The organism is Methylomonas sp., from assembly GCF_023228165.1.
Lineage (GTDB): Bacteria > Pseudomonadota > Gammaproteobacteria > Methylococcales > Methylomonadaceae > Methylomonas.
This window is the reverse complement of the sequence record NZ_JALOBS010000003.1, coordinates 1-57418: the sequence shown is the minus strand read 5'-3', so window position 1 is coordinate 57418 and position 57418 is coordinate 1. Positions and strand designations below refer to the sequence as shown.

At 50.8% G+C, this 57418-nt stretch carries 57 protein-coding genes and 1 pseudogene (1 of these 58 cut by a window edge); 33 read left to right on the top strand and 25 right to left on the bottom strand.

The genetic code is table 11. The features are described from left to right. Window positions 1-400, bottom strand: partial view of a LysR family transcriptional regulator gene (locus M0R33_RS02970; RefSeq protein ID WP_292564825.1) — the beginning only. It extends 506 nt beyond the left edge of the window; 400 of the gene's 906 nt are visible here — the first part of the coding sequence; the start codon lies at window positions 398-400; its stop codon lies beyond the left edge, outside the window. Between the two features lie 193 nt (window positions 401-593). On the opposite strand from M0R33_RS02970, the gene M0R33_RS02965 reads away from it, so the two are divergent. From M0R33_RS02965 to M0R33_RS02930, 8 genes are all read left to right on the top strand, one after another. Further along, window positions 594-746 carry a hypothetical protein gene (locus tag M0R33_RS02965; protein ID WP_292564822.1) on the top strand — a complete coding sequence of 51 codons (153 nt, stop codon included), beginning with the start codon at window positions 594-596 and terminating at the stop codon, window positions 744-746. Window positions 747-928: 182 nt separating this feature from the next. After that, a complete protein-coding gene (locus tag M0R33_RS02960; protein WP_292564819.1) occupies window positions 929-1249 on the top strand; it encodes a phosphoribosyl-ATP diphosphatase in 321 nt (106 codons plus the stop codon). Window positions 1250-1282: 33 nt separating this feature from the next. Further along, window positions 1283-1507, top strand: coding sequence for a twin-arginine translocase TatA/TatE family subunit (tatA, locus tag M0R33_RS02955; RefSeq protein ID WP_292564816.1), 225 nt, complete (start codon window positions 1283-1285; stop codon window positions 1505-1507). 6 nt (window positions 1508-1513) lie between these two features. After that, complete coding sequence (gene tatB / locus M0R33_RS02950; protein ID WP_292564814.1) at window positions 1514-1828, top strand: Sec-independent protein translocase protein TatB; 315 nt, start codon at window positions 1514-1516, stop codon at window positions 1826-1828. Further along, window positions 1812-2555 carry a twin-arginine translocase subunit TatC gene (gene tatC, locus M0R33_RS02945; protein WP_292564811.1) on the top strand — a complete coding sequence of 248 codons (744 nt, stop codon included), beginning with the start codon at window positions 1812-1814 and terminating at the stop codon, window positions 2553-2555. Before tatB ends, tatC begins: the two co-directional genes overlap by 17 nt. A 3-nt stretch (window positions 2556-2558) precedes the next feature. Continuing rightward, window positions 2559-3236, top strand: a complete 678-nt coding sequence (locus M0R33_RS02940; RefSeq protein WP_292564808.1) for a YggS family pyridoxal phosphate-dependent enzyme — start codon at window positions 2559-2561, stop codon at window positions 3234-3236. 98 nt (window positions 3237-3334) lie between these two features. Then, window positions 3335-5095, top strand: a complete 1761-nt coding sequence (gene argS, locus M0R33_RS02935; RefSeq protein ID WP_292564805.1) for an arginine--tRNA ligase — start codon at window positions 3335-3337, stop codon at window positions 5093-5095. Beyond that, on the top strand, window positions 5095-5736 hold the full coding sequence (locus tag M0R33_RS02930) for an SPOR domain-containing protein (RefSeq protein WP_292564803.1): 642 nt from the start codon (window positions 5095-5097) through the stop codon (window positions 5734-5736). The genes argS and M0R33_RS02930 overlap by 1 nt, the downstream gene beginning before the upstream one ends. Window positions 5737-5761: 25 nt before the next feature. Here M0R33_RS02930 and M0R33_RS02925 read toward each other — a convergent pair whose 3' ends face one another. The 7 genes from M0R33_RS02925 to trpE form a co-directional block, all read right to left on the bottom strand. Further along, window positions 5762-7660, bottom strand: a complete 1899-nt coding sequence (locus M0R33_RS02925) for an ATP-binding protein (RefSeq protein WP_292564800.1) — start codon at window positions 7658-7660, stop codon at window positions 5762-5764. Continuing rightward, window positions 7657-8175 (bottom strand): YfiR family protein, encoded by a 519-nt coding sequence (locus M0R33_RS02920; protein WP_292564798.1) that lies wholly within the window; start codon window positions 8173-8175, stop codon window positions 7657-7659. Before M0R33_RS02920 ends, M0R33_RS02925 begins: the two co-directional genes overlap by 4 nt. A 9-nt stretch (window positions 8176-8184) precedes the next feature. After that, the gene (locus tag M0R33_RS02915; RefSeq protein ID WP_292564796.1) at window positions 8185-10179 is read right to left on the bottom strand and encodes a TonB-dependent receptor; all 1995 of its coding nucleotides are present in this window, start codon (window positions 10177-10179) and stop codon (window positions 8185-8187) included. A gap of 162 nt (window positions 10180-10341) precedes the next feature. Then, entirely contained in the window at window positions 10342-11577 is a 1236-nt protein-coding gene (locus tag M0R33_RS02910) for a TIGR03862 family flavoprotein (RefSeq protein WP_292564793.1), read from the bottom strand. An 89-nt stretch (window positions 11578-11666) separates the two neighbouring features. Continuing rightward, window positions 11667-12116, bottom strand: a complete 450-nt coding sequence (locus tag M0R33_RS02905) for a nucleoside deaminase (RefSeq protein WP_292564790.1) — start codon at window positions 12114-12116, stop codon at window positions 11667-11669. Between the two features lie 103 nt (window positions 12117-12219). Next, window positions 12220-12810, bottom strand: coding sequence for an aminodeoxychorismate/anthranilate synthase component II (locus tag M0R33_RS02900; RefSeq protein ID WP_292564787.1), 591 nt, complete (start codon window positions 12808-12810; stop codon window positions 12220-12222). Beyond that, window positions 12807-14291 (bottom strand): anthranilate synthase component I, encoded by a 1485-nt coding sequence (gene trpE, locus M0R33_RS02895; protein ID WP_292564784.1) that lies wholly within the window; start codon window positions 14289-14291, stop codon window positions 12807-12809. Before trpE ends, M0R33_RS02900 begins: the two co-directional genes overlap by 4 nt. 151 nt (window positions 14292-14442) lie before the next feature. On the opposite strand from trpE, the gene M0R33_RS02890 reads away from it, so the two are divergent. Then, on the top strand, window positions 14443-15324 hold the full coding sequence (locus tag M0R33_RS02890) for a fumarylacetoacetate hydrolase family protein (RefSeq protein WP_292564781.1): 882 nt from the start codon (window positions 14443-14445) through the stop codon (window positions 15322-15324). A 74-nt stretch (window positions 15325-15398) separates the two neighbouring features. Then, window positions 15399-15908 carry a hypothetical protein gene (locus M0R33_RS02885; protein ID WP_292564778.1) on the top strand — a complete coding sequence of 170 codons (510 nt, stop codon included), beginning with the start codon at window positions 15399-15401 and terminating at the stop codon, window positions 15906-15908. Window positions 15909-15973: 65 nt separating this feature from the next. On the opposite strand, the gene M0R33_RS02880 is transcribed toward M0R33_RS02885, so the two are convergent. Next, window positions 15974-17860, bottom strand: coding sequence for a potassium transporter Kup (locus tag M0R33_RS02880; protein WP_292564776.1), 1887 nt, complete (start codon window positions 17858-17860; stop codon window positions 15974-15976). A gap of 246 nt (window positions 17861-18106) precedes the next feature. On the opposite strand from M0R33_RS02880, the gene M0R33_RS02875 reads away from it, so the two are divergent. From M0R33_RS02875 to M0R33_RS02865, 3 genes are read left to right on the top strand one after another with little or no spacing between them, the layout of a single operon-like run. Next, window positions 18107-18868: an energy transducer TonB gene (locus M0R33_RS02875; RefSeq protein ID WP_292564774.1), complete on the top strand. Its 762-nt coding sequence runs from the start codon at window positions 18107-18109 to the stop codon at window positions 18866-18868. A 23-nt stretch (window positions 18869-18891) separates the two neighbouring features. After that, the gene (locus tag M0R33_RS02870) at window positions 18892-19557 is read left to right on the top strand and encodes a MotA/TolQ/ExbB proton channel family protein (protein WP_292564771.1); all 666 of its coding nucleotides are present in this window, start codon (window positions 18892-18894) and stop codon (window positions 19555-19557) included. An 11-nt stretch (window positions 19558-19568) separates the two neighbouring features. Next, window positions 19569-19979, top strand: a complete 411-nt coding sequence (locus tag M0R33_RS02865) for a biopolymer transporter ExbD (protein ID WP_292564770.1) — start codon at window positions 19569-19571, stop codon at window positions 19977-19979. A gap of 54 nt (window positions 19980-20033) precedes the next feature. Here the strand turns inward: M0R33_RS02865 and M0R33_RS02860 are convergent. Further along, window positions 20034-20144: pseudogene (locus M0R33_RS02860) on the bottom strand (30S ribosomal protein S6--L-glutamate ligase); the annotation flags it as partial. Between the two features lie 404 nt (window positions 20145-20548). On the opposite strand from M0R33_RS02860, the gene M0R33_RS02855 reads away from it, so the two are divergent. The 9 genes from M0R33_RS02855 (at window position 20549) to M0R33_RS02815 (ending at window position 31171) form a co-directional block, all read left to right on the top strand. Then, the gene (locus tag M0R33_RS02855; protein ID WP_292564767.1) at window positions 20549-20911 is read left to right on the top strand and encodes an STAS/SEC14 domain-containing protein; all 363 of its coding nucleotides are present in this window, start codon (window positions 20549-20551) and stop codon (window positions 20909-20911) included. Between the two features lie 524 nt (window positions 20912-21435). Further along, window positions 21436-24048: a chemotaxis protein CheB gene (locus M0R33_RS02850; RefSeq protein ID WP_292564764.1), complete on the top strand. Its 2613-nt coding sequence runs from the start codon at window positions 21436-21438 to the stop codon at window positions 24046-24048. After that, entirely contained in the window at window positions 24032-26230 is a 2199-nt protein-coding gene (locus tag M0R33_RS02845) for an EAL domain-containing protein (RefSeq protein ID WP_292564761.1), read from the top strand. The genes M0R33_RS02850 and M0R33_RS02845 overlap by 17 nt, the downstream gene beginning before the upstream one ends. 297 nt (window positions 26231-26527) lie before the next feature. Further along, window positions 26528-27148, top strand: a complete 621-nt coding sequence (locus M0R33_RS02840; protein WP_292564758.1) for a BON domain-containing protein — start codon at window positions 26528-26530, stop codon at window positions 27146-27148. After that, window positions 27145-28272 (top strand): DUF1207 domain-containing protein, encoded by a 1128-nt coding sequence (locus tag M0R33_RS02835; RefSeq protein WP_292564755.1) that lies wholly within the window; start codon window positions 27145-27147, stop codon window positions 28270-28272. Before M0R33_RS02840 ends, M0R33_RS02835 begins: the two co-directional genes overlap by 4 nt. Before the next feature lie 398 nt (window positions 28273-28670). Continuing rightward, the gene (locus M0R33_RS02830) at window positions 28671-28844 is read left to right on the top strand and encodes a CsbD family protein (RefSeq protein ID WP_292564752.1); all 174 of its coding nucleotides are present in this window, start codon (window positions 28671-28673) and stop codon (window positions 28842-28844) included. Between the two features lie 189 nt (window positions 28845-29033). Beyond that, window positions 29034-29183, top strand: coding sequence for a lmo0937 family membrane protein (locus tag M0R33_RS02825; RefSeq protein ID WP_292564749.1), 150 nt, complete (start codon window positions 29034-29036; stop codon window positions 29181-29183). Window positions 29184-29259: 76 nt separating this feature from the next. Continuing rightward, on the top strand, window positions 29260-29481 hold the full coding sequence (locus tag M0R33_RS02820; protein ID WP_292564746.1) for a hypothetical protein: 222 nt from the start codon (window positions 29260-29262) through the stop codon (window positions 29479-29481). 58 nt (window positions 29482-29539) lie between these two features. Then, window positions 29540-31171 (top strand): oleate hydratase, encoded by a 1632-nt coding sequence (locus M0R33_RS02815; RefSeq protein WP_292564743.1) that lies wholly within the window; start codon window positions 29540-29542, stop codon window positions 31169-31171. A 155-nt stretch (window positions 31172-31326) separates the two neighbouring features. Here M0R33_RS02815 and M0R33_RS02810 read toward each other — a convergent pair whose 3' ends face one another. Then, complete coding sequence (locus M0R33_RS02810) at window positions 31327-31500, bottom strand: BON domain-containing protein (RefSeq protein WP_292564740.1); 174 nt, start codon at window positions 31498-31500, stop codon at window positions 31327-31329. A gap of 537 nt (window positions 31501-32037) precedes the next feature. Here M0R33_RS02810 and M0R33_RS02805 point away from each other — a divergent pair. Next, window positions 32038-33081 carry an OmpA family protein gene (locus M0R33_RS02805; protein ID WP_292564737.1) on the top strand — a complete coding sequence of 348 codons (1044 nt, stop codon included), beginning with the start codon at window positions 32038-32040 and terminating at the stop codon, window positions 33079-33081. Between the two features lie 361 nt (window positions 33082-33442). On the opposite strand, the gene M0R33_RS02800 is transcribed toward M0R33_RS02805, so the two are convergent. The 4 genes from M0R33_RS02800 to M0R33_RS02785 form a co-directional block, all read right to left on the bottom strand. Next, window positions 33443-34747 (bottom strand): DUF3422 domain-containing protein, encoded by a 1305-nt coding sequence (locus M0R33_RS02800; protein ID WP_292564734.1) that lies wholly within the window; start codon window positions 34745-34747, stop codon window positions 33443-33445. Between the two features lie 312 nt (window positions 34748-35059). Next, window positions 35060-36403 carry an exodeoxyribonuclease VII large subunit gene (gene xseA, locus M0R33_RS02795; RefSeq protein ID WP_292564731.1) on the bottom strand — a complete coding sequence of 448 codons (1344 nt, stop codon included), beginning with the start codon at window positions 36401-36403 and terminating at the stop codon, window positions 35060-35062. A 3-nt stretch (window positions 36404-36406) separates the two neighbouring features. Then, a complete protein-coding gene (locus M0R33_RS02790; RefSeq protein ID WP_292564728.1) occupies window positions 36407-36823 on the bottom strand; it encodes a DUF6691 family protein in 417 nt (138 codons plus the stop codon). Next, entirely contained in the window at window positions 36820-37251 is a 432-nt protein-coding gene (locus tag M0R33_RS02785; RefSeq protein WP_292564725.1) for a YeeE/YedE family protein, read from the bottom strand. The genes M0R33_RS02790 and M0R33_RS02785 overlap by 4 nt, the downstream gene beginning before the upstream one ends. A gap of 151 nt (window positions 37252-37402) precedes the next feature. On the opposite strand from M0R33_RS02785, the gene dmeF reads away from it, so the two are divergent. Continuing rightward, on the top strand, window positions 37403-38362 hold the full coding sequence (dmeF, locus tag M0R33_RS02780) for a CDF family Co(II)/Ni(II) efflux transporter DmeF (protein ID WP_292564723.1): 960 nt from the start codon (window positions 37403-37405) through the stop codon (window positions 38360-38362). A 391-nt stretch (window positions 38363-38753) separates the two neighbouring features. After that, entirely contained in the window at window positions 38754-40058 is a 1305-nt protein-coding gene (locus M0R33_RS02775; protein ID WP_292564722.1) for a hypothetical protein, read from the top strand. 112 nt (window positions 40059-40170) lie between these two features. On the opposite strand, the gene M0R33_RS02770 is transcribed toward M0R33_RS02775, so the two are convergent. From M0R33_RS02770 to M0R33_RS02750, 5 genes are read right to left on the bottom strand one after another with little or no spacing between them, the layout of a single operon-like run. Next, the gene (locus tag M0R33_RS02770; RefSeq protein ID WP_292564719.1) at window positions 40171-40377 is read right to left on the bottom strand and encodes a formate dehydrogenase subunit delta; all 207 of its coding nucleotides are present in this window, start codon (window positions 40375-40377) and stop codon (window positions 40171-40173) included. Window position 40378: 1 nt separating this feature from the next. Further along, window positions 40379-41215 (bottom strand): formate dehydrogenase accessory sulfurtransferase FdhD, encoded by an 837-nt coding sequence (gene fdhD / locus M0R33_RS02765; RefSeq protein WP_292564716.1) that lies wholly within the window; start codon window positions 41213-41215, stop codon window positions 40379-40381. A 16-nt stretch (window positions 41216-41231) separates the two neighbouring features. Then, a complete protein-coding gene (gene fdhF / locus M0R33_RS02760; protein ID WP_292564713.1) occupies window positions 41232-44084 on the bottom strand; it encodes a formate dehydrogenase subunit alpha in 2853 nt (950 codons plus the stop codon). A 21-nt stretch (window positions 44085-44105) separates the two neighbouring features. Further along, complete coding sequence (locus M0R33_RS02755) at window positions 44106-45647, bottom strand: NADH-quinone oxidoreductase subunit NuoF (RefSeq protein ID WP_292564710.1); 1542 nt, start codon at window positions 45645-45647, stop codon at window positions 44106-44108. Beyond that, the gene (locus M0R33_RS02750) at window positions 45647-46123 is read right to left on the bottom strand and encodes a formate dehydrogenase subunit gamma (RefSeq protein ID WP_292564707.1); all 477 of its coding nucleotides are present in this window, start codon (window positions 46121-46123) and stop codon (window positions 45647-45649) included. The genes M0R33_RS02755 and M0R33_RS02750 overlap by 1 nt, the downstream gene beginning before the upstream one ends. Window positions 46124-46355: 232 nt before the next feature. Between M0R33_RS02750 and M0R33_RS02745 the strand changes: the two genes are divergently transcribed. Next, complete coding sequence (locus tag M0R33_RS02745) at window positions 46356-46544, top strand: (2Fe-2S)-binding protein (protein WP_292564704.1); 189 nt, start codon at window positions 46356-46358, stop codon at window positions 46542-46544. 83 nt (window positions 46545-46627) lie between these two features. Here the strand turns inward: M0R33_RS02745 and M0R33_RS02740 are convergent, their stop codons facing one another. Genes M0R33_RS02740 through M0R33_RS02720 form a run of 5 tightly spaced genes read right to left on the bottom strand, consistent with a single transcriptional unit; the run spans window position 46628 to window position 49127 of the window. Further along, on the bottom strand, window positions 46628-47647 hold the full coding sequence (locus M0R33_RS02740) for a peptidylprolyl isomerase (protein WP_292564702.1): 1020 nt from the start codon (window positions 47645-47647) through the stop codon (window positions 46628-46630). 3 nt (window positions 47648-47650) lie between these two features. Beyond that, window positions 47651-47923 carry a BolA family protein gene (locus M0R33_RS02735; RefSeq protein WP_292564700.1) on the bottom strand — a complete coding sequence of 91 codons (273 nt, stop codon included), beginning with the start codon at window positions 47921-47923 and terminating at the stop codon, window positions 47651-47653. Continuing rightward, on the bottom strand, window positions 47920-48225 hold the full coding sequence (locus M0R33_RS02730) for a YciI family protein (RefSeq protein ID WP_292564698.1): 306 nt from the start codon (window positions 48223-48225) through the stop codon (window positions 47920-47922). Before M0R33_RS02730 ends, M0R33_RS02735 begins: the two co-directional genes overlap by 4 nt. Then, window positions 48225-48767: a septation protein A gene (locus M0R33_RS02725; protein ID WP_292564696.1), complete on the bottom strand. Its 543-nt coding sequence runs from the start codon at window positions 48765-48767 to the stop codon at window positions 48225-48227. The genes M0R33_RS02730 and M0R33_RS02725 overlap by 1 nt, the downstream gene beginning before the upstream one ends. A 33-nt stretch (window positions 48768-48800) precedes the next feature. Beyond that, window positions 48801-49127: a hypothetical protein gene (locus M0R33_RS02720; RefSeq protein WP_292564693.1), complete on the bottom strand. Its 327-nt coding sequence runs from the start codon at window positions 49125-49127 to the stop codon at window positions 48801-48803. 111 nt (window positions 49128-49238) lie between these two features. On the opposite strand from M0R33_RS02720, the gene M0R33_RS02715 reads away from it, so the two are divergent. The 7 genes from M0R33_RS02715 (at window position 49239) to M0R33_RS02685 (ending at window position 57071) form a co-directional block, all read left to right on the top strand. Beyond that, window positions 49239-49541 (top strand): DUF1244 domain-containing protein, encoded by a 303-nt coding sequence (locus M0R33_RS02715; protein ID WP_292564691.1) that lies wholly within the window; start codon window positions 49239-49241, stop codon window positions 49539-49541. Continuing rightward, window positions 49538-50269: a class I SAM-dependent methyltransferase gene (locus M0R33_RS02710; protein WP_292564689.1), complete on the top strand. Its 732-nt coding sequence runs from the start codon at window positions 49538-49540 to the stop codon at window positions 50267-50269. The genes M0R33_RS02715 and M0R33_RS02710 overlap by 4 nt, the downstream gene beginning before the upstream one ends. A 55-nt stretch (window positions 50270-50324) precedes the next feature. Continuing rightward, the gene (locus M0R33_RS02705; RefSeq protein ID WP_292564686.1) at window positions 50325-52037 is read left to right on the top strand and encodes an SPOR domain-containing protein; all 1713 of its coding nucleotides are present in this window, start codon (window positions 50325-50327) and stop codon (window positions 52035-52037) included. Between the two features lie 196 nt (window positions 52038-52233). Then, window positions 52234-52440: a hypothetical protein gene (locus M0R33_RS02700; protein WP_292564683.1), complete on the top strand. Its 207-nt coding sequence runs from the start codon at window positions 52234-52236 to the stop codon at window positions 52438-52440. A 137-nt stretch (window positions 52441-52577) separates the two neighbouring features. Next, window positions 52578-53234, top strand: coding sequence for a thiopurine S-methyltransferase (locus M0R33_RS02695; RefSeq protein WP_292564682.1), 657 nt, complete (start codon window positions 52578-52580; stop codon window positions 53232-53234). Window positions 53235-53335: 101 nt separating this feature from the next. Continuing rightward, window positions 53336-56677, top strand: a complete 3342-nt coding sequence (locus M0R33_RS02690) for an RHS repeat-associated core domain-containing protein (RefSeq protein WP_292564680.1) — start codon at window positions 53336-53338, stop codon at window positions 56675-56677. Window positions 56678-56681: 4 nt separating this feature from the next. Then, window positions 56682-57071: a hypothetical protein gene (locus tag M0R33_RS02685; protein WP_292564678.1), complete on the top strand. Its 390-nt coding sequence runs from the start codon at window positions 56682-56684 to the stop codon at window positions 57069-57071. The last annotated feature ends 347 nt before the right edge of the window (window positions 57072-57418 follow it).

The window sequence follows — 57418 nt, the reverse complement described above, 5'->3', positions numbered from 1 at the left end:
AATCCACTTGGCCGCCCTTCAAAACCATTTCCACCGATAAATCAGGGTAGCTTTTCAAATATTCGGTGAGTCCGGGAGCAATATGCGTGGCGCCAATTACCGGAGGGGCGCAAATTTTCAATACCCCGCGCGGTTCGGTTTGCAGTTTGGTAACTGCGGATTCCATTTCCTGCACGTCCAGTAGTACCTGCTGACAACGTTCCAGATATTCCTCCCCCGCTTCAGTCAAGCTTAAGCTGCGGGTCGTACGATTAAATAAGCGTGTGTTGAGCTCGCTTTCAAGCTGCATGATGTGTTTTGTGGCCATGGCCCTGGAAATGTCCAGATCCTTGGCGGCGCCAGCAAAACTACCTGCTTTGGCGACTCGAACGAACACGTTCATACTTGTTAATTTATCCATAAGCGGCTCAGTAATTGGGTGGAATTAGCAAAAAATATTTGACATTTTTATTGTTTCTTAGATGTATACAATTTATTTTATAAACGCCTAATTGTAAACATTTTTTTATACTGTATAGTACGCAGCAACTGATGAGCAAAGCAAAACGGCTTTGTCAAGACACACTTTAATTTTTAAGAGGAACTAAAACTAAATGAACAACTTAAGCAAAGATATCCTGATTGGTTCTCTGTTTATTTCAGGTCTTTTGAGCTTTTTCTCCGGTTTATTTGTTATATCAACCGTATTTTTTGCAACTAGCGCCATTTTTAGCAATATGGTCAATAAGGCACATATCAACGGTTAATCTCTACAGAATTTGTAACTACCTCCTGGTGTTGTAATTCAAGCGGAACCTCCTCATAGCACTCTGCTTGGTTTTTTACCTCTCTTTGCGCAAGCATTGAGAGGTTTTTTTTTGCCTGTCATTTAGGCGTTGCTACGCAACGTGCTATGATTTTTGAGCTATAGATTCAAGAGTATCAATTTATGAATGATGTTTTACAACAGTTGGCCGAAGTTTTGGAACAACGTAAACAACAGTCCGCGGATCAATCCTATGTGGCCAGTTTGTACGCCAAGGGTTTGGATCATATCCTAAAAAAAATCGGCGAAGAAGCCACGGAGACTGTGATTGCGGCAAAAGACGGTGATAAAGAGAAAATAATTTATGAAACAGCCGATTTGTGGTTTCACTGTATGGTGATGCTGGCGGATCAAGGTTTGGGACCCGAACTGGTCATCAACGAATTGCAACGGCGTTTTGGTTTATCCGGTTTAGAGGAAAAGGCGCAACGCCGTTCTTCATAATTTAACAATATATACAAAAGCAAGGGGTAGGATATGGGTATTAGCATGACTCAATTGTTAATCATACTGGTTATCGTCATCTTAGTATTTGGTACCAAACGCCTGAAAAACGTTGGTGGCGATTTGGGGGATGCCATTAAAGGATTTCGTAGTGCCATGAAAGAGGGTGGCGAAGATAAGAAGACATTGGCGGAAACAGACGAAGAAGCCCTGGAAGGGGAAATAACCGAAAAACAAACTGAAAAAGATCAGGCATAAGCCGCCATGTTTGATGTCGGTTTTTCGGAAATAGTCATGGTCGGCTTGATCGCCCTGTTGGTGATAGGCCCGGAACGCTTGCCAAAAGCGGCGCGCATAGCGGGGTATTGGCTGGGCAAGACTCGCAGCACTATCGCCAACGTCAAGGCGGAAATTAAACAGGAACTGCATGCCGAGGAAATGCGGCAACTTCTGAATCAGCAGGAGTCCATTGCTGATGAGTTACAGCAAATCGCCAGCGAAACTGAAACAGCAGTGGACGATATCAACAATATAAAAATCGGCGACGAAACCAGTCCAAACCATGACCAATCAGCCTGAGCAAATGGGCGAGCAGCCTTTTATCAGCCATTTGATCGAATTACGCGACCGGTTGTTGCGGGTGGTGTTATGCGTATTATTGGTATTTATCGGCACTGCATTGTATGCCAATGAGATCTATCAATATGTGGCGGAGCCCTTGCTGAAACATATGCCGAAAAACAGCACCATGATCGCCATCGATGTAGCCTCGCCGTTTTTCACGCCCATCAAATTGGCTTTTGTGGTGGCCGTGTTCGCTAGCGTGCCTTATATTTTGTTTCAATTTTGGGGTTTTATCGCGCCGGGTTTATATCGCCACGAAAAATTGATGGCATTGCCGTTATTATTGGCAAGCACGCTGTTATTTTATGCGGGGGCGGCGTTTGCTTATTTTGTGGTATTTCCATTGGTGTTTGGTTATTTAACATCCGCGGCTCCGGTTGGGGTGGCGGTGATGACGGATATCGCCACCTATCTGGATTTTATTTTGGCGTTATTTTTTGCCTTCGGCGTGTCATTTGAAATACCGATTTTCACTATCGTGTTGGTTTGGGCCGGTATTACAACGCCGGAAAGCCTGGCCGAAAAACGCCCCTATGTGATAGTGGGCGTGTTTGTGGTTGCCATGTTTCTGACTCCCCCGGATGCGCTGTCGCAAACGCTATTGGCCGTGCCGATGTGGTTGCTGTTTGAATCTGGTTTACTGTTTTCCCGTTTTTTTGTCGGAAAACGGCGGGAACGGTAAGTGATGGAAAATATCTCGGATCGTTTTCAACAGGTAGGCAGCCAAATACGCCATGCCGTCGGTATCGCCGGGCGGCCGCGCGGCTGCGTGCAATTACTGGCTGTTAGCAAAACCAAACCGGCCTCGGATATTGCAATCTTGTATCGGTTGGGGCAGCGGCATTTTGCGGAAAACTATTTACAGGAAGCCCTGCAGAAGCAACAACAATTGGCGGCCTTTAATATAACCTGGCATTTCATCGGGCCTATTCAATCCAACAAAACCAAACTCATAGCCTGTCATTTTGATTGGGTTCATAGTGTGGATAGGTTAAAGGTTGCCCAGCGTCTTAGCGAACAAAGGCCTGAGCATCTGCCACCGTTGAATATTTGTCTGCAGGTCAATATCAGTGAAGAAACCAGTAAATCGGGCGTTAGTCTTGCCGAGCTTCCGGGCTTGGTCGAAGCGGCGAGCAGCTTGCCTCGCTTGCGCTTACGTGGCGTGATGGCGATACCGGAACCGGAAACCAATTACCCTAAGCAGCGCCAGCCTTACCGGCGGTTATATCAAGCCGTGCAACAGCTTAACAGACCCGAGCTGGATAGTTTTTCCTTTGGTATGAGTGGCGATTTAAAAGCCGCCATCATGGAAGGCGCCACCATGGTCAGGATAGGCACCGCCTTGTTCGGAGAGCGGTATTAAAATACCGGTTTGGCTTGGCCCCTGGCCGGTCTGGTAGCTATTAAGGGGTTTTTGATAGATAATAATGAGCATTTTTTAGCCACTTTTTTACCCAAATAATGAAACATAAGCTCGAATACCTCTTGCAACAAGCTGTGGCAGCCCTGAAAACGCAAGGTGTTCTTGATGGAGAACTGGTCGCGCCAATCAATTTGGAGCGCGCCCGCGATAGTCAACATGGCGATTTTGCGACCAATTTAGCCATGCTGTTGGCCAAGCCGGCCAAAACCAACCCTCGCCAATTGGCGGAAAAAATCATAGCTGAAATTCCTGCTGACAAGCTGATCAGCAAAATTGAAATTGCCGGGCCGGGCTTCATCAATTTTTTCATCAATCCCGATAGCCAGTTTCAAATTGTCAAACAAATCCACGCTGCGGGACCTGAGTTTGGCTTGAGTACCATCGGCGCCGGTAAAAAGGTACAAGTGGAATTTGTCTCCGCCAACCCAACCGGTCCGCTACACGTCGGGCACGGTCGCGGTGCGGCTTACGGTTCGGCCGTTGCCGACCTGTTGCAAGCGGTGGGTTTTGAAGTAGAGCGTGAGTATTATGTCAACGATGCCGGTCGGCAGATGGATATTCTGGCCACCAGTGTCTGGCTGCGGTATCTGGAAGAATGCGGCGAAGTATTGCCTTTTCCCTGCAATGGTTATCGAGGCGAATATGTACGGGAAATTGCCTTTAACCTGCACAAAAAATCCGGAAACGAATATCGCCGCCCAGTTGAGCTGGTATTGGAAGATATACCCGCCGATGAACATCAAGGCGGCGATAAGGAAAAACATATCGATGCCTTGATCGAACGGGCCAAAACCTTGTTGGGTCCGGCACAATATCAAGACGTATTTAGGGCCGGTCTGGACGATATTTTGGCGGACATCAAAGACGACTTACAGGCGTTCGGCGTTAGTTATCAACACTGGTTCTCCGAACGTTTGTTGATGGACAATGGCTCCATCCAACAAGCATTGCAACGCCTCGATGCGGCAGGGTATTTGTATAAACAGGACGGCGCCACTTGGTTTGCTTCCAGCCGCTTGGGCGATGAAAAAGATCGGGTAGTGATTCGGGACAATGGGCAAAGCACTTATTTTGCTTCCGATATTGCTTATCACATGAACAAGCTGGATCGCGGCTTCGATCAAATCGTCAATATCTGGGGTGCCGATCATCACGGCTATATCCCGCGGGTTAAAGCAGCCATGCAGGCGTTGGGTGCCGACGAATCCAAGTTGAAAGTTTTATTGGTGCAGTTCGCCGTGTTGTATCGCGGTACAGAAAAAGTGCAGATGTCCACCCGTTCCGGAGAATTCGTCACATTGCGCCAATTGCGCAGCGAAGTGGGCCGGGATGCCTGCCGGTTTTTTTATGTAATGCGAAAATCCGAGCAACATATGGATTTCGATTTGAAACTGGCGACGTCCAGAAGCAACGAAAACCCGGTTTATTACGTGCAATACGCTCATGCCAGGGTGTGTAGCGTGTTGCGCCAATTGGACGAAAAAGGCCGCGAACGTAATCTGCATTTGGGCATGGAACATTTGAATTTGCTGACTGAAGATCAGGAAACGGCTTTGCTGACCACCTTATCCAAATATTCCGAGGTGTTGGAAAGAGCCGCTGTACAATATGAACCGCACCAATTGATCCACTACCTGCGGGAGTTGGCCAACCAGTTTCACTCCTATTACAACGCCCATCAATTCCTGGTGGATGATGACAAGCTTTGTAACGCGCGCCTGAATTTGATTTGCGCAATCAAACAAGTATTGGCCAACGCTCTGAACCTACTGAAAATCCACACTCCAGAATCGATGTAATGGCCAGAGACTATAAACACCGTGTGCAGAATCCCAGTTACGGCTCTAGCCGTACACGGAACAAAAAGCCGCCATCGATGTGGTGGCGCTGGCTATTAGTGGCCGCGTTGATTGTGGCATTTGTGGTGTTTTTGAATATGGTGCGCAGCATGGTAGCCGAGCTGATAGCCGGTAAACCGGAAGCCGAAGTCAGCCAGCCCGAGGCAGCGGTCATTAAGCAGGAAATTCAGGTACAGCCAAAAAATTCGCCGATTGTAGCGCCAGAAAAGCCGATCGAGCCGGAGCCGGTGCAACCGGAGGAACCTCGCTATGATTTTTATACCATCTTGCCCCAGGCGGAAACGGTGGTGCCGGATTACGAAATTCAAACCCGGGTGCGGGAAGAGCTGGTAGGTAAAACCAAACTGGCAAAATACGTTATGCAGGCGGGATCATTTCGTGAAGCCGCGGATGCCGAGCGGCATAAAGCCAGGCTGGCGTTACTGGGTATCGAATCTTGGGTGGAGAAAGCCAAGGTCGGCAGTGTGATTTGGCATCGGGTCAAGATTGGCCCTTACGATAACCCGTCCAGCGTGTCCACCATCAAAGCCCTGCTACAAAAAAACGGCATAGGTGTGATTGTCACCGAACAAGGCAAATAGCCTGTGGGGATTTTTTGCAAAACTCCTACAAGGACCGGTTGGGTTTGACCCATTTTGACAATATTTGATAAAGCGTCAGCGGCAGGATGGGTTTACTGATGTAGTCCACCATGCCGGCCTGCAGACATTTTTGCCGGTCTTCCTGCATGGCGTTGGCGGTCATCGCTATCACCGGTAGATTTTTGAGAGCGACAATATCCTTCAAGCGGCGGGTCGCTTGGTAGCCATCCATCACCGGCATTTGTACGTCCATTAATATGCCGTCGTAGTTGTTTAATTCCAGTTTGCCCAGGGCTTCCGCACCGTGTTCCGCTAAATCCACGCTGATCCCCATTTTTTCCAATATTTCCTTGGCTACGATACGGTTTATTTCATTGTCCTCAACCAGCAGAATTCGCGTACCCCGCAGCTTTTGAAACGCCGCGTTGTCCAAAGGATCTGCCTGATTTCGAGTGGGAATCGGCATTTCAGTTACCCCCAATAGCACCGTAAAAATAAAACTCGAACCTTTGCCTTGTTGGCTGTTAAGACGGATAGCGCCACCCATTTGTTCGACCAGTTGTTTGGAAATCACCAAACCTAATCCTGTTCCACCATAACTGCGGGTGACACTGTTGTCGGCTTGCGAAAAAGCTTGAAATAAATGCCTTTGTTGCGTCGGGCTGATGCCGATACCGGTATCGCTAACACAAAATTCTAAACAAACTTGTTCGCTATCGCGGCTTAATTCGGTGACCGTGATATGAATTTCACCTTGATCGGTAAATTTGATGGCATTACCGATCAGGTTGATTAAAACCTGCCGCAAACGTTGCGGATCGCCTATCACGGCATGGTATTGGCCGGCGTGTGAATAATTAAGAGCCAGACCTTTACGGGTGGCTAATTGAGTCATAGTGGCAAAAACTTGATCGAGCATCTCCTCCAGCAAAAAGGGAATATGTTCCAAGTGCATTTTGCCGGCTTCCATTTTGGAAAAATCCAGAATGTCGTCGATTATGCTCATCAATGAACGGGAAGCCGTTTCGACGCGCTGCAAATATTCCCGTTGTTTGGCCGTCAATTGGCTGTTCAGACATAATTCAACCAGGCCTACAATGGCATTCATCGGCGTGCGAATTTCGTGGCTCATATTGGCTAAAAAGGCACTTTTGGCCTGGTTGGCGGATTCGGCTTCCAACTTGGCCATTTCAAGTTCCTGGGTACGGTTTAGTACTTCTTGTTCCAGGTCTGCTTCATTTCGCTGTATTTGTGCCAACATGCTGTTAAAAGCATCCGACAGATCGTTGATTTCATCGTTTCCGGTGTAGTTGGATCGGAGGCTATAATCGTTATGCTCGGCAATCCAGCGTGCAGTATCGGCCAGGACCAGAATGGGTCGTAATAAAGACCGCTGCAACCGAAATACAAACAGTCCCGAAATGCCGACAGCGATAAAGACGATGCTGGCATTGACGGCGGTATTGCGCAGCAAGGCCAAGTAAGGGCGGTTTAAGTCCGCCGTTAGCGTAATTTGCCCGACCAGATTTTCATTATTGTGAAAAATCAGCCGGTTGATTTGCCTGGTTTTAGGGATGAAATCCGGCCAGAAACCTTGCCAGTTTGAAGCGGGTCTTGAATAGCCGACAAATACCGCATTTGTGCGGGTTTGAATTACCGCATCAATGATGTCAGGATCGTGGTTCAAGGCACCGAGGATTTCCTTGGCGGTCTTTTCGTCATCGAATAACAGCGCCACGCTGCAATTTTGCCCCAAGATGTCGGCGGTTAGCGTCAGTTTTTTGCCGATGCTGTCCTGTAACGCATTGTATTCGCGAATTGAAAGGGTCAGAGTCGCCACCAGCAATGTCAACGCGGCCATGATCAGTAGGATCTTGGCCAGCTTACGGGTGATGGATATGCGGGTTGGATTACAGGTCTTCATTCTAGTATTTCCGCCATGCGCAACAGTTTTGAACTCAGTTTTAAGCCGGCCAGTTTTACGGCAGTTAAATTCACCACCAGTTTTAACTTGTTATCGCGCAGGGTAAATTGAATCATGCCGCCTTTTTCGGCAAACTCCTCCGCATCGCTGACTAATAACACGTGATATTTTCGGGCTTGCTCAAGAACCGGTTTGGAAAGCGCGTTCAATTCACTAAAAAATACAATCTGGCATTCCTCAATAGCGATAGGGGTTCCCAATTTGACGCGCACGGCTTTATTATCTATCTGTTGACCGTTCAAGATGGGCAAATAGGCACGAATGGGGTTATTACCTTGCAGACATATGGTGACGGGAGTCGAATGGGGCCATTCCGCCAGTTCGGCAAAATGAAAAAGATAGGCGGTTTTTAATTGGTATTCGCGACTTATGGGCTGGCCGTCATTGGCATAGCCGTAGACGCTCAGGCAAACACCCAAGCAGAAAAGCAAAGACTTGAGAAAAACTTTAAGCACCCGGTTGTCTCAAAATCGCCAGGATACTTGCGCCAGATAACCTCGCTGAATTTGACTGGCGACTGGAATATACAAAATGTCGCTAAATTCCGGATGCTGGTTGTCGAGTAAATTTTGGCCGCTGAATGACAATTCCAAGTCTTTATGCGGGTGCCAACCCAAGCGGACGTCCATGGTGAAATAAGCCGGAATATTGCTGACCGTATCCACCGTGATTTTGTCCACATAACGGCCCCACAGATCCAGCTCGATTTCATTGGTTAGATTGAATAGCGAACGCAACGATAAAGTCTGTTGCGGATTGGAATGAGGTTCGGTTTGTGGGTCGCGGAACCAGGCAATATTCGGATCGTAATCGACATGAAACCGGTTGGCGCTATAGGACGCCTGCAGGCGCCAGTCGTGGTTTACCCGGTAATTTAAGGCTGTTTCCAGACCGTAGCTTTTGACTTGCCGATAATTACCCACCGTGGCTTCCAGTATCGAGCCGAAATTTGGATCGGTCCGCACGTTGCCGTCAAATTTAGTTCCTTGCATACGGTCGTAAATGTTGTAAAACAGGGCGGTATCGATATCCAGATTGTTGGCGATTTGCCAACGCCAGCCCAATTCGTAAGCCAACAGATTTTCGGTCAGCATTTGTGGATTCGCCGCGGCTTCGAAAAAAGTGCTGGAGCCGGGAATGGGTTTGAACAGCCGTATGCTGTGCTGTGCCCGGTTGGGCAATACCACGGCCCGGGAAATGGCGGCCCATAGACTGTGTTGTTTATTTGGCGTCCACATTAAACGGGCATTGGGTTCGGTTTCCCAGCCTGTAAAAGTAAAGTGCTCTATACGGTTTCCCAGCGTTAGGATCAAATCATCGCTTAAATCAATTTGATCTTGTAAAAACAGACCGATATTGTGTTGAGTAAACTGGTCGGGTTCAAATCCCAAGGTCAAGCTGTTGTTAAAGTTATCGTTGATTATTTGATAATTAAGCCCCCACATCAGATGGTGGCTGTCGTATTCCGGCAGGCTGTGGTGAAAATCCAAGACCAAATGAGAGCGGCTCATTTCATTCATGGCCAATTGCCAGTCGGTCTGGGTATACGACAGGTTCAAGTCGGAATAATGACCGCTATCGGTGTGATGCTTCCAGCTGCCTTGCAAACTGCCGGTGAAGCCGTCTCTGCCGAAATCATCCTGCCGCCATAGCGGCGGGGTGGGCGATGAAATGCCGATAAAGTAGCCATGCAGCCGGTACCGGGAAACATTACCTTCCACCATCAACTGATCGTGTTCGGTCAGTTGGCTGTCCAAACGAAAATTGCCATTCTGGGCATTGCCGTAATCATGGGTGTCCCGATTACCGGACAAGTCGGTGCTGGCATCGCGCTGAATGCCGTTGATGGTACCGCGCAGGAACGTTGAATCGTCCAGTTTCCCACCATAACGGATGCCGCCAAAACCCTGTTCTTCCGTGCCGCCTCCGCCATACAATAAACCGCCTTGGGTATCCTTGGCCGAGCGGGTGATGATGTTGATGGTGCCGTTCACTGCATTGGCGCCCCACAAACTGCCGCTGGGGCCGCGTAGCACTTCGATGCGCTCGATATCCTGCAGAGAAGGATTTTGCTGACCCCAATACACGCCGCTCACCAACGGATCGTAAATGCTGCGGCCATCTATCATCACCTGTAATTTATTGGCGTACAAATCATTGAAGCCTCGCGCGCTTACCGCCCAGTTCCAGGCATTAATTTTTGCCACATCCATGCCAGGCACCATGCGCAACACTTCCGGCAGACTGGTGACGCCGGCGCGGCGAATATCTTCGGAAGTAATCACAAATGCCGCCGCCGGGCTATCTTTCACCGATTGGGTTTGTCGGGATAGGCTGGAGACGTCCAGCTCTGTCAGCTCCTCCCAGCTTAAAGGCAACAAATCGCTGGCGGACTCAATATCGTTGCGTGAACTTTCAGCACACAGTGCCGGCACGGCAAAAGTATGCAGCAAAAGCATTAAGGTAGCTGTATAGCGTTTGGGCAATAACAACATAGCTAACTGTCGGAAAAGGCAATCTTATGGAAATGATAGTAACAAGGGTAGCAGAAGCCTATTTTTAAAGCACGTTCGCGACTGTTTTAAGCACAAATATCCCAAGTGTCGGTAACGGTATCGTGATTAATTTTGCTGCAACCAACGCAAAGCGCCCAACCCGGCTGTTCGACCGGTTGCCAGGCAGGCGGTCAGCAAATAACCGCCCGTGGGCGCTTCCCAGTCCAGCATTTCGCCGGCACAGAATGTTCCCGGTATCTGGTGTAGCATTAAATGCGAATCCAACGCCTTAAAGCCAACACCGCCCGCACTACTGATCGCTTCGGCTAACGGGCGGGTGGCTGACAGCGTTAGCGGCAACGCCTTTAAGGTGCCGGCCAGTTTTTGCAAATGCTGCAGCTGCGTTGCCGAGAGCACTTCGCGCAGCAAAGCCGATTTGGCGCCTTCCAAGTTTAAGCGCTTGCGCAGATGATTTGCCACGGAGGTCTTACCGCGCGGCATAGACAATCGGGCGCTAATGTTGCGAATATCTCTATCGGGACACAGGTCCAATAAGATGTTAGCTGAACCGGCCGCGACAATTTCACCCCGTAACAGCGCTGAACAGGCGTAAATCAGCCCACCTTCCAGGCCGTAGTCGGTCAGCATCAGCTCACCGGTTTGGCTGAATGTTGCTCCGTGGGCATTGGTAAAAGTTAAACGGACCGACTTTAATGGCTGGCCGGCGAATCGCTGCCGAAAATACTCGCTCCAAGCGATTTCAAAACCGCAATTGGCCGGTTTTAAAGGCACAACTTCTATATCGCGCTGCGCTAACAATGTTTGCCAGCTGCCGGTAGAACCCAGTTGCGGCCAGCTGCCGCCGCCCAAAGCCAGAACCGCAGCTTCCGTTTTGATCGACAATTCACCTGTATTATTCATAAAGCTCAATTCGCCGCCGCTAGACCAGCCCTGCCAGCGATGGCGCATATGAAAGCGTACGCCGGCCTCCCGCAGTCTATGCAGCCAGGCGCGTAACAAGGGCGCTGCTTTCATTTCGCAAGGAAAGACCCGACCGGAACTACCCACAAAGGTTTCTATGCCCAAATCTTTAACCCAGGCGCGCAGGGATTCGGGGTTAAAATCGCGCAAACTCGGTTCAAGGTCGCGGCGATGGCCTGCGTAACGGGTTAAAAATTGTTCGAAAGCCTCGGCGTGGGTGATATTCATGCCGCCCTTGCCGGCCATTAAAAATTTGCGCCCCGCCGACGGCATGGCATCATAGACGTCTACATTGGCGCCAGCCGTAACCAAAACTTCGGCTGCCATCAGCCCGGCCGGACCCGCGCCTATGATGGCCACGGATTTGTCTGAAATACTCATAGTATTGATAATAATATGGGATTAGGCCCCGGCGGAGTAAACCCAATTGGGTGTTTTACCTTGCGAGTTTGGTGTGGAGGACGGAATGATCAGTGATGGCATTCGCCTATGTCTTCAAACCAGATTTGCGGTGATGTTTCGATAAACCGTCGCATCAGTGCCGTGCATTTTTCATCGTGTAACTCGATGATATTGACGCCGGCTTCGCGCAACCAGTCCAGATGGCCTTCGAAGTTTGCCGATTCGCCCACCACCACGGTGCCGATGTTGAATTGCCGGATCAAACCAGAGCAATACCAGCAGGGCGCCAGTGTCGTTACCAGAATCTTGTCACGGTAATTAGTCTGACGGCCGGCCTTACGGAAGGCGTCGGTCTCACCATGCACCGAAGGATCGTCGTCTTGAACCCGTCGGTTACGGCCGCGGCCCAGCAAATTGCCGCCGGCATCGAACAAGGCCGCGCCAACGGGGACACCGCCTTCGTCGAAACCGGCTTGGGCTTCGGCGTAGGCTTCTTCAAGCATCTCTTCATAGTTCATTGGGGGTCTCCAAGGGAACGTATTGGTGCAGTCTTGTTACAGGAAATTGAGGATAGCCGGTTGAGTTATCCTTGATTGCATAGTGTTTCCTAAAGGTTACGGATTACCGCTGCAAAAAATTCCGCAACATGTCATGTCCATGTTCGGTCAAAATCGACTCCGGGTGGAATTGCACACCTTCGATGTCCAGGGTTTTATGCCGCACACCCATGATTTCGTCGATATTGCCGGCTTCGTCTTGGGTCCAGGCGGTGATTTCCAGGCAATCCGGCAAACTGGTTTGTTCTATCACCAGCGAATGGTAGCGGGTGGCGGTGAAAGGATTATTCAGGCCTTTGAAAACGCCGACGTCGTTGTGATAAACCTGCGAGACCTTGCCGTGCATGATCTGTTTGGCGTGGATGATGTTGCCGCCGAATGCGTAGCCTATGCTTTGATGGCCCAGGCAAACCCCCAATAGCGGGATTTTACCGGCGTAAGCGCGGATGGTTTCGACCGAGATGCCGGCTTCCTTGGGAGTGCAAGGGCCGGGAGAAATAACGATTTTATCCGGCTGCAGCGTGGCGATGTCTGCGACGCTGACTTCGTCATTGCGCACTACCGTGACATCGGCACCCAGTTCGCCGAAATATTGCACCAGGTTATAGGTAAACGAATCGTAATTATCGACCATTACCAGTTTAACGGCGCTCATGCTTTTCCTCCCAGGCCGGCTTCGGCCATGCTGACGGCGCGAAATACCGCTCTACCTTTATTCATAGTTTCGTCCCATTCGTTACGCGGCACGGAATCGTATACGATGCCGGCCCCGGCTTGAATGTGCAGGGTTTGATCTTTAATCACCGCAGTGCGAATCGCAATCGCGGTATCCAGATTGCCGGACCAGGAAATATAACCCACCGCACCGGAATAAATACCGCGCTTGACCGGCTCCAGTTCGTCGATAATTTCCATGGCACGAATCTTCGGTGCGCCGCTGACGGTACCGGCCGGGAAGGTTGCCGCCAGCACATCGAAGGCATTCTTGCCGTCCTGCAGCTGTCCGGTGACGTTGGAGACGATATGCATCACATGCGAATAACGCTCGATGATCATTTTATCGGTCAATTTGACGCTGCCGATTTTGGCCACCCGACCGGCATCGTTGCGGCCCAGGTCGATCAACATTAAATGTTCGGCGAGTTCCTTGGGGTCGGCCAGCAGTTCCCGTTCCAGTGCCTGATCCTGCTCGTGAGTGGCGCCGCGCGGGCGGGTGCCGGCAATGGGCCTGACCGTGACTTCGTCGTCCTCCAATCTGACCAGAATTTCCGGCGAGGATCCGACGATATGAAAATCTTGCAGATTTAAATAATACATGTACGGCGACGGGTTCAGACAGCGCAAAGCGCGATACAAGTCCAGCGGCGAAGCACTGAATGGAATGGACATGCGCTGCGACAGCACCACCTGCATGACGTCGCCGTCGGTGATGTATTGTTTGGCTTTGCGCACCGCGTCCTCATAGCCCTGTTGGGTAAAGCCGGAGACAAAGTCATTTTCGTGCACCTGCTTGACCGACGAAGGCGGCTGCGGATGCGCATGGGGTTCGCGCAGTTTTGCCACCAGCCTGTCCAGTCTGGCTGTGGCGTTATGGTAGGCATTGTCTTGCGCCGGGTCGGCGTGGGTCAGCAGCAGCATTTTGCCGGACAGGTTGTCGAATACCAGCAAGTCTTGCGAGACCATTAACAAGATATCCGGCGTGCCGATCGGATCCGGTTTGCCGGTCGGCTTTAAACGCGGCTCTATATAACCGATGGTTTCGTAGCCGAAATAGCCGACCAGCCCGCCGTTGAAACGCGGCAAGCCTTCGATATCGGGCACTTGGTATTGCTGACGGAATTCTTCTATCCATGCCAGCGGCTGGGCGTGTTCGAATCTCTGGGTATCCGAGCCGTCCTGTTCCAGCGAAATAGTATTGCCGCTGATTTTGACCCGGGTTTTACAAGGTAAACCGATGATGGAATAACGCCCCCACTGCTCGCCGCCGTGTACCGATTCGAATAAATATGAATAAGGGCCATCCGCCAATTTCAGATAGGCACTGAGCGGTGTGTCCAAGTCGGCCAGCACTTCGCGGCAGACTGGGATGCGGTTGTAGCCCTGCTGGGCGTAGTCGGTAAATTGCGCGGGTGTCATGCTGTTATGTTGGGGTAGCTGTCTAGGGAGCAGGCAAATCGCCAATTTGCTTTGAAAGCATCGGTTATAAACGTGGTTGGATTATATCTTTTTTCGTCAAATTCGGCTTCGTTATAAAATCCTTCCTTTGTACTATGAACAGGCAGGCATAATGAAACTGGTTACTTTGATGCATAACCGGCAAGCGCAAATCGGTGCCGTAGTGGACGACAGTGTGGTGATTGCTACCGGCCATATCAGGCATGCCGAAAATATGCTGGCATTTTTGGCTTCCGAGCGGGCCGGCATGGCAGCCATGCAGAATTTGATTGCGTCCGGCCAACATCGTCTTAATTTGGCGGATGTGCAACTATTGGCACCGGTTCCCAGGCCGGGTAAATTTTTGGGGATCGGTTTGAACTATGCCGATCATATTAGCGAAACCGGCCGGGACAAACCGGACTATCCGACCTTTTTTACCAAGCAGAGTACCTGTGTAATCGGCAATGGAGCCGCAATCCACTGCCCTAGCGTATCGGAAAAAGTCGATTACGAAGGTGAGCTGGGATTTGTGATCGGCACACGTTGCCGGCATGTGCCGACCGATAAAGCTCATGAAGTAATCGCCGGTTTTACTATTTGCAACGATGTCACTGTGCGTGATTGGCAGCAACACACGCCGACCTGGACCTTGGGTAAGTCATTCGATACCCACGGACCGATGGGACCCTGGCTGGTGACCGCCGATGAAATCGCCGATCCGCATAATTTGAGTTTAAAAACCTGGGTGGATGATGAATTGCGCCAAAATGCCAACACCGGCGAGATGCTGTTTAATTGCTACGAAATGATTGCCTATTTAACCCAAGCCATGACACTGGAGCCGGGCGATGTGATCAGTACCGGCACGCCGGCCGGGGTAGGGGTAAAAATGAAGCCGCGCGGCTATTTAAAACCCGGCCAGACCGTGCGGATTGAAATCGAAGGCATTGGTGAATTGCTGAATCCGGTGATTGCCGAACCGGAACATTTTTGCGTGATAGGCGCTCGTTAAGTCGAAATTAAGCAATGTTCGGTAAGTTATACTCAACCTAATATGAAGGGCAGTCTGTCTGCCAAGAGGTCATCATGAAAAGCTTATCCATCATTGCGATGCTCAGTATGTTGGTACTGACCGGCTGTTATCCCACCTATCATCGAGGTTATTCCGGTTACAGCAGCGGCTATGGCAGTGGGTACGGCGTGCAGAGTTATTCCGGCTATCCTGCGTCGGCGTATTATCAGCAAAGCACGGTTCCCAGCTATTCCTACCGATACAGTAGCCCACGGCATGACTATGGCCGTGGCACGCAACATTATAATTGGGATAGGGGGCAGAATCGGCACGACGCGAACAGGCATAGCCAAGATAGATGGCGGGCCGAGCGTAACCCGGTAGGGGCGCATCATCCCAGGGCTGCCGAGATGCAAAGTCGGGGAAGTTACAGCAATCGCGATGCCTTATCGCGAAACGTCCCGCATGCCAACAATTACGGACAAAGAAGCGGTGGCAGGGGCGAAGGTAGCAGCAATCGCGGCGGTAGTAGGCAAGCCGGCGGCTTTGACCGGCATCAAAGCCATGACGGAGGCCGGCGATGATACGATACGGCGTATCAACACGCTAAAAGCGATTTTGGGTAAGCTGCGAAGCCAATTAAGGCACTTTATAGTTCGACACGGATGCCGAGCTCAATCACCCGGTCGACGGGGATCTTGAAAAACGCAATGGGGCTGGCGCTGTTATGGGTTAAAAAGCGGAACAATGACCGTTGCCAGGTCGGCATGGGGTTTTTACGCCGGAAGATCAAGCGCTCGCTGCCAATGAAAAACGAGACTGTTTTTTGATCGACGTCCAGGCCTTCGTGACAACATAATTGCAGCGCTCGGCGTACATCCTGCTCTTCCTGAAAGCCGAAATACAATTTCACCCGGAAGAAGTTGCCGGTATCGCCAAAAGAACGAATTTTTACTCTATGAGCCTCATCGACATAGGGTTCTTCCTTGGTGACAATGGTTAACACCACTATTTTTGAATGCATGACATGGTTATGCTCCAAGTTATGCAATAGCACTTGCGGCACGCCATGCAGGCTGCGGGCCATGTAAATAGCCGTGCCAGGCACGGTCGCCAACGGACGGGATTTGATTTGTTCCTGTAACTCCTCGAACAAAACCCGCCGTTCTTCCAGATACTTTGCCAGCATTTCCTTGCCTCTGATCCAGGTGGTCATGATGACGAAAAGCAAGCTGGCAACCGCCAGCGGCAGCCAACCGCCAGTCTGAATTTTCAGGCTATTTGAAGCCAGGAACATCAGATCGATCAATAAAAATAAGGACAGAAAACTAATGTTGGTTATCTTGCCCCAGCGCGATAAAGCCTGAATGACGATAAAAGCCAGAATAGTATCGACTATCATGGTGCCGGTTACCGCAATCCCGTACGCGGATGCCAGCGCGGATGAGGTTTGAAAGTTGATTACCAGCAACATTACCGAAGCCGTCAACAGCCAGTTGACGGTCGGCATATAAAGCTGTCCCAGCCCCTTATGAGTAAGGTGTTGAATATCCATCCGCGGGCAATAGCCTAACTTGATAGCTTGACGGGTCACTGAAAATGCGCCGGTAATAACCGCTTGCGAAGTGATGCAGGTGGCCAATATTGCCAGAAGCAACATCGGAAATTGAGACCATTCCGGCATCATTAAATAAAACGGATTGGCCAGTGCATCCGGATTATTAATCAACAAGGCGCCCTGGCCAAAATAATTCAATAATAAGGCGGGAAACACAAAAGCGAACCAGGCCAAGCGAATCGGCTTTAAGCCAAAGTTGCCCATGTCGGCATACAACGTTTCCGCGCCGGTGATGACTAGTACCACGCCGCCCATGATGACAAAACCCAGCCAGCCTAATTCAAGCAAAAGCTTGAAGGCATACATCGGGCTTATGGCCATTAATACATCGGGATAATCAATAATATTGACTATTCCCAATACGGCCAGCACGGTAAACCAGACCGCCATGATGGGTGAAAAAAAATGGCTGAGTTGGCGGCTGCCCTTGGTTTGTAGAATAAATAATGCGCCCAACACGATCAAGGTGAGCGGAATCACCAGATTCTCGAAACGCGGCGCGATGACCTTGATACCTTCTATGGCGCTCAGCACTGAAATGGCCGGGGTAATGATGCTGTCCCCGTAAAACAGGGAAGCCCCCAGTAAACCTAGCAATATGACAAGCTGTTTGCGTTTTGGGTGATTTTTGGAGCTTTGCAGGGCCAGCGCCATTAAAGCGATGATGCCGCCTTCGCCTTGGTTATCCGCCCGCATGATGAACGTAGTGTATTTGGTGGCCACTACCAGAGTTAATGCCCAAAAAATCAACGACAAAACACCTAGAATATGTCCGGTATCGGCGGGTAATCCGCCATGGAATATTTCTTTTAAAGCATATAAAGGACTGGTGCCTATGTCGGCAAAAACCACTCCGATTGCGCAATATGCCAGATAAGTGAACTGTTCTTTGGACGGAGCCGGAGGCTTTGCGGACATAGGGTATCTGCAGAAAACAAGATGAGTGTGGAAATTATGCCACAGTTTGTGATTTTTAACGCGAAATGTATTTGCAATGCGCCGATAGGCTGTACTGCGCCATATAAACAATCCAGTAATTGCGGCTGACGACAAAGCCCGTTATCCCTTACAATGCAAAGAATTTTTTGATCGGTTTTTTTAAAAACCGATTTATATTTTCATTTATAAAGCAACGAGGGTGCTTTGCAGAACCACGATACAGCTTTGTCTGGCGATACAACCGCAGTTAAGGAAACCAGCTCTTTAGCGCGCCGCATATGGTCGGCTTTAATGGGTGAAGAGCGGCCACTGGATATGTGGGTGCTGCTTTTGTTGTTGGTGCTGCTGTTGCATGTGTGGTTGTTAACCGTTCTGATGAAGCCAGAGGAAACAATGGTTCAGGCCGAGCCCCTGGTAATGGAGGTGAGCATGATAGCAATATCGGCTCCGAAACCGGCGGCGGAGCCGCCCAAGCCCGCCGCTGCCCCACCGCCTCCGCCGCCGCGGGAGAAAAAACAACCGCCGCCGAAAAAGCCCAAGAAAAAACCGGTGGTAAAAAAAGCCGCGCCGGTGGTACGGCAGGAAGTGCCTGATTTCGCTCCATTTGAGCCAATGACAACGCCGCCGCAGGATACACAGTCTACAAATACAGCACCGGCCTCTAGCTCCGGTAAGGCGACGGAAGCTAATAGTGCCCCGGCGTTTACGGAGGCAAATTTCCGGGCCAATTATGCGCACAACCCTAAACCGCATTATCCGGCAATCGCCCGCAGCCGTAGTTGGCAGGGTAAAGTATTGTTGCGGGTTAAAGTATCCGCACAGGGGTTGAGCGATGACGTTACGGTGGAACAATCCAGTGGCCATGAAATATTGGATGAATCGGCCATAGAGGCCGTCAAAAAATGGCGTTTCATTCCGGCAAAACGCGGCGATACACCGGTTGCCAGTTCGGTGATCGTGCCTATTGATTTTAAATTGCGTAATTAGAACTATAAATTCAGGAGACTTTAATGCCTTTTCATGTTGAAACTGCCTTCATCATTGATGGCACTCTGTACACGTTGCTGGTGTTTTCACTGGTGACGTGGACTTTGATATTTTTCAAGGTTTGGCAATTTGCTAAAAATAATTATTACAACAAGCGCTACAGCATGGCTTTTTGGGATGCCAAGGATTTGCAGTCGGCGGCACAATTGCCCGTGGAGCAACGTCGGGGCCCGAAAGCACGCATTGCCAAGTGCGGTTTTTCCTGGTTAGAGGAGTTAAAAGATCCGGTGGCGGCGGCCAGTCTAAAGTTTCGTGGCGCCCCGCAGGATCTTTTGGAGCAAGCTCTACGCAAACAGACCCAGGAAGAACAGCGGCGCATGGAAAGCGGACTGACCATGCTGGCCAGTATCGGCAGTACCGCGCCGTTTGTGGGGTTGTTCGGTACGGTAATGGGCATCATGAACGCCATGCATGACATTAGTGCCAGCGGTTCAGCCAGTTTGGACGTGGTAGCAGGGCCGATAGGAGACGCATTAATTGCCACGGCTATCGGAATCGCGGTTGCAGTACCGGCAGTATTGGCCTATAACTTTTTCATACGCCGCGCCAAACATCATCGTGCTTCTCTCGAGCATTTTGTCGACGGTTTTTTACATATCGCCTTTGGCGAAAACACAACGAAGGAGTAGGAGTAAATTAGATGGGATTTAAAACGCAATCAGACGACGACGAAGCTGTTAGCGAGATTAACGTCACGCCGTTGGTGGATGTCATGTTGGTGTTGGTGATTATTTTGTTGGTCACAGCACCCTTATTGACTCAATCAGTGAACGTGGCGCTTCCTAAAACCGCTTCCACCACCCCGGATATCGAGAAGCAACCCATGCAACTCGGTATCGACGCCCAAGGCGGCGTCACCCTCAACAAAGCCCCCATCGCCGACTTGGCGGCGCTGGAAACAACCTTGCAAAACGAATTGGTCTCAAACCCGGAATTGACTGTGCACGTATACGCCGATGAGGCGGTAAACTACGGTAAAGTCGCGGAAGTCATGGCGGCCGTGCAGCATGCCGGTATTGCCAAACTGGCATTTGTGACCATAGAAAAATAAAAAAATCGGTGGTGGTCGGTGTACTTGAGGAGCGAAAAGCCTCGGGTAGCCGACTTATTTTCTTATCGGCAGGTTTTTTTCGATATATTCGATCATTAAGCTGGCTATGTCTTTACCAGAGGCTTTTTCAATGCCTTCCAGGCCGGGCGAGGAATTGATTTCCATCGCTGCGAAACCTTGGAAACGATGCGGTAGCGAGTGAAGGTTGAGTAGTCCCTGGAAGCCGTAGCGCCGGGCGGTTTTTCGACTAGAAAAACTGCAAGGCATCGCGAAACGGCGTCGAGTCATGCGAGAGCCAAGGCTTTGATCCCCTTGCTGGGTCAAAGCCGAGGTGACGCGGACGGCCAGGGCCGCCGAAGGCAATCACCGTGACGGTGTAGGCGCGATTATTCACTCAGGGATGGTGAATAATCTTTACCGCCGGAAGCCGTCACTCGCCGGGGTAATGTCGGGAAGTTGTTTGCAGCCATATTTTAAATGCTAAATTCAAGTTATCCATTATCAGCCAAATCCGGTTGTTGCAGGCGGTCAAGCGGGTCATCAACAGAACTGTGTCAAAGGAGTCCGAAATGCCCATACAACTTAGTGAAGAAAACCACGGCAAGTTGCTAATCGTTCAGGTCAGCGGCAAGCTGGTTGCAGCGGATTACCAATATTTTGTGCCGGAGTTCGAGCGGCTGGTCTCGCAACACGGGAGGTTGCGGCTGTTGTTCGACATGACTGACTTTCACGGCTGGGAACTCAGCGCGGCGTGGGAGGATTTCAAGTTCGGTATCGAACACTTTGCCGACATAGACCGACTGGCGATGGTCGGAGACCGGCAGTGGCAGCACGGCATGGCGATATTCTGCAAGCCGTTTACGAAAGCGATGGTCCGATACTTCGAACAGGCCGCTGCAGACGCGGCGCGAAGTTGGTTGGCTGAAGCGTAAGGTCGCATAACTGCTTCGGGCCGAATAAACCGAACTCAAGCCGTGGCGCGAAAAACTTGATAAGCCGCCGTGATCCGGTCCTATTGGCCGCGGCTCGGATCGGGGGATGCGCCATCCCTCTCCAGATTTCCACGCGGAGCATGGGAACCCTCGGCGGCAGTTATTTTCGGCGTAATAATCAACTTCGACAAGTGAGCGGCGCAGCTGGAGCCTGTTTTAAGGCAACAATAAATACCATAAACCGCTCTAAGCCCATGTAGAGGAATCGAGTTTGCCGAAACGCTTGGCAACCGGTTCATTCGGGTTTGTTAAGTTGTGGCTTTATGTGCGTTAGCGAACTGACTTGAGCTGATAACCCTGTTAACTTTTTAATGCGAGGCAGGAAGCTTGGCTTTTGGTTCACGAATTACCGGGTTCCTTGATTTCGGTTTTGCAGCGTGGCTCTCAAATCCGGCGAGCTATGGGATGGCAAAAATAGTGTGACCTGAATTTTCGCACCCATCCAACTCCAGGCGAGCTATACAATGGATAAATCCCAAGCTATCGGATCAGACTTTGCAGCCTTAACGCAACTCGGCACCAAGGCGGTACCGGTTAAACCGAGCCTCAACGCCGGAGGTGCGCCGGTAGTGATTGGTGTCGGCGCCTCAGCCGGCGGTTTGGAGGCTTTGGAACAGTTTTTTGCACAGGTTCCGGCTGTCAGCGGGGTGGCGTTTGTGGTTATTCAGCACCTCGATCCCCATTACCAAGGCATGTTGCCGGACTTGTTGCAGCGTATTACGCCGTTGACCGTGACCCAGGCCGACGACCGCATGCAAGTCCTGTCGGACTGGGTGTATGTGATTCCCCCCAATAAAGACTTGTCCATTCTGCACGGCAAACTGCAGCTTTTGGACCCGCCGGCGCCACGAGGCCTGCGTTTACCCATCGATTCGTTTTTCCGGGCTTTGGCTGACGATCAGCATGAACGGGCAATCGGTGTGATTTTGTCGGGGATGGGTTCCGACGGCACTTTGGGGTTACGCGCCATCAAGGAAAATGCCGGCTTGGCGCTGGTGCAAGCGCCGGATTCCGCTCAATTCGATTCGATGCCGCGTAGTGCTATCGACGCCGGCCTGGCGGATATCGTCGCGCCGCCGCAACAGCTGTGGGAAAAGATACTGGCCTATCTCAAGCACAGTCCGCGCGGCCTGCATGCCTTGCCGGATAAAGTCCTGGCTTTAAAAAACCAAAGTGCTCTGGAGCAAATTGTGATTCTGCTGCGCGAACGCACCGGTAACGATTTTTCGCTTTACAAAAAAAACACCCTTTATCGCCGCATCGAGCGACGCATGGGACTGCACCAACTCGACGCGATAGCCAAATATGCGCGGTATTTACGCGAAAATCCTCAGGAACTGGATTTGTTGTTCAATGAACTCTTGATCGGCGTCACCCGTTTTTTTCGCGATCCGGCGATCTGGGAGACTTTGAAGAGCGATGCCATTCCGGCGCTACTTGCCCGCTATCCGACCGGTAAAGCCATGCGGGCCTGGGTGCCGGCTTGCTCGACCGGCGAGGAAGCTTATTCTCTGGCCATGATCTTTAAGGAAACCTTGGCGGCAAGCGAATCTCAACAGCCGTTTAAACTGCAAATCTTTGCCACCGATCTGGCTCAGGATGCGATTATAAAAGCCCGGCAAGGTGTCTATCCGGCCAATATTGCCGTGGATATCTCCGCGGATAGGCTGAGCCGTTTCTTTACTGTCGACGGCGATGGCTATCGCATCAAAACGGAAATCCGTGAGATGGTGATTTTCGCGCCGCATAATGTGATTATGGATCCGCCTTTTACCAAGCTGGACATATTGTGCTGCCGCAATTTATTGATTTATCTGGGCCAGGCGTTGCAGAAGAAACTGATTTTGCTATTCCATTACGCGCTCACCGGCCACGGCATACTGTTGCTCGGTAATGCGGAAACGATAGGTAGTTCTAATCGTTTATTCACTGCGATTGATTACAAGTCCCGGCTTTACCGGAGTATCGGCAGCCCGCTTAGCTTGGATGTTGATTTCCGGACACAATATTTTCCAGTGGCGTCCGTATTTGACAAAGCCGAAAAAAATCAGTCTGTCGCCAACCTGCAGAGTTTGGCGGATCGATTATTGCTGCAACACTTCGCGCCGGCGGCGGTTTTGGTCGGGCCCGATGGCGACATTCTTTATATTAGCGGCCGTACCGGTAAATATCTGGAACCGGTCGCCGGTAAGGCCAACTGGAATATCCACGCCATGGCCCGCGAAGGTTTGCGGCATGAGTTGATCGGTGCGCTTAAAAAAGCTCACGATCAAACCGCGGCGGTGCATGTGCCCGGCCTGCTGGTGGGTACCGATGGCGGCAGCCAGGCCATTAACCTTACGGTACAGAAGATTGCCAAACCCGAAGCCTTAAAGGGCATGGTGCTGGTGGTATTTGCCGATGTCGCCACGCCGCCGGCCGGCAAAGCCCCGGCTAAATCGGCTAACGCCAAGCAGAATTTGTTATGGGCTGAACTGATGCAAGCCCAGGAAGCCGTGCAATCCCAACGCGAGGAAATGCAGAGCTCGCAAGAAGAATTGATATCCGCTAATGAAGAATTGCAATCGACTAATGAAGAATTACAGTCTTCCAACGAGGAATTGACTACCTCTAAAGAAGAAATGCAGTCATTAAACGAGGAACTGCAAACCGTGAATGCCGAATTGCAGATCAAAATCGACGATCTGTCGCGGGTCAGTAACGACATGAACAATCTGTTGAATAGCATGGAAATCGCCACGGTGTTTTTAGACAACGCCCTCAATATCCGCCGTTTTACCAGTCCCATTAACCATTTGTTCAAGTTGATTGCCGCCGATGTCGGTCGGCCGTTGTCAGATATCGTCACCGATCTGGACTATCCGGGACTCTATCAAGACGCCCTGGAAGTACTCAGTACACTGGTGTTCGCGGAAAAGCAGGTCAGAGCACGCGACGAGCGCTGGTTCAAAGTGAGGATCATGCCCTACCAAACCCAGGACAATTTAATCGATGGGGTGGTGATGACTTTTATCGACATTTCCGCAACCAAGCAACTGGAAGCAGAGTTAAGGAGGACTCATGAGCAATCGGCATGATGAGGACCGCAATATCGGCAAATTACGCCAGCGTGCCGAGCGTCAACTCACCGGCATACCGGCCGAACATTCGCCGGAATCGCATCTGCAACTGTTGCATGAGTTGCAAGTGCATCAAATTGAATTGGAGATGCAAAACGAGGCCTTGCGAGAATCGCGGGCCAACGCCGAACAAGCCTTGGAACGCTATGCCGAACTGTTCGACTTTGCCCCGATTGCATACTTTACCTTAGGGAAAGACGGCAGCATTCATCAAACCAACTTCAAGGGTGAAGGTTTGTTGGGTATTGATCGTATCCAGATAACCGGACGGCATTTTGCTGATTTCGTCGCTACCGAATATCAAGCGGGTTTTAAGCACTTTTTGGAAAACGTGTTTGCCCATGCAGAGTCACAGCATTGCCAGATTATGCTGACCTTTGATGGCAAATCCTGCTGGGTGGCTATCGAGGCCACGGCCGACTGCAGCCGCAATAGCTGCTTGGCGGCAATGGCGGATATTAGCGAGCACAAGCGTAACCAGCAACAGCTGCAATTGGCGGCGACCGTCTATATGGCGCTTGAAGAAGCCATTGTGGTGGCCGATATCGATAATCGAATTGTGGCGATTAATCCGGCTTTCAGCACATTGACCGGTTATTCAAGCGCGGAAGCCATGGGGCAATCGACTGCAATGCTTAAGTCCGATCATCACGATCAGGCTTTTTTTCGCGACATGTGGAATTCCCTAAATATTACCGGCCAATGGCAAGGCGAAATATGGAACAGCCGTAAAGATGGCACTGAATATCTGGCGCGTTTAGTGATTAGCACCGTGTATGACGATGCCGGTCAGGCGATTCGGCGGGTGGCGATGTTTTCAGACATCACCGAATATCGACGAAGCGAAGAAATCATTCGCCAACAGGCCAATATCGATCCTCTCACCGGTCTGCCGAATCGGCGCCTGTTTCTGGACCGATTGCAACGCGCCATCAACAAATCTCATCGTGGCCGGCAAAAACTGGCGTTGCTGTTTTTGGATCTGGATCATTTCAAGGATATCAACGATACCTTGGGACACGACATGGGCGATCGTTTATTGCAAGAAACCAGCCAACGGCTGCTGAGCTGCATCCGCGAAACCGATACTCTGGCGCGACCGGGCGGCGATGAATTCACCCTGATAATGGATGAACTGCATGACTTCAATAGCATCAATCGGGTGGCACAATCCATTTTGCAAGCCATCATGAAGCCCTTTCAGCTGCAGGACGAACGCTGCTATGTTTCGGTGAGCATTGGGATTGCCTTGTACCCCGACGATGCCGACACCCTGGAAGAATTACTCAAGAAAGCCGATCAGGCCATGTATGCCGCCAAGAAGCTGGGACGCAGCCGGTTTTGTTATTTCACGCCGGCGATGCAGGAGGCGGCGGAGAATCGATTACGACTCACCAACGACTTGCGCCACGCCCTGATCGATCAGCAAATCTGGGTGGCTTATCAACCGATTGTGGACTTGGCTACCGGCGAAATCCGCAAAGCTGAAGCCTTGATACGCTGGCAGCATCCAACTCGTGGCCTGATCAGCCCGGCTGAGTTTATCCCCATCGCCGAAGAAACCGGTTTGATTACCGAGTTAGGCGCCTGGGTGTTTCACCAGGTAGCCGAGCAGGTTTCGAACTGGCGTATCCATCATCATACCCAGTTTCAGATCAGCATCAACAAATCGCCGGCGCAATTTTATAATAACGGCGAAAAGCTGGCCGATTGGTTCGAGCATTTACAGCGTCTGGGCTTACCTGGCGGCTGTATTGCGGTGGAAATTACCGAAGGGCTGCTGCTGGATGCCTCCAGCATCGTTTCCGATAAATTGCGGGCTTTTAAAGACGCCGGCATGCAGACCTCGCTGGACGACTTCGGCACCGGCTATTCGTCGCTGGCTTATCTGAAAAAATATCACATCGATTTTTTGAAGATAGATCCGATCTTTGTTTCCAATTTAAGTGTCGGTTCAATCGATATGGCCTTATGCGAAGCCATTATCGTGATGGCGCATGTGCTGGGTATGAAAGTGATTGCCGAAGGCGTGGAAACCGAAGAACAACGCGAGTTGCTGCTGCAAGCCGGTTGCGATTACGGCCAAGGTTATCTGTTCTCGAAACCGGTGACAGCCGAGGCGTTCGAGAAGTTGTTCTAACTGACGCACGTTGGGCGGTTCAAGCGACTTTTTTTATAAGCGCATTTCAAAAGCTTACATTCAGCAATGCCGCCAGATGCTTGCCTGCAGACTTGATACAAGTGGCGTTTCTGTATTGCGATGGCAGCTTATGTACGACACCGTACAGACTGGATCAAGTCTTATCCTTAGAATCAAAATCAGCTTTACACAGCCGGATTACCCAAGCTGTGGCTGTATTTCGCACCGCACCGCACCGCATCGATGCTGCCCGACATGCCACACTTGCAAATAACGCCATTATTCAAGGATTAAGCCATGAAAACCACACCAGATTCGCCTCAAAATTTGCTACCAAACCGGATGATTGTCATTAGTTGTTTAGCCGCCATACTTGGTCTGGTGGCCTGTCAACAGGAAGGTTCGGCGGAAAAGGCCGGCCAAAAGATTGATAAAGCGGTCGATAACGTTGGGCAAAACATTGAACAAACGGCTGAAATGGCCGATAACAAAATGGATTCGATTAAAGAGTCCGTTACACAGCAGGTTGAAAAAACCGGTACCTATCTGGAAGAATCGAAACACACAGCTAACAATGAGTTGGAAAAAGCCGGGCAAGCCATCGATAAAGCCATCAACAACACAGGCAAACGTCTAGCGGGCGCCAAGGATGCGGTAGTCGATGCTGCCAGCACAACGGGCGAATTTATTGATGACTCGGCTATTACCACACAAATCAAAGCGGCGATGATAAGCGACGAGTATCTTAAAGCGTCTGTGATTGAGGTGACTACTGTGAATGGCGTGGTGACTTTAAAAGGCAGCTTGGACTCCGAACAACTGCTGGGTCGAGCAATAGGCTTGGTGAATAGCCAGCAGGGTGTGAAGTCGGTTCAGAATGAGTTGATGGTCAATGCCAGCGTACCGAGCAAACAATGATGACTTGTCGCCCACTGATTACCTTGGCGGGTGTTTTACTGGCTTCCGCGCCCTTTGCTCAAGCCTCGACCGCGGATGACGCCTATATCGCCGGTTATGCCGCCGCTGCTTTGAAACACGATTTAAAGCTCGATATGGCGGCCTTGCCGGTCAAGGATGGGGTGATAACTTTGCCCGTCGCCAACTTGACCAGTGCCCAACGCGCTGAAGCAAGCAAAGTATTATCCGAGATCCCCGGCGTGAGTGCGGTCAAAATTGCGGAAACCAGCCTTGAGGAGTCCAGGGAAGTCGCCACTGCCGAGGGCGAGACTTCGACCGTGACCATAGCCGAGTCGCTGATATTGCCGACCGGGTTACTGCCGACCGGCCATTTATTCAAGCCCTTGCTGGCCGATCCGCGCTGGGCGCATTTCTCCGCGGCCTACCGCAATTACCAAAGTAACAATTTCGATGGTCGAAATATAGCCTCGGTGAGCTTCGGTGAAACCATACCGTTTTATCGTGCCAATATCGGCCTCTCGACGGCTCAATGGGAAGCCGGCATACAGGCTGGGGTGTTTAGCGACTTTAATCTGGATGCTGCGTCGTCAGATCTGGTGAATACCGATTTCATCGCCTCCCTGTATTCCAGTGTGCGTAGCGGCCAGTTTTCCGCGTTCGGCCGGCTTTATCACCAAAGTTCGCACCTGGGCGACGAATTTTTGTTGCGTAAGCTTGATACCAAATTCGAGCGGGTCAATCTCAGTTACGAGGGGGTGGATTTAAAGCTGTCGTACGAACTGCCTTACGGCGTTAGGGTTTATGGCGGTGGCGGCGGTTTGTTTCATCGAGAACCTGCCGCGCTGAAAAAATGGTCGACGCAATATGGTATTGAGTTTAGAAGTCCTTGGCGCTTGGATTTTGCTTCAATGCGGCCCATCATTGCCGCCGATTTCAAGAATTACGATGAAAATAACTGGAGTACCGATATATCGGCCAGAGCCGGCATGGAGTTCGACAATTCCAAAGTTCTGGGCCGCAAGCTGCAGATTATGGTCGAATACTTCAATGGTTTTACCCCCAGTGGCCAGTTTTACAAGGACAAAGTGGAATATGTCGGCCTGGGGGCGCATTATCATTTTTAGGACGTTGTGAAAAAGTTCTGTGACCGGCTTGGGGTAAGCGGTAACAGGTTGATTGCGTTCATGGCGAGCTTGCCGAACCATGAATGGAATCAGCCGGATCAGTGTGCCGTGATGCGGTATACAACGTGTATCGCAACTTTCGGGTAGGGTACAGTCAGTCTCGGCCAGGCCTAAAATGGCTATAGACGGTATCGCTTGGATTTTCGGCGCATCCGACGCCGCTCCGTGATGCGTTTACAGGAACGGAAAACGCTGCCGGCCTAGCTTTTAAGCTATGTGCGCTGCCGTACCGACCTCATTCGATTTTGCCTGTATCGTTTCAATTAAGCGATCGGGAACATCATTCCTCGCTTTGGGCATGGCTAATTGGGTCATGGCTAACACACCAGGAGATACTCATGAACAAAGATCAAGTGAAAGGCCGTGTTGAAGAAGTCAAAGGAAAAGTCAAGGAAGCTGCCGGCGTAATTCTGGATGACAAGGGAATGGAGATTGAAGGCAATATCCAGAAGAACGTCGGTAAAGTCCAGTCGGGCTTGGGTGATCTCAAACAGGATATTGAAAAAAAGTAATTAAATCACACATTGCTGATCCGTGCGGCAGAGCCGATAGGCTAGTGCCGCGCGGCCTGTCGCAATACTATTTTTGGCGGATATGTAAAGGAAGCTTGCCTTTCATGGTCCGGCGCGATTTTGATCTGCTGCATTGCTTGATATTTGTTGCATTGTCGTCAACTGACGACCCGGTTTGGAGAAACACTCATGCTTGAAACAATTGCAACCCTGCTGATTATCGGTTGGGTGCTCGGTTTGGTCTCCTCGTACACACTGGGTGGATTTATTCACATTCTGTTGGTTATTGCGCTCATCGTGATCGTGATTCGTGTCATACAAGGCCGACGGCCACTTTAACGGAGTCGCAGTGCCCGGGCCCGAAGCGGTCCGCTACGTCGGCTAGCCATTAATCTGAATGGATAGGAGATATGAAATGAGCGTAAGCAAAATCATGGCAATTGTACTGGTCGTAGGCGGTCTTTTAGGATTGGTGTACGGTCAATTCAGCTATATAAGGGAAACTCAGGAAGCTAAGTTAGGCCCCTTAGAGTTATCGCTCAAAGACACAAGGACGGTCAATGTGCCTGTTTGGGCAGGTGTGACGGCAGTAGTCGCAGGCGGCGGATTGCTGCTTTTTGCGAGCAGGAAAAGCTAACCGCCAATCCTTCCGATTCACCCTAAAGTGCTTTCGTCTTAGTCAATAGGAACCCACCATGCAACATGTTCATGAATCCCTTAATCGCGAGGCTTCACGCAAGCATAATGCGATAAGCCTCGGCAGCGGAAAGGCTTATTTCGTCGGCAGCGGCATCGCTTCACTGTCTGGCGCGGCTTTTTTAATACGAGACGGTCTTATGCCAGGCGAAGCGATTCAGATTTTCGAGGAACTCAAGATCACCGGCGGCAGTTTGGATGGTGCCGGTTCGCCGGAAAAAGGCTATGTGATTCGCGGTGGCCGGATGATCGAAGAGCACTACGTCTGTACTTACGATCTATTTGCCAGCATCCCTTCACTGACCGACCCCGCCAAGAGTGTCAAAGACGAAATTTTCGAGTTTAGCCAACAATATGTCAGCAATTCGCGCTGTCGTCTGGTTAGAGACGGTCAAAAAGTCGATGTGTCGTCGTTTGAATTGAGTGAAAAAGATCGTTTGGATTTAGTCGCCTTGATGATGCATTCCGAACATTCGCTTGGCGCCAAGCGCATTGAAGATTGGTTTTCACCGACATTTTTCGAGAATAATTTCTGGTTGATGTGGGCAACCATGTTCGCCTTTCAACCCTGGCATAGCGTGGTCGAACTGAAGCGCTATTTATTGAGATTTATTCAGTTATTTCCCGATTTCAACAAAATGGGCGGCGTCTGGCGCACACCTTATAATCAGTACGACTCGATGATATTGCCGCTGGTGACCTGGCTGAAGGCGCAAGGGGTGCGCTTCAGACTGAACGCCAAGGTCACGGGGCTTGATTTCGATTTGGGCGGTGAGCAGAGGTCGGTGAAAGGGATTCGTTATACTTGCGACGAGGAAAGTAACAATATCGCCATTGGGCAGGATGATCTCGTGTTCGTTACATTAGGGTGTATGACAGAGAATTCCAGTCTCGGCTCTATGACAGCCCCCGCCATTCTGAACTCAAATAAGTCCGGCAGTGCCTGGACGCTTTGGGGGGATATTGCTAAAGGTCGTCCAAGGTTCGGACATCCTGCAGTGTTTGCCGATCATATTCAGCAGACCAAATGGCAGTCATTTACCGTCACGCTCACAGACCCGGCATTCTTTAATTTCATAGAAGAATTTACCGGTAATCAGGCCGGCACCGGCGGCTTGTTCACCTTGACGGATTCGAATTGGTTTATGAGTATCGTGTTGGCACATCAGCCGCACTTTATTAATCAACCGGAAAATGTCTTCGTGTTCTGGGGCTATGGCTTATTCCCGGATAGAATCGGCAATTTCGTCAACAAACCCATGTCCAACTGTAGCGGTGAAGAGATTTTAATTGAACTGTTTCAACACCTTAAACTTGGCGAACAAGCGCAAGCTATTATTGACGCTGCAAACTGTATTCCGTGCCTGATGCCGTTCATCACCAGTCAATTCATGCCCAGAGTCGAAGGCGACCGGCCGAATGTCGTACCTGCTGGCGCCAAGAATTTCGCCTTTATCGGACAATTCTGCGAACTCCCCGATGATGTGGTGTTCACCGTTGAATATTCCATCAGATCGGCGTTAACCGCCGTCTACAGCCTGCTGGATATAAAAAAGGAAATTCCGCAGGTATTCAAGGGTCAGCATGATGTCGGAGTGCTGTTCAATGCACTCAAAACAATGCATCAATAGCCGGTGTTAACTCATCAGTGCGGGTATCAATGGTGAGGATTCTAGTGTACCTGATACATCATCGACGCCATCTGTTTGAAGGAGATTCTTCCCAATCGCCGCCACGGCCAGCTTTGGCCTAGCAACGATCTTGCCGGGTAGGCTAGAGGTGTCGTCTATTTCAGGCGCATGTTATTTTTGACCGAGTTTACACCCTTAACACTACGGGTAACTTGGATTGCTCTATCAATATCTGCCTGTGCACCGACAAATCCGCTCAGTTGAACCACGCCCTTGAAGGTTTCAACATTGATCCGACCGGATCCGAGGCTAAATTCGTTGCATAACATCGCTTTGACTTTGGTGGTGATAACACTGTTATCGACCTATTCGCCGTTGCCCTCGTTTGGTTGTTGACTCACAACCGGCAGCCGTCATTAACGACTGGCCAAAAATGTTGCGGAAAATCAACTAATCAGGTTGTTCATATCGATATCTCCAATAATGCGAAAAGTTTTTAAAACCTGACCGGAACTGAACCGCTTATCGCAATAGACTGAAAACTGATCGCTATGTCAGATTGAACGAGCTACAAACCGTGTTTTAAGTGCCTATATAAAGCCGGCTGCAAAACGGCGTGCAAAACTTTCCAGGGTCTGGGGGAACAGAGCGCTTGAAGGTTTGTGCAACGAGGCAGATTAATCTGTTGCTATGTGTGTTACCGAACAGACTGCTAGCAGCTGTTGCCCTTAAGCTACGAATGAAAGTTTTTTAACAACAATATCCGCTACACTTAATCAGCCGTTTTCAGAAATTCAATTTCTTTGAATAAGCCGACCTTGTGCAGTGTTATGCCGAGTCTGTGTTTAAATCATGAAGGAATACCTATGCTAACAAAGAAATTACTTACCAGTGCCTCGTTAATCGGCATGAGTTTTGTCCCGCTGGCGCAAGCGGCCGATCAATTCCTGGATAATCGTTGGTATGTCGCGCCTTTTGCTTCCTACATCGAAACCGGCGGCGATCGCAAAGCGGCGGATGGATGGGGTGGCGGCTTGGGTGTCGGTAAAATCATTAATGAACATTTCAACGCGGAGTTGAGAGGTTTTTATCAAGGATTTGGCGGTACTAACGGGCCATGGGATCTGGCTGGCGGTACTGCCGATCTGCAATACTATTTCTTCCGCGATAAATTTTCGCCTTACGCTGTAATGGGCTTGGGCGCCATGAATAGCTGCGCTTCCGCGAATTGCGGCATAGGCCTTATCGGCGAAGCCGGTTTGGGGGTTAGCTATGAGGTTGCTGATAACTTGTTAATCCGCAGTGATGTACGTTATCGCTACAATAACAATCTCAACGCCCAGGTACAGCCCGGTACCGATGAATTTCATGACATGACGGTGAACCTGGGCGTGGTGATTCCATTCGGTGAAAAACCCAAATATGTGGCAAAAGCTGAACCTTATATCGCACCGCCACCGGTTGATGATTGTTCTACTCGTGACGAGGATGCGGATGGGGTTAACGACTGCCTGGATAAATGCCCAGGCACCATTAAAGGCGCCACTGTCGACCATAACGGCTGCGCGGTTAGACTGATTCTCAAAGGCCAGCACTTTAAATATGATTCCGCCGAGCTAACCGTGAAAGCTCAGGGAATTCTGGATGACGTTGCTAAAAGCCTTATTGCCTACCCACAGAAAAATGAAATTGAAATCCAGGGACATGCCAGCAGTGAAGGTTCCGATAGCTATAATATGAAACTGTCGCAACGCCGTGCGTATTCAGTGCTTGAATACCTGAAAATGAAAGGTGTCACCAACAAGCTGAATGCGAAAGGCTATGGCGAAACGCAACCTATTGCCGATAACAAAACGGAAGCCGGTAGGTCTGAAAATCGTCGCGTCGAGTTGATTTGGATCGAAGAATAGCGCCTAGCTATAGTTCAGAGTGAAACGCGGGTTGAACAGCGCCAATTTGACAGTTGGCGCTGTTGTCCGCCAGAACCTGGCGAAATCTCATAAGCGCGTAGCGACTGGAAAAAGTCCGCCTTTTAATGGGCGGACTTTGGTCATTGCTGGATTGGCGGCGTGATGGGGTAATAAAAACAGACGTCCGCAGCCTGGGGCGAACAAGGCCTGTCGAAGTCCTAAACCGCTGAAACCGGTTTTCAATAGGGGCGGATCACGTTTAAATTTTGTACGGTTCGGCGCTATTGGAGGCGGCAGCTGACAATGTGCCGAACAATATCGCGATAAGGCAATACAGGTGCCACGATTGTTGCCCGGTTGTTCATTCGGTGGTATTGGCGATGATTTTATGAATCCGTTTGGTGCTGATGCCTATGATGACGAAAATGAACGGAATGGACAGTCCTTCCACCAGTTCGACATTGATATGCCAGCCCAGGCTATGCAGCGCTTCGGCGATTTTGCCTATCAGATTGGCGGCATAATAGGTGATGGCCACCATAGAGATACCCTCCACCGTTTGTTGCATGCGCAACTGCATTTTGGCCCGCAAGGCCATGGATGATAGCAAGCCTTGATTTTGCCGTTCGATAATAATATCGACCTTGGTGCGTAATAATTGGCTGGCATTGCTGACCCGTTCCGAAATCAGAGTGTAGCGGTGCGATATGGAACTGCAGGTATTCATGGCTGGTTCCAGGCGCCGTTTGATAAATTCGCCCAAGGTTTGAATGCCCTGGATGCGGACTTCGCGCAAGTCATCCAGGCGTTGCCCAACCAGCTGATAATAAGCGCTGGCGGCGGCAAAACGGAACTGATGGCTGGATATATGGTTTTCGACTTCCGCGGCCAAGCCCGTCAATTCATCCAGCAATTTGGCATCGTCATTATCCGGTTGGGTCATGGAATTGGTAATGGTATACAGTTGCCGGTCGGCCTTCTTCAGGTCCGGATACAATTTGCGGGCGATAGGAAACGCCAGCAAGGCCATGACCCGGTAGACCTCAATATCGAAAAGCCTATGCAGTAGCCGGCCGGCCTGCGCGGTTCTTAAATCATGATTGACTACCAGAAAACGACTGAAACCATCCAGGTGAATCCGAAAATCGGTAAATACGGACGCCGCGCCGCCGGTTACTTTGGAGCCCACAAGCGGATTGCCGGCAAAGTGCGCGGATAACGGCGATAAATCCGTTTCATCCCGGTAATCGATGTCGGCCGCGGAAACCACGCTGGCATGGGCGGCCACGAGTACTTGTCCGTTAATCCGTGCCAGCCAGTCGACGGGGACTTTTTTTAAGGCGGGATGGGTAAAGGGTTCCGTAATGCTGTCGTAAGCATAAAAACTGTAGCTGCTGAATTCGCCGTGTTGTTCCCAACTCATTTGAAACGAGTCGAAGGTGGCGCTGAAATGGTCGGCGTCTTGGTCCGGCGGCACCGTGCCGAATCGCTCGCACAGGGCTGTCAGATGTTTGCGCTCCTGCTTTTTTTCGTCGCTAGACAGCGACAAGGCCAGATAGCTGGCTCTAACAGGCAGGCTAAGAATCGACGAAGCCCGGGCGTGGACTTCGTTGTGCAACACAAAGCGCTGCGGATGATTGGGAGGAATTTGAAATAAAGTGGCCACAAGAATTCTGGTAAAGATAAGGTGTTTTTGCCAAAGCATACAGGCATTCGGCGCTAGAGGTAATCTTACCTGTTGCGGAGTCCTATGAAAACCAAGCAGCCGGAAAATGCACCATTAACAAATACGCAACTAAAATTCGCCGCAGTATGAGCGGCGGGTCCCGTGGACGATTGCAACTTTGAGTAAAACAGGCGGGCGGACAGCCTTTGTCGTCGAACAGATCTATGGTTATGCCGGTGGAAACATAGGATTTGGTTTGGCATAACGTCCCGAATTGGCATCATTCCGTCATGGGTGTCTGCCTGATTGGCTTTAGTCTGGAATGCGCTTCTTGACTAAACTAACCATACGGCCTTGGGAAAATCGGGTCTCGAGTAGGTCGTTTTCGGCTACATCGGACACCGATTTGACGATTTGGCCGCTGCGTTGGTTTTTTACGATGGCGTAACCTCTATCCAGCGTCGCTAGCGGGCTGACGGCCTGTAGAGTCTGGCTGATGCCGCTGTGTTGTTGTTTTAGTGTGGTCAGTTTGAGCAGTATGGCCCGTTGCAAACGTTGTTGATAAAAATCGAGTACTTGTCGGTGTTGGGCAATCCTATCGGTAGGTTGAAATTGCCGGAGTTTTTGGCTGTTCAAAGTCAACAGTTGCTTGGCTTGCAATACAGTTTGCAGGGTGGATTTTTTCAGGCGTATTTCCAGTTCGTCCAGCCGTTGCGCGTTGCGCTGCAGTTTCTCGCCGGGGTGTTGCAACTGCAGGGATTTATTCAGCCAGTTCAGGCGTTGTTGCTGTTGGGTTAATTGGCGGCGCAGTTTTTCAAGTAACTGGTTTTCCATGAACTTAAAACCGCCTAGCCATTCGGTCTGGCTGGGTACGGCATGTTCCGCGGCGGCCGATGGGGTGGGCGCGCGCAAATCGGCCACGAAATCGGCGATAGTGAAATCGACCTCATGGCCGATGCCGGCAATCACCGGTATTCGGCTGGCGGCAATGGCGCGGGCTACTATTTCTTCGTTAAAGGCCCATAAATCTTCCAATGAACCGCCGCCGCGAGCCAGAATAAGCACGTCTGCTTCGGCGCGTTGATTGGCCATTTCCAGCGCGGCGCTAATCTCGAACTTGGCGGATTCACCCTGTACGGCTACCGGATAAATCACGACCGGAACAGCTGGAAAACGCCGTTGCAAAACCGTCAGAATATCGTGTATGGCCGCGCCGCCGGCCGAAGTGATGATGCCGATTTGTTTGGGAATTAGCGGTATGTCCTGCTTGCGGACGGCGTCGAATAGGCCTTCCGCCAGCAGTTTGTTTTTCAAACGTTCGAAAGCCTGCCGCAGCGCGCCGTCCCCGGCTTGTTCCATATGTTCCACGACCAATTGATAGTCGCCGCGCGGCTCGTATAGGCTGACTTGCGCATTTACCACCACCAGGTCGCCGTTACCCGGCTTAAAGCCGAGGCGTTGCTGTTGACCGCGAAACATGGCGCAACGAATCTGTGCCTGCGCATCTTTTAAGCTGAAATACCAATGGCCGGAGGAGGGCGCGCTAAAGTTGGATATTTCGCCTTCCACGCGCACGGTCATGAAATGCGTCGCTAGCAGGCGTTTGGCTTCGCGATTCAGTTGCGAAACGCTGTAAATGGCGGCGGAGGCGTTCACAAACTAATATTTTTCTTGCAACAGGCCTGCGGCCCAGAAGCCGGCATAAATACTGGTCACCATGATGACGGCTTCCTGATTGCCCAGAGCCAGGCTGGCAAATGCGGGGCCGGGACAATAACCGGTCATGCCCCAGCCGATACCGAATAGGCCGGCGCCGGCCAGTAAGGGTTTGTCCAGTGTTGTTTTAAGGGTGATATGAAAACGACTGCCAAAAACGGGTTTTTCGTGCTGGCGCGTCCAGCGAAACCCGGCTACCGCGACGGCTAAAGCACCCACCATCACCAAAGCCAAACTGGGGTCCCAGTTGCCGGCGATATCCAGAAAGCTCAGAACTTTATCCGGATTGGTCATTTGCGATATAGTCAGACCCAAGCCGAAAATAACCCCGGCAAATAAGGCAAAAACCAACTTCATCATGACAGCACCTGTAAAACATGGCGAATCAGATAGACCGTCAAGATACCGCTGGCCATAAATGTCAAAGTGGCGGCGATGGAGCGCCGCGACAGCAAGGCAAGGCCGCAGATGCCGTGGCCGCTGGTGCAGCCGCTGCCGATGCGGGTGCCGAATCCAACCAGAAAACCGCCAGCGATAATCAACGGCAGCGGATAGTTTTGCCGTAAGGGAAGTGAAGTAGGTACAGACCACTGCCAGATAGTCGCACCCAGCATTAAACCCAATAAAAATGTCATGCGCCAATACCGGTTGGGGCCCGATGTGGTGAACAAGCCGTTCATAATGCTGCTGATACCGGCAATGCGACCATTAAATCTGAGTAATATGAACGCGCTGAGACCGATCAACGCACCGCCAAGCAGAGCGGAAACAGGGGTGAAGTTTTGCACAATCGTTACTCGTTAAACTATTAAAGACCGCTATTTTACGGTTGTTTGACAACGATTGCAGCGTGAATTGAGATAGGCTGTCTATTGAACCATCGGCTTGAGTTAAAATCCCATTCATCAATAATGTTTTGCCCGGGAAAAAAGGATCACCATGCACGAACATCAACTGAGTAACTGGCAACATACCCATAATTTTGCCCGCATTAATCGTAAGGGCGAGCGGCGTACCAAATGGGTATTGGTGATAACCTTTACCACCATGTTGGTGGAAATCGTCGCCGGCACGCAATTCCATTCCATGGCTTTGTTGGCGGACGGCTGGCATATGGCCACGCATGTCATGGCCTTTATGATCGCCATTTTTGCCTATCGGTACAGCCGGATTCACGAACAGGATCAAACCTTTGCTTTTAGCCCCGCCAAAGTCAGCGTGTTGGGCGGTTTTGCCAGTTCGGTGTCGCTGGCGGTAGTGGCGTTTATGATGATCGCGGAATCGGCGGAACGGTTGATTGCTCCGCAGGTGATTCAATTCGACGAAGCGATTTTGGTGGCGGTAGCCGGTTTGGTGATTAACTTGTTAAGTGCGTTGTTGCTTAGCGATCACCATCATGACCATCATCATGCGCGCCACCAAGATGAGGGGTATCACGAGCACCACCACGACCATAATTTACGAGCGGCCTACCTGCATGTGGTAGCCGATGCGCTGACTTCGGTTTTAGCCATCGTGGCTTTGCTGGCCGGTAAATATTACGGCTGGAACTGGCTGGATACCGTGATGGGGTTTGTCGGCGCGTTAGTGATTTTGGTTTGGGCGTGGGGCTTGATCAAGGAAACCAGCCCGATTTTGCTGGACCAGGGCATAGACGAACATTACTTACAAGCGATTCAGGACACCCTGGAAGAAGACGGCGAATGCCGGGTCAGCGATATTCACATTTGGCGGGTTAGCCCAGCCCATCACGCCGCGATAATCGTGCTGGTGACCCGCTTTCCCAAATCGCCCAACTATTACAAAAATCTGCTGGCTAGCTTTGTACATTTGGACCATGTCACAATCGAAGTCAATGCTTGCAAGAGTGAGGCATGCGTGGCGGAGGATATCGCTTAAAATCTATTGCGTTAGTATCCAGTTGACAAGCGGTTGGGTGGCTGCGCCGACGCTTCAGCAACTGTATAACTGTTCAGTCGTTTACTTTGATAACCGCGATTTGTCAATGTTCGCTGAAGACGACGGAGGTGCTCAAACGGTAATTGGAGGTTCAATCTCAAAAACGCCGTTGCTCTTACTCAATGTGTAATAAGTGTGATGGGCTAGTGATAAAATTGACTTGACTTTTCTGTAAGCATAGAATTAACGTTAGACTGGTCTTTCCGGATTGACAGGTCGCTTAAGCGACCTGTCATGACGCGTATTAGCGCCAGCCGTATTGCCAAGTTGTTCAGAACAACCTATTTGTCTTCCACGTTTCAAGCCAATAACAGTAATTTGGAGAATCAATATGGATACTAATCCGCTTAACTCCCGACAAATCAACTTGAAAACTCGCCGAAAAACCTTGCCAATTGCAATCGTAACTATCCTTTACGCCAACGTTTCCCAGGGTGCCGCAGTAAACTGGGTTCCAAATAGCGACGGTTTTTGGGATGTGGTAACGAATTGGAGCAGCGATCCCAACTTACCCGGAATCAGCGACGACGTGCTTATTGATGTCGGGGGAGCAACTACCAGAACGATCACCCACAGAAGCGGAACGGATACCATCAAAAGTCTCAATAGCCAGGAAGCGTTTGTAAAATCGTTTGGCACACTGAATATTAACGAGACATCGTCTTTTGCAAATGCCTACACGCAAACCAATGGCAGCTTGGGCGGAACGGGTGACGTATCGATAGCCGGCACCGCCACCTTGACCGGCGGTACCATGACGGGTGTGGCCACCACGTCCGCCAACGGCGCTACGGTGATAAATGGCAGCTTTTCGTTATCCAATGGCCGGACCTTGGCCTTAAACGGCGATACCGAATGGAACGCCGGCAGTCCCAGTATCAACAACACCGCGACCCTGATCAACAGTGCCGGCAGCACCTTCACGACCGGCATCAACGGCACGATATTCGGTAACGGAACGTTTCAGAACAACGGCACCTTCGTCAAAAACGCCAGTACCGGGACTACCACGATAAATCCAGAACTGCAAAATAATGGCTTGTTGGACGTACAGTCCGGAACCGTCAATTTGGCAAAGGATTTTACCAACCAGGGGGTGGTCAATATAGAGCAGGGGGCCACTTTAACGGTCTCTGCCACGAACTTTGTAAACGGTGTTGACGGCGTTCTACAAGGCGAGGGTATACTCGATCCCGTTTTTTCCAATGACCTGATAAACAGCGGCACAATCTATCCCGGGTCGGATGGCATAGGTTCGTTAACGGTAGCCGGTGACTTTATGCAAACCGCGTCCGGTTTACTGAGTATGGAAATCGGAGGCACCGATACCTTGTTGGATATTTTGAACATTACCGGCGATGCGACTTTCGGCGGGACGTTAAAGGTTGAAAGTTTCGGAAGCTTTGTACCGGAAGTGGGCGATATATTCACCCTGATTACGTTTGACGGTTTGGGAAGCGGCGTATTTGCCTCTTTAGAAGCTAGCGCGTTTACCGGACTCGGATTTGAAACTGTTTACAATGCCGACAATGTTCAACTGAAGGTCATCTCCGCAGCGCCGGTTCCGGTTCCCGCCGCGATGTGGTTGTTTATGAGCGGTATGTTTAGCGTGTTGTTCGTTAGAAAACGCCGTTAACAATTTGCGGGTCAGGTTCAAGCCGCTTGCTGCTTGAGCCTGACGATGCTTCGAAAAGATAGACCAATCCCGACCGATGGCAGGCAGCTGAATACAGCTATGCTCAAACGCGTTACAACTTTTTAACCGCTTCCGCGACGATGTCCATTAATTCCGCGCCGCCTTTTTCCAGGTATTCGACGATCTCCTTGCGCATGCGCGGTTCCCAGAAATTTCTGATGTGTTGCTCCACGCCTTGAATGGCGAGCGCTCTGTCGGGTTCCGATTTGAAAAAAGAGCCGATGTCGTTGGCCATTTTGATTAAATTGCTTTTATCCATGTTATGCGACCGATGCTTGGGTATGTTGTAAACGATGTGGGTGAGTATAGATAACGTGATTTTCGTTACGGGCAAACCCGATCAGGGTTAATCCGCATTCCTCGGCCAGTTGTATGGCAAGGCCGGTGGGGGCCGAGATGGCGGCCAGCAAGGTGATGCCGACGCTGGCGGCTTTTTGTACCATTTCAAAACTGGCGCGGCTGGTGACCAACAGCCACCCTTCGTTAAAATTGCAGTTGGCTTTGGCCAATGCGCCGATTAATTTATCCAGGGCGTTATGCCGCCCGACATCCTCGCGTACGGTAGTGATGCCCTTTACAGGGTCCAGCCAGGCAGCCGCGTGCACGGCACCGGTTTTTTGATTGAGCGTTTGCTGAGATGGCATGTCCCGCAGAGCGTGCGCTAGTTTTCCCGCATCCAGAGGCAGGCCGGCGCCAACAGGTTTAGGCCGGCGAATAGCTTGTTCCAGCGAGGTGGCGCCGCATAGGCCGCAGCCGGTGCGGCCGGTCATATTGCGGCCCTTGTCATGCATGCTGTCGCAACGCTGTTCGGGAATGCCGATACGCACTTCAATACCTTTGGAACGTTGCACGACCCGCACCGATTGCATTTCATCCGGGTGTTGAATAATGCCTTCGGTCAAACTGAATCCCAGGGCAAAGTCCTCCAGGTTCAACGGCGTGGTCAGCATCACCACGTGCGGAACGGTGTTGTAAACCAATACCACCGGCACTTCCTCGGCTACCGAATCTTCCTTGCGTTGATGAGTTGGGCCGCGCCAGACATCGTATTGACCTTTTCGATAACTGGTCCAGCCCAACTCACTGATAGCATCCATGTTCACTATGGCGGTGTTATTCGCCGGCCGGGATGCGGTTGTCCAGCAAGGATTGTTGCTTATCGGAGAAGTGTTGATATTGCTGTTGCCACTCCGACGGTTGCGCCACTTTGGCCACATGCACGGCGGTGACTTTATATTCCGGACAGTTGGTGGCCCAGTCCGAATTATCGGTCGTGATGACGTTGGCGCCGGAATGCGGGAAGTGGAAGGTGGTGTAGACCACGCCCGGTTGCATTCTCTCGGTAATGATGGCGTGCATCACGGTTTCGCCGGTACGGCTTTTTACGCCGACCCAGTCGCCATCGGCTATGCCCAATACCTCGGCATCGTGCGGATGGATTTCCAAACGGTCTTCGTCGTGCCATGCCACGTTTTCGGTACGGCGAGTTTGGGCGCCGACATTGTATTGCGACAAAATACGGCCGGTGGTCAAAATCAACGGGTACCTGCTGTTGGTGCGCTCCTGGGTGGGAACGTACTCAGTTAGCATGAAACGACCCTTGCCCCGAACGAACTGGTCGGTATGCATGGTAGGCGTACCGTCGGGTGCTTCTTCGTTGCAGGGCCACTGTATGCTTCCCATGGCTTCGATTTTTTCATAGGTCACGCCGGCAAATTGTGGGGTCAGGGCGGCGATTTCCGTCATGATTTCAGATGGATGGTTGTAATTCATCGGATAGCCCAATGCATTTGACAAATCCTGGGTCACTTCCCAGTCTTCCTTGCCGGCTAACGGCGTCATGACTTTGCGCACCGGAGAAATACGGCGTTCTGCGTTGGTGAAAGTACCGTTTTTCTCCAGGAATGAAGAACCCGGCAGGAACACATGGGCAAATTTAGCGGTTTCGTTGAGGAAGATGTCCTGCACGATCAGGCAATCCAGTTCGCGCAAGGCGTGATGTACATGCTGGATATCCGGATCGGACTGCGCAATGTCCTCGCCTTGCACATACAGGCCTTTGAAAGTACCGTCTATGGCGGCGGCAAACATGTTCGGTATGCGCAGGCCGGGTTCGGATTCCAGCGATACGCCCCACGCAGCTTCGAATTGAGCACGGGTTTCGCTGTCGGACACATGGCGATACCCCACAAATTCGTGCGGGAACGAGCCCATGTCGCAGGAGCCTTGCACGTTGTTCTGTCCGCGTAATGGATTTACCCCTACTCCGTCGCGGCCGACGTTGCCGGTAGCCATGGCCAGGTTAGCGATACCAATGACGGTGGTCGAGCCTTGGCTGTGTTCGGTCACGCCCAAGCCGTAATAAATGGCGCCATTACCGGCTGTTGCGTACAGACGCGCCGCGGCACGCATGGTTTCCGCTTCGATGCCGGTAATTTCCGCTACCGCTTCCGGTGAATTTTGCGGCAGGGAGACAAAGGTTTTCCATTTGGAGAAGGATTCGACATCGCAACGTTCCAGTGCAAAGGCTTCGTCGGCCAAGCCTTCGGTGACGATAACATGGGCCAGTGCGGTGACCACGGCGACATTGGTGCCGGGCCGCAGTTTTAAATGATAATCGGCTTTGACGTGCGGACTGTTACGGACCAGATCGATACTGCGTGGGTCTACTACAATCAATTTGGCGCCTTGACGCAGACGGCGTTTCATCATCGAACCGAACACCGGATGGCCGTCGGTCGGGTTGGCGCCGATCACCATGATCACATCGGATTTCATCACCGAATCGAAGGTTTGGGTGCCCGAAGATTCGCCGAAGGTGTTTTTCAGACCGTAACCGGTCGGGGAGTGGCAAACCCGGGCACAAGTATCGACGTTGTTATTACCGAAACCGGCGCGGATCAGTTTTTGTACTAAATAGGTTTCTTCGTTGGTGCAGCGAGACGAGGTGATGCCGCCAACGGAATATTTGCCGTATTTGGCTTGAATTTGTTTCAGACGGTCGGCGGCAAATGTTATGGCTTCTTCCCAGCTGACTTCACGCCAGGCGTCGCTGATTTTGTCGCGTACCATAGGCGTGGTGATGCGGTCTTTGTGGGTGGCATATCCGAAGGCAAAGCGGCCTTTGACGCAGGAATGGCCATGGTTGGCCTGGCCGTTTTTATCCGGCACCATCCGCACCAGTTGCTCGCCCTTCATTTCCGCTTTAAAGGAGCAGCCGACACCGCAATATGCACAGGTGGTAATCGTGCTATGTTCCGGCACACCGTTATCGATCACGGAATTTTCCATCAGTGTCGCGGTCGGACAGGCTTGCACGCAAGCACCGCAGGACACGCATTCGGAATCCATGAAATCTTGGTTTTGGCTCGGCGAGACCTTGGATTCGAAGCCACGGCCATCAATAGTCAAAGCAAAAGTACCCTGGGTTTCTTCGCAGGCCCGCACGCAACGCGAACAGACGATACATTTTGCTGGGTCGAAGGTGAAATAGGGGTTGCTGGTGTCTTTTTCGGCATCCAGGTGATTTTCACCCTCGAAACCGTAACGTACTTCGCGTAAGCCAACTTGGCCGACGGTGTCCTGCAATTCGCAATCGCCGTTGGCGGCGCAGGTCAAACAATCCAGGGGATGATCAGAAATGTAGAGTTCGGCAATGCCGCGGCGGATATTGGCTAATTTGTCGTTTTGGGTGCAGACTTTCATGCCTTCAGCCACCGGTGTGGTGCAGGAGGCCGGATAACCGCGAGCGCCTTCGATTTGCACTAGGCACATACGACAGGAGCCGAACGGCTCCAGGCTATCGGTGGCGCATAATTTTGGAATGCTGATTCCAACTTCAGCGGCGGCGCGCATAACGGAGCTGCCAGTGCTGACTGTAACTTTTTGGCCGTCGATTTCCAGAGTGACCTGATTTTCTGATGCGCTTTTGGGGGTACCGTAATCTATTTCGTTATTGGCTGACATAAGCTAACTCCTGGTAATCGATCAGACTTTGGCGGCTTTTTGCAAGCCAAAGTCTTCTGGAAAATGATTCAACGCGCTTAACACCGGATAAGGTGTCATGCCGCCCATTGCACACAAAGAGCCGAAGACCATGGTGTCGCACAAATCCCGCAGTAGTACGGTATTTTTATCCTTTTGGACATCACTGACGATGCGGTCTATTACTTCAACGCCGCGCGTTGAGCCTATGCGGCAGGGTGTGCATTTGCCGCAAGATTCTTCCACACAAAATTCCATCGCATAACGAGCCATGTCGGCCATGTTGACCGTGTCGTCATGCACTACAATGCCGCCGTGACCCAGTACGGCAGAAATGGCGGCAAAGGCTTCATAATCCAGCGGGGTATCGAACTGGCCTTCGTGGAGATAAGCGCCCAATGGACCGCCCACCTGAACCGCCCGGATCGGTCGGCCGCTGGCGGAACCGCCGCCGTAATCGTACAGTAGTTCTCGTAAGGTCATGCCGAATGCCACTTCAAACAGGCCGGGGTGTTTGATATTGCCGGCCAGTTGCAAGGGCAGAGTGCCGCGCGAACGGCCCATGCCGTAATCGCGGTAGTATTCGCCGCCTTTATCCAAAATGACGGGTACGGATGCCAGGGAAATGACATTGTTGACGACTGTAGGCTTGCCGAACAGACCGACGATGGCGGGAAGGGGAGGCTTGAAACGCACCAAGCCGCGTTTGCCTTCCAGGCTTTCCAGCAAAGAGGTTTCCTCGCCGCAGATGTAAGCGCCGGCGCCCATGCGAACTTCCAGGTGGAAAGTTTTGCCGCTGCCTTGAATGTTTTCACCCAGATAACCGTTTTGGTAAGCGGCTGCTATGGCTTGATTCAGCGCTACTTTGGCATGCGGATATTCGATCCGTAAATAGATATAGCCTTGCGTGGCACCGACTGCCAAGCCGGCAATGGTCATGCCTTCGATTAGTACGAAGGGGTCGCCTTCCATAATCATACGGTCGGAGAAAGTGCCGGAATCACCCTCGTCGGCATTACAGACGATATATTTTTGTTCGGCCGGTGCATTTAGAACGGTATTCCATTTGATACCGGTCGGGAATGCCGCGCCGCCGCGACCGCGTAAACCGGAGTCGGTAACGTGTTTGACGATGTCGGTCGGTTGCATGGTCAGTGCATTTTTTAAGCCTTGGTAGCCGTCATGCGCGATGTAATCGTCAAGATTGACGGGGTCGGTCAAACCAACGCGGGCAAAAGTCAGTCGGTTTTGATTTTTGAAATAAGGCAACTCTTCTATATTGCCCAGGCAGAGAGGGTGCTGTTTGCCTTCCAATAAACCGTTTTCCAGTAAAGATGCTACGTCTTCGGGTTGAACGGGGCCGTAAGCGATACGGCCTTGTGATGTTTCGACTTCAATCAGAGGTTCCAGCCAATAAAGGCCGCGCGAACCATTTCTAACGACTTCGATGTGTTTGTCTTTGGTTTGCGCTTGTATAGTTTGGGCTACCTGTTCTGCGCCCAGGGAAAGCGCGGTCGAGTCACGGGAGATGAATAAGCGGGTCATTATTTGGCACCTTTGCAAGCAGCTAATAGTTGATCAAATTTTTCCGGAGTGACACGACCATGTACTTCATCATCAATGGTTATTGACGGGGAGCAGGCGCAGTTTCCAAGGCAGTAGACAGGTTCGAGGGAAAAATGTTCATCAGAGGTTGTTTCGTGAAAATCGACACCTAAGGTTTGTTTGGCGTGATTTTCCAGGGCTTTGCTGTTCATGGCCTGACAGGATTCTGCCCTGCAGATGCGGATAGTATGTTTGCCTGGCGGCGTGGTGCGAAAATAATGATAAAAGCTGATAACGCCGTGTACTTCGGCCTTGGAAAGATATAAGGCTTTGGCTATATCTTCGACGGCTGCCGGGGGAATGTAGCCCAAGGTATCCTGAATACCGTGAAGGATCGGAAGCAGATTGCCCGGCATGGTCCGATGGGCATCCAGTATGTCAAGCACGATAGGTTTTTGGCTTTGGTAGTCTTGCATCATGGGCTCTGAAATAATGATGAAATATTTAACTAGCTATTTAATCATGAACAAATGTGCTTTTGCAATGAAAGCTAATCGCGCAATCCCGCATGTTTCCTAATGTTTGTGTGGTTTTTTAACGGTTTATCAGTTTGGTTTCAAAATAGTAAACAATTTATTAATCAAGAGGGCTTTACATTTAAATGATAATTGTTATCATTAGTATCGTGTATTGGTTAGCGAGGTCACAATGTACGTTTGTGTTTGTAAAGCTGTTACGGACAGCCAAGTAGCTCAGGCAATTGATCAAGGCGCGTGTACGCGCAGGCAGTTAATGCAATGTACCGGTGCGGGTGGGGTTTGCGGAAAATGTAGCCAAAGCATTAAGAGCTTGTTGGATGAAAAGACATGCCGACAGCACGTAATGCATCCGGCATAACACTGATGTTTTGGTAAGAGTATCTAAATACTTTTCCAATCAAAAAGCAGGGTAGGTCATCTACCCTGCTTTTTTTTGCGTATTTATTCGGCGGGTTTTGGCTGAGATTGGGTTTCTTCGTCAGCTGGAGCCGCTTCCTCGGGGGCGGTTGAGTCAGTTTCCGTTGCTGTAGGGCTGCCATCGGTGGCCGACTGCGCATCGGGGCTTTCTGCTTGCGGAGCATCTGTCGAGGCTGCGGGGTCTTCGCTAACTTGAGGCTCCGCGGGCTTTGGTTCCGGTGCCAGCAGAATTTCGACTTTAGCGCTATTACGCAGATTTTCAATCATGGTTTGGGCTTTCTGGCGCTGCAGCATCGGACGGATTTGTTCTTTAACCGAGTCGAATGGCGGTGGCGTCAGGGCTCTGGATTCTTCTCTCAAAATGACGTGCCAGCCGAATTGGGTTTGCACCGGTTCTTTACTGAATTTACCGTTTTCTAGAGCGATAACGGCTTCCGAGAACGGTGGCACCATGCGATCCGGAGTAAACCAGCCCAAGTCGCCGCCTTCGGAGCCCATGGGGTCGATGGAGTGCTTTTTAGCAAGTGCTTTAAAATCGCCGCCTTTTTCCAGTTCAGCGATGATTTTTTTCGCTTCGTCCTCGGTTTTAACCAGAATATGGCTGGCTTTATATTCTTCGCCCATGTTGGCCATTTTAGAGTCGTACTCGGCCTTGATTTCTTCGTCGGTAACCGGATTGGCTTTCAGGTAGTCTTGTAAAGCCGCTTGCGACAACAGCGAGTTTCTGACTGTCGCCATGCGTTCAATGACTTCTGGCGAGTTATCCAATTGTTTTTGCAGCGCCTGTTGGATTAACAGTTCACGTTGGATCAATTCTTCCAGTAATTGTTCTTTCGGGAACGTTTGGCCTTGGCTGCGTTCGGCAATTTCTTTTTCCAAAGTGTCCAGGGTTTTTTTGCTGATATATACGCCGTTGACTGAAGCTACTGCGTCTTCCTTGCTGACGGCAGGAGCTGTGGTGGCGGCATCATTGGTTTTATCTTCAAAGCAGCCGGGTAACAGGGTTGCACTAGCCAGTATCAGTGGGATCAGTTTCAGTTTCATTACTTAATTTCCTTTGCTATTTTCTGTGGGGGTTAATGCATTAATGCCGAGAGCGTGGATTTCATCTTTCATCATGTCTCCCATGATTTTATATATCAATTGATGACGTTGAACCAAGGATTTGCCCTCGAACTGTTCGGAAACGATAGTGACATTGTAATGTCCACCGCCCTTATTGCCGGCATGACCGGCGTGAGCGGCGCTATGGTCGATAATCTCGATTAAATCGGGCTTAAGAGCGTCTTCCAGTTTTTGTCTGATGATGTTGGCTGTCATTGCTGCGGAAATACTTGTTTGAAAGGTTTGACGGTAACGCGAGCGTAAACGCCTGCGTCGATATAAGGATCGGCATCGGCCCAGTGTTGGGCGTCGGCTAAATTGTTAAATTCCGCAACCACCAGGCTACCGCTAAAACCCGCATCGCCGGGGGTTTCCGCGTCAATAGCCGGATGGGGGCCTGCCAGAATCAATCGGCCCTCATCTTGTAACGTTTGAAGTCTTGCTAAGTGGGCATGGCGAGCGCTCAGCCGTTTAGTCAGACTATCGTTAACATCTTCGCTGATGATGGCGTAAAGCATTATTTTTTTGCCTCTGTTTCAGGGGCGTACTTATATAAGAAGGCCATTTGTACCACAATAAAAACCACCATCAAGCCAGGTACCCCAAAGGTTTTGAAGTTAACCCAATCATCGGTGCTGAAATGGTGCATGACATATAGATTCAAGAAGCCGATACCTATAAAAAATAGAGCCCAGCTCAAGTTTAAGCGCTTCCAGATGTGGGCGGGTAATTCCAGATTGGCGCCCATCATGCGCTCGATAAAGGTTTTACGGCCTATGAATTGACTGGCCAAGAACGCGCTACCGAATAACCATTCGATAATGCTGAGTTTCCATTTGATAAATTGGTCATCCTGCAGATAAAGAGTCGCACCACCCATGACCAGTATCAGTCCCAATGTGATCCATTGCATGGTTTCTACTTTGCGATACATCAGCCAGTAGGTGGCAACCTGAACAACCGTGGCAACGATGACAACTGCCGTGGCTATGTAGATATCGTATAGTTTGTAGGCAATGAAAAACAGGATGATGGGGAAAAATTCTAAAAATGGCTTCATTTAAGGCTTATGGCTAAGAATGGATAGGGATGGTTAAGCATAATAATCAACGCGAGTTATGAGGTTTTCAAGTCGCAGCTGGTTGGCTTGCTCACGGGTTTGATTGTATGCCTGTAAGGCTTTGTTGGAACGGGTGTCGTCACTTTGGGAAAAATTGTTCTGCTGATTAAAACCCGATGTGGCTAGGGCGGTCTTAATTTGTTCGGGCGTAGATGCTGGTGCTTCCAGCCGTCCTGGAACATCCGTGGCTTGTTTATCGCTTGCGTCGGTGCCGGCTGGTTTTTGGGTAAAGCGATCCTGCTCCGGTTTGATAAAACCAGCGGGATAAGCGGTCAACGATGAGCTGTGGATAGTGTTCACACGTTAATGGTACGGACAGCTGAAATAATCGCTAATTGTAGAATCTTTGTATGCAAATGTACATGAGTCGAACTGCTTTGCTGATAAAATGCAAGATTTAGGAGGATAGTTATGCAAGACAAAACGGTTGAATTAGAGGCGGCGGCATTCCGGCAATTGCTGGCGCATTTGCAGCAACATACCGAGGTGCAGAACATCGAATTGATGATGCTGGCGGACTTTTGCCGTAACTGTTTGGCTAAATGGTATGTGGCGGCGGCGGCCGAGCGGGGCATGGAGGTCAATTACGAGCAAGCCAGAGAAATTGTGTATGGCATGCCCTACAGCGAATGGAAAGATCGTTATCAAACCGACGCCACGGCTGAACAGCTGGCGGCCTATGAAGCAAAACAAAAATTAAAATCCCAATCATGATGGCCGCTAACACTTTTGATGCGATGTTCTCCGGCGTAATAGGCCGGGAATATCAGTTGTTGAAATTGATATGCCCATCTGCAACGGAAATGAGCCGGTTGGTCGGTGTTGAAGTGGGGGAATACTGTAGGCTGAAATCGAATCCGCAATCGATAGTCGAATTAGGCGGCGGTACCGGCATAACGACGTTATCGATTTTATCCGCGGATGAACGGTCGCTTGTGTTGAGTGTGGACAATGAGCCGGCCATGCAAAATCAAGCCAAGCAAAGTTTGGAAACATGGGTTGATAGTGGTCGGCTGGCTTTTTCGAGCGACGATGCCTTAAGCGCACTCAAACAATTGGAGGGTGATAGCGTCGATATTGTGGCGTCGGCTTATACTCTGCATAACTTCGAAACCGGATATCGTCGGCAAGTTATAAACGAAATTTTTCGGGTGTTGAAATCGGGCGGACAGTTTATTAATGGCGACCGGTATGCTTTGGATGAGATCAGCGTCCATACGCGTAATACGCAAAAAGAAGTAGCCGGTTATTTCAAGGTGTTAACAGAAATCGATCGCCTGGATTTATTGGAACAGTGGGTTATTCACCTATTTAATGATGAATCGGAGAACCATATCATGCGCGAATCGATAGCCTTACAGCAAATGATCGAGGCCGGTTTTGAACGGATTCAGTTTAAATTACGACACGAAGTTAATGCGTTACTGACAGCCACAAAATGATCGGTAATTTTGATTTTGGTTTTCTACTCCTATTCATGCAGTCGCGAGGTTAGACATGGCTCAATCTAAAAACGACAAAAATCAAAAGCCGCAAGATAGTTTTGCCGACGATTTGGATTCGATGCTGAATCTCGATGGCGAGACCGGACAGGAAGTCGGTTTGATTGACGACGATGACGCCATTGATAGACTGTTGATAGGCGATGATTTCGAGTCGGAAGCACTCGAAGAAAAAGCAGCATCACAATTCGATGACATCGATCAGCTTATAGACGCAGAGGCCAATCGGGCCGACAAAGTGGTACCTGACTTTGACGAATTTGGCGATGACATCGACGATTTAATTGCGGATATCCAAATTAATCCCAAGCAAATAAAAGATGCCGAACCTCAAGCCGCGGCACCGCTTGATGATTTGATAGCCGTCGAAGCCGATGACGCTGCCTTGGACTCGGTAGGCGAAATCGAAATCCAGCCGGAAGAAGAGCCGGTTTTGCCGGAAATGGCAATCGAAACGGATGCTGGAAATGACCTGTTGGAAAAGATGACGGAAATTGATGGATTTGCGGACCAAGCGCATCCCTCCCATTCGGAGAACGCCGATTTTTTATTGGCTGATTTTGATATTTCCGTGGATGACGAGTTTACCTCGGACGATGGCTACGGGACGGAAAAAGTTACCGAGAGGCCATCGGTACCTGAGCCGGTCATTCAACCCGAAGATACGCCGGTTACCGAAGCCGAAAATGTTCCGGTAACCGAACAACTTATTCCAGCGGAACAGGCTTTGGCTGATACTGAAGTTATCGATACCGGCGCTGAGATCGCTGAAACTGAGGTATCGGAAGTCAGTACCGATGAACCGCCGCCGGTGTCAAACGACAGCAAGCCGGAAGTGGAATATGCCGCTTTGATTGCCGGATTAACCGCCCAGATAAATGAACTAGTCAAAAAACAGGCACATGTCCACCACGAAGTGCAGCTTAAAAGTAGTAAGGATGAATTGGCATCCATTGCGGAAACGCTCGACACACTGAAAAGCGAGCAAAAAAAAGCCAAGCGGCATATCGATATCCTGAATAATCAGAAGCCGGTATCGGCCTATGTGGCGAATGGCATAGCCATAGTGGCCTTGATTGTGGGCGGTAGTTTGGGGTACCAAGGTTATGTCGCAAAATCCCAGGTTGCCCAGCTCATTGAGTATATGGGGAAAATGCAGACTCAAATCAATGAAGCTCCCACGGCCGATGCCGCCGAAAAAGAAATGTTACGCAAACAGTTGGACGAATTGTCTCGCGCCAATAGCGTGGTCAGCGAACAGATTGACGAGCTCACAAAAGCCATGCAAGGGCAGGGTGGCGGTAAGCCTGTCGGCGAGTTGAGTAAGCAGTTAAAAGACTTGAATAATCAAGATATGCAGATGGGGGCTGAAATCGAAGCGCTGCAGGGTAAAATTGCTGCGTTGGAAAAAAGCAAAGTAAGAGCGCCGGTTGCGAAACCAGTTCCCAAAAAAGCAGCTATCGTAGAGGACAATTGGGTTGTTAATCTGGTGGCATTTAAACAGGACTGGTACGCCAAACGTAAAGCCGAAGAGTTTGCCGGGAAAGGTGTGCAGGCCAAAGTAGTTAAAACCGAGTCCAAGGGGGAAACCTGGTATCGTTTGAGTGTCGATGGCTTTAAAAGCCAATACGAAGCCGCCGCCTATGCAGCCCGAGTTAAAAAAACCTTAAACTTAGACTCGGTTTGGGTTAATAAGAACAAAAAATAACTTAAATTTATTAGGTTTTTGACAATTTTGTCATCTTGCCTGTCATGTCTGACACGCTTGGCGGTAATAGGCTGATTTTTATATTGATTATTGGTGGATATAATTTTTATGTGATTGATTTCAAAAAAATTAAAAATAATGGCGTTGCTTATGCTGGTTGATTAATGTGATTAACCCGTTCATTAAGGTGAATGCCATGGAAACTTCAAATGAAATCAATGAAATGTATGTTGAGCGTTTCGCTTTTATAGAGACCCTGAGCCGGGAATTCGTAGCCATGACTGGTTGTGGTGTCTATGTGTTCTTAAACCCATTGGACTTGGATCAGCTGTTCGATAAATACCAAAATCTAGGTTTATCGATGAGGGTTTTTGCAAGGCAATGCGTCAGGAACTTAACCTAAGGAAGTTCTTGATATTCAAAATGGTGGCTCCCGCGAATGCGGGAGCCAAAGTCAATTCAACGTTCTGGATTGCAGAATAGCAAATAGTTAGAGATGCCCTTAACCTAAGCATAGGTTGTATTTTAATAGGACAAAGTATGGATCAGGCTTTTTGGCATGAACGTTGGCAACAAAACCAAATCGGTTTTCACGCGGCGGAGTTTAACCCGCATCTGCAAAATCATTGGCCGACCCTTCTGATACCTAAAGGCGGCAAGGTATTTGTGCCTTTGTGCGGCAAAAGCAAAGATTTATTATGGTTGATGGCTGAAGGCTATGAGGCGATAGGTGTCGAGTTGAGTCCCTTGGCGGTGCAAGCCTTTTTCGCAGAAAACGACCTGTCAGCGCGGGAGTTTCAGAAACAGTATTTCACTGTTCATCAGCTGGATGGCCTAAACCTCCATTGCGGCGATTTTTTTCAGCTTGCCGCCGATGATATCGGCGAACTATCGGCGGTTTGGGATCGTGCATCGCTGGTGGCGTTGCCGCCGACGATGCGGGTTGCTTACGTTGAACGTATGCGGCAATTGCTTACGCCGGGTAGCCGAATCTTATTGGTTACTTTTGATTACCCCCAACACGAAATGCAAGGGCCGCCTTTTTGTGTGCCAAGCGCCGAAGTGCAGGCACTTTACGGCGGATGGTGCGAGGTCGAGTTGTTAAGTACTCACGATGTTCTGGATGACGAACCGCATTTTCGCGAGCGGGGTTTTAGTCGTCTGCAAGAACAGGTCTATAAGCTAACGGTAGATTGACGACTACTGCTAGCCGCCAACCTTGAGTGCTAGAAATATTGATCCGCAACCCCGGCTTGTGCCCGTATTGATTAAATTACCGTGATACTTGGAGGAACTGTATGAACCGGTTTATGGAATTATGCCTTAGTATGAGAATCGATCCTAAATGGACTCGTCGTAATAACTGTATGTCGCCTCGGCGAGGATTGTACCCGCTCAGCTGCATCCTGCTCTTGCTGTTAGGCGTGAATTTGAGTCATCCCGTACAAGCCTGCTCGCTGCAATTCACCTCGCCGGCGCGCGGGAGCACAGTTGCGTCATCCCAGGTCGGCGTCTCCGGCACCGGTTCCGGCAATGCCAATTCGGGCGATCAAGGGCAGGTCACCGCTTATATTAACGGGACGCCGTTTTTCAGTCAGAGCGGTACCTTTACCACACTGATCAATTTCCTGGGTTCGGGAGCGGCCTCGGTCACTCTGCAAAAAGGCGCCAACACGCTCTCGGTGTCTGGCAGTGTTAACGGTTGTTCCGCGTCCGATAGCATGGTGGTGTATTACCAACCCGCGCCCGCGCAAGCACAAAAAAATGCCGGTGCGCCGGAGGTTTGCAACGGCACCAATCCCATCAACGATGCCACCGGGAATAAGTTTCAGCTGGAAGCGGATTATCAGGGTACCGGCGACTTCCCCCTGCAATTGGCGCGTTACTACAACAGCGCTTACAGCGACGTGCGCGCTCTGGGCAAATCCTGGCGACACACTTACGAACGCGAACTGTATTTCGATAGCGCCAAGACCAATGCCTTTATCATCAGGCCGGACGGCAAGGCTTACCGCTTCACGAAATCGGGTGGTCTGTGGCTTTCCGATGGCGATATTAACGATCGTTTTACTGCTCAGACTGATACTGCCGGCACGTTAACCGGTTGGCAATTATTCAAAGGCGATGAAAACGGCTTCGAATATTATGATTCGACGGACCGATTGACCGTGTTGACGAACCGGCATGGTCAAAGCCAAGACATAAGCTATGATGGAGCCGGCCGCATTGCCACGGTGACCGATCGCACCACGCAACGGGCATTGAGTTTTGCCTACGACAGCAACAATCGCCTCGGCACGGTCACCGATCCTGGCGGTGCGGTTTATACCTATGCCTACGACACCAACGGACGCCTCGCGCAAGTCGTTTGGCCCGGCGCGATACCCGGCAATCCCAGCCGACAATACCTTTACAATGAGCCGGTCAATACGTCCAGCACCAATTTACCGTACGCCTTGACCGGTATTCTGGACGAAAACGGCGGCCGCTATGCCACGTATCGATACGATGCCCAGGGCCGGGGCATCGCCAGCGAACACGCCAATGGCATAGATCTGCATCAATTGAACTATAACGCCGACGGCAGCACCCTGATTACCGATGCCTTGGACCACGACCGCATATACCGGTACCAGACGGTCCTGGGCGTTAAGCACAGTGCCGGTCAAAACCAACCGGCCGGCTCCGGCTGCGCGGCCAGTGCCAGCCACCTCGGCTACGACGCCAACGGCAATATCGCCAGCCGCACCGACTTCAACGGCAACCTCGGCTGCTACGCCTACGACCTGAATCGCAACCTGGAAACCGTCCGCGTCGAAGGCTTGGCGGCCGGTTCGATCTGCCCGGCGGACTTGGCGGCCTACACCCCGACCGGCAGCCAGCGCAAAGTCACCACCCAATGGCATGCCGCCTACCGGCTGCCCAGCCAAATCGACCAAGCCAACCAACGTAGTACTTTCAGCTACGACGCCAACGGCAATTTGCTAGCCAAAACCCTCACCGACACCGCAATCCAACAAAGCCGTACCTGGACTTACACGTACAACGCCCTCGGCCAAATAGTAACCGCCGACGGCCCGCGCACGGATGTCAACGACCTTACCAGCTACACCTACTACGCCGATACCACCGCCAACCACCATCACGGCGACCTGCATACCTTCGGCAACGCCCTCGGCCACGTCACCACCTTTACCGACTACGACGCCAACGGCCGCCTGCTCAGTCTGACCGACCCCAACGGCTTGGTTATAAGCTTCGCCTACGACCTGCTGGCCGCCGCCAACGACCAAAGTTACAGTTACGACGGCCTGAACCGGCTGATAGCCGCGAATGGAACCGCGCAACAGAGCTACCAATACGACCCGGTCGGCAACCGGCTGGCCGACGATCTAAACGGCGCCACCACCCAATACCAATACGACCTCGGTAGCCAGAAACTCTTGTCGCAAACCGGCGCCCATCCCAATACCGTCGTTAGCAACGCGGTAGGCAACATCACCCAAACCGGCGGCAAAACCTATCTGTACGCCCCCGACCAGCGGTTGACCAGCGTCAAACAAGGCAGCAGCGACATCGCCCGCTACAGCTACGACGCCCAGGGCCGGCGCAAAAGTAAAACCGTCGGAACCGCGACAACCCACTACGACTACGATCTGCAAGGCCGCTTGCTCGGCGAAGACCGCGTGCCGGGCGATTACGTCTACCTGGACGGCGAACCCCTGGCGCGAGTCGACTACAACCTCAGCGACTGGAGCGGCAACGTCGCCAGCTGGAATATCGCCTACTATCACAACAACCCGCTCGGCGCACCGTTACAAACCACCGACCGGTTAGGCCAAATCAGCTGGAGTGCCCAACTCGACCCGTTCGGCAAAGCCACGCCGATCAACCCCGCCATTACCCAAAATCTGCGCCTGCCCGGCCAATACTACGACCAGGAAACCGGCTTGCATTACAATATGGCGCGGTATTACGATCCTGTAAATGGCGGGCGTTACCTTCAGTCCGATCCGATTGGGTTGAGTGGGGGGATTAATACTTATGCCTATGTTGAAAATAACCCGCTAAGTTACATCGATCCACTTGGTCTTGATCGTACTTATGCGGTAGGGCAAAGATTAGTTACCTTTCCTGATGGGCAAATGACTCCCGCAGAGTCGGCCATTGTAGAAGCGGGATTTCCAGAAGCTGATGGTCCGGTGAGCCCTGTCGGCGTAGCTGCAACTACTGCTGAAGCCGCACTTGCGGCTTGTCCGCCGGGGCGTGTTGCAAGGGGAGGATTGTCTTCAAGCGCTAATTTCGCCCAGAGAACTTTTCGTGAGGGGTTCAGCGCTGGGGGGCGGCGCGAACTCAGCGCGATTGCAGGTCAGCCGATTCGTACGGTTGATGATCTCGCAAATGCAATTCGAGGTGGTTTGGAGCCATCGAAAATCCCAGTGAATGTCATCGAGCGAGGCGGTAACACGCTGATTCTTAATACCCGAACTGTGCAAGCGCTAGAGCGGGCAGGAGTTCCGCGAAGCTCCTTTAATGTTATAAACCGGACGGGTGACGAGTTCTTTGAGGGGCTTTTGTCTGGGCAGCTCCAGCACAACAATCCGACGAGTGGTGGCATTTCGTCAGTGGTGAGGGGGTAGCGGAATGGCGGTGCGTAAGTTGTGGGGTTTGCGGACAACGCAATCAGGATGTGGTGATATCCGGATAACATTCGATAGTGTGATTCTGCTTGCCGAATATGAATTTCGCGGCGAGGGACAGGATCAGGTGGGAGGTCTTCAGTTCGAGGATGTTATTGCGTACAGATTTCGAGACGAGATGCACAGCCAGGGGTTCGATACTTCAAGCTATGATTCGGTCGTTGAAGTAATCGATTCGGACTGGATTGCGGGTTTGGTCAGGGACGAGCCGGAGGGGATTCGAGGAGCTAAGGGCAAGAAGCATTTTGCAGTCCTGCTCAGCAGCAATGGGTATCTTGAAGCGGTTGCTGGTTCTTGCATAGAAGTCGAACCGCGAAGAGGAAGCCTTTCCTAGGAGCCTATCCGAGAATAGCCTAGGAGGCTGTCCGAGAACTCGAAGATTGAAATTTTCACCACAATATATAGTGCAATGTTTGATTAAAACTTACTGTATGTCGTGGTCATTTTTTCAGAGTTTGCATTCTCGGACAGCCTCCTAGCCGCCACTGTTTTCCCGGATTATTTACTGCGGCCGGCCATAAGAGTGAATAAGGGGTCAAGTGAATAAGGCAGAACGGAAAATTTCAAGCTAGTTGTCGCCTCAGTGTGAAACTCTTATGCAGCTATTTGCTCCTGGTTAGCAATCTCCTGGGTCGATTTGATTTTAGTTTCAGCCTGATCTGGATTTAAGTGCACCGTATG

Coding starts and splice junctions, on each gene's coding strand:
- M0R33_RS02925 (WP_292564800.1), bottom strand. CDS start 7,660: ATGAAGACCTGTAATCCAACCCGCATATCCATCACCCGTAAGCTGGCC.
- trpE (WP_292564784.1), bottom strand. CDS start 14,291: ATGACACCCGCGCAATTTACCGACTACGCCCAGCAGGGCTACAACCGC.
- M0R33_RS02960 (WP_292564819.1), top strand. CDS start 929: ATGAATGATGTTTTACAACAGTTGGCCGAAGTTTTGGAACAACGTAAA.
- M0R33_RS02755 (WP_292564710.1), bottom strand. CDS start 45,647: ATGACCCGCTTATTCATCTCCCGTGACTCGACCGCGCTTTCCCTGGGC.
- M0R33_RS02705 (WP_292564686.1), top strand. CDS start 50,325: ATGGCTCAATCTAAAAACGACAAAAATCAAAAGCCGCAAGATAGTTTT.
- M0R33_RS02690 (WP_292564680.1), top strand. CDS start 53,336: ATGAACCGGTTTATGGAATTATGCCTTAGTATGAGAATCGATCCTAAA.
- M0R33_RS02890 (WP_292564781.1), top strand. CDS start 14,443: ATGAAACTGGTTACTTTGATGCATAACCGGCAAGCGCAAATCGGTGCC.
- fdhD (WP_292564716.1), bottom strand. CDS start 41,215: ATGGATGCTATCAGTGAGTTGGGCTGGACCAGTTATCGAAAAGGTCAA.
- M0R33_RS02725 (WP_292564696.1), bottom strand. CDS start 48,767: ATGAAGCCATTTTTAGAATTTTTCCCCATCATCCTGTTTTTCATTGCC.
- tatB (WP_292564814.1), top strand. CDS start 1,514: ATGTTTGATGTCGGTTTTTCGGAAATAGTCATGGTCGGCTTGATCGCC.
- M0R33_RS02930 (WP_292564803.1), top strand. CDS start 5,095: ATGGCCAGAGACTATAAACACCGTGTGCAGAATCCCAGTTACGGCTCT.
- M0R33_RS02805 (WP_292564737.1), top strand. CDS start 32,038: ATGCTAACAAAGAAATTACTTACCAGTGCCTCGTTAATCGGCATGAGT.
- M0R33_RS02905 (WP_292564790.1), bottom strand. CDS start 12,116: ATGAACTATGAAGAGATGCTTGAAGAAGCCTACGCCGAAGCCCAAGCC.
- M0R33_RS02940 (WP_292564808.1), top strand. CDS start 2,559: ATGGAAAATATCTCGGATCGTTTTCAACAGGTAGGCAGCCAAATACGC.
- M0R33_RS02835 (WP_292564755.1), top strand. CDS start 27,145: ATGATGACTTGTCGCCCACTGATTACCTTGGCGGGTGTTTTACTGGCT.
- M0R33_RS02845 (WP_292564761.1), top strand. CDS start 24,032: ATGAGCAATCGGCATGATGAGGACCGCAATATCGGCAAATTACGCCAG.
- M0R33_RS02850 (WP_292564764.1), top strand. CDS start 21,436: ATGGATAAATCCCAAGCTATCGGATCAGACTTTGCAGCCTTAACGCAA.
- M0R33_RS02740 (WP_292564702.1), bottom strand. CDS start 47,647: ATGAAACTGAAACTGATCCCACTGATACTGGCTAGTGCAACCCTGTTA.
- M0R33_RS02855 (WP_292564767.1), top strand. CDS start 20,549: ATGCCCATACAACTTAGTGAAGAAAACCACGGCAAGTTGCTAATCGTT.
- M0R33_RS02745 (WP_292564704.1), top strand. CDS start 46,356: ATGTACGTTTGTGTTTGTAAAGCTGTTACGGACAGCCAAGTAGCTCAG.
- M0R33_RS02775 (WP_292564722.1), top strand. CDS start 38,754: ATGGATACTAATCCGCTTAACTCCCGACAAATCAACTTGAAAACTCGC.
- M0R33_RS02840 (WP_292564758.1), top strand. CDS start 26,528: ATGAAAACCACACCAGATTCGCCTCAAAATTTGCTACCAAACCGGATG.
- M0R33_RS02825 (WP_292564749.1), top strand. CDS start 29,034: ATGCTTGAAACAATTGCAACCCTGCTGATTATCGGTTGGGTGCTCGGT.
- M0R33_RS02820 (WP_292564746.1), top strand. CDS start 29,260: ATGAGCGTAAGCAAAATCATGGCAATTGTACTGGTCGTAGGCGGTCTT.
- M0R33_RS02695 (WP_292564682.1), top strand. CDS start 52,578: ATGGATCAGGCTTTTTGGCATGAACGTTGGCAACAAAACCAAATCGGT.
- M0R33_RS02870 (WP_292564771.1), top strand. CDS start 18,892: ATGCCTTTTCATGTTGAAACTGCCTTCATCATTGATGGCACTCTGTAC.
- M0R33_RS02830 (WP_292564752.1), top strand. CDS start 28,671: ATGAACAAAGATCAAGTGAAAGGCCGTGTTGAAGAAGTCAAAGGAAAA.
- fdhF (WP_292564713.1), bottom strand. CDS start 44,084: ATGTCAGCCAATAACGAAATAGATTACGGTACCCCCAAAAGCGCATCA.
- M0R33_RS02810 (WP_292564740.1), bottom strand. CDS start 31,500: ATGTTATGCAACGAATTTAGCCTCGGATCCGGTCGGATCAATGTTGAA.
- M0R33_RS02710 (WP_292564689.1), top strand. CDS start 49,538: ATGATGGCCGCTAACACTTTTGATGCGATGTTCTCCGGCGTAATAGGC.
- M0R33_RS02730 (WP_292564698.1), bottom strand. CDS start 48,225: ATGCTTTACGCCATCATCAGCGAAGATGTTAACGATAGTCTGACTAAA.
- M0R33_RS02915 (WP_292564796.1), bottom strand. CDS start 10,179: ATGCTTTTGCTGCATACTTTTGCCGTGCCGGCACTGTGTGCTGAAAGT.
- tatC (WP_292564811.1), top strand. CDS start 1,812: ATGACCAATCAGCCTGAGCAAATGGGCGAGCAGCCTTTTATCAGCCAT.
- M0R33_RS02815 (WP_292564743.1), top strand. CDS start 29,540: ATGCAACATGTTCATGAATCCCTTAATCGCGAGGCTTCACGCAAGCAT.
- M0R33_RS02685 (WP_292564678.1), top strand. CDS start 56,682: ATGGCGGTGCGTAAGTTGTGGGGTTTGCGGACAACGCAATCAGGATGT.
- M0R33_RS02865 (WP_292564770.1), top strand. CDS start 19,569: ATGGGATTTAAAACGCAATCAGACGACGACGAAGCTGTTAGCGAGATT.
- M0R33_RS02700 (WP_292564683.1), top strand. CDS start 52,234: ATGGAAACTTCAAATGAAATCAATGAAATGTATGTTGAGCGTTTCGCT.
- M0R33_RS02900 (WP_292564787.1), bottom strand. CDS start 12,810: ATGAGCGCCGTTAAACTGGTAATGGTCGATAATTACGATTCGTTTACC.
- tatA (WP_292564816.1), top strand. CDS start 1,283: ATGGGTATTAGCATGACTCAATTGTTAATCATACTGGTTATCGTCATC.
- M0R33_RS02790 (WP_292564728.1), bottom strand. CDS start 36,823: ATGATGAAGTTGGTTTTTGCCTTATTTGCCGGGGTTATTTTCGGCTTG.
- M0R33_RS02735 (WP_292564700.1), bottom strand. CDS start 47,923: ATGACAGCCAACATCATCAGACAAAAACTGGAAGACGCTCTTAAGCCC.
- M0R33_RS02910 (WP_292564793.1), bottom strand. CDS start 11,577: ATGAGTATTTCAGACAAATCCGTGGCCATCATAGGCGCGGGTCCGGCC.
- M0R33_RS02770 (WP_292564719.1), bottom strand. CDS start 40,377: ATGGATAAAAGCAATTTAATCAAAATGGCCAACGACATCGGCTCTTTT.
- dmeF (WP_292564723.1), top strand. CDS start 37,403: ATGCACGAACATCAACTGAGTAACTGGCAACATACCCATAATTTTGCC.
- argS (WP_292564805.1), top strand. CDS start 3,335: ATGAAACATAAGCTCGAATACCTCTTGCAACAAGCTGTGGCAGCCCTG.
- M0R33_RS02965 (WP_292564822.1), top strand. CDS start 594: ATGAACAACTTAAGCAAAGATATCCTGATTGGTTCTCTGTTTATTTCA.
- M0R33_RS02880 (WP_292564776.1), bottom strand. CDS start 17,860: ATGTCCGCAAAGCCTCCGGCTCCGTCCAAAGAACAGTTCACTTATCTG.
- M0R33_RS02750 (WP_292564707.1), bottom strand. CDS start 46,123: ATGCAAGACTACCAAAGCCAAAAACCTATCGTGCTTGACATACTGGAT.
- M0R33_RS02715 (WP_292564691.1), top strand. CDS start 49,239: ATGCAAGACAAAACGGTTGAATTAGAGGCGGCGGCATTCCGGCAATTG.
- M0R33_RS02885 (WP_292564778.1), top strand. CDS start 15,399: ATGAAAAGCTTATCCATCATTGCGATGCTCAGTATGTTGGTACTGACC.